The organism is Phytomonospora sp. NPDC050363 (assembly GCF_040655735.1).
GTDB lineage: Bacteria > Actinomycetota > Actinomycetes > Mycobacteriales > Micromonosporaceae > Phytomonospora.
Genome location: NZ_JBFAKK010000006.1, coordinates 169819 through 226941 on the forward strand (window position 1 = coordinate 169819; position 57123 = coordinate 226941).

At 70.5% G+C, this 57123-nt stretch carries 50 protein-coding genes, 1 tRNA gene and 1 pseudogene (2 of these 52 cut by a window edge); 22 read left to right on the forward strand and 30 right to left on the reverse strand.

The window, feature by feature from the left end:
• Positions 1 to 694, forward strand: partial view of an alpha/beta hydrolase gene (locus AB0I28_RS18105; protein ID WP_357494572.1) — the 3' portion only. Its footprint begins 155 nt before the window's first position; the window shows 694 of its 849 coding nt (coding positions 156-849); the start codon falls outside the window, past its left edge; the stop codon is at positions 692 to 694.
• On the opposite strand, the gene bioB is transcribed toward AB0I28_RS18105, so the two are convergent.
• On the reverse strand, positions 695 to 1771 hold the full coding sequence (bioB, locus tag AB0I28_RS18110) for a biotin synthase BioB (protein ID WP_357494574.1): 1077 nt from the start codon (positions 1769 to 1771) through the stop codon (positions 695 to 697).
• 118 nt (positions 1772 to 1889) lie between these two features.
• Here bioB and AB0I28_RS18115 point away from each other — a divergent pair, with 118 nt between their 5' ends.
• Together AB0I28_RS18115 and AB0I28_RS18120 are read left to right on the forward strand one after the other, a co-directional pair.
• Positions 1890 to 2966 (forward strand): dipeptide epimerase, encoded by a 1077-nt coding sequence (locus tag AB0I28_RS18115; RefSeq protein WP_357494576.1) that lies wholly within the window; start codon positions 1890 to 1892, stop codon positions 2964 to 2966.
• Between the two features lie 117 nt (positions 2967 to 3083).
• On the forward strand, positions 3084 to 4064 hold the full coding sequence (locus tag AB0I28_RS18120; RefSeq protein ID WP_357494578.1) for an NlpC/P60 family protein: 981 nt from the start codon (positions 3084 to 3086) through the stop codon (positions 4062 to 4064).
• A 2243-nt stretch (positions 4065 to 6307) separates the two neighbouring features.
• Here AB0I28_RS18120 and AB0I28_RS18125 read toward each other — a convergent pair.
• Positions 6308 to 7261, reverse strand: a pseudogene (locus tag AB0I28_RS18125) (TerC family protein); the annotation flags it as partial.
• A gap of 278 nt (positions 7262 to 7539) precedes the next feature.
• Here AB0I28_RS18125 and AB0I28_RS18130 point away from each other — a divergent pair.
• Positions 7540 to 7827 (forward strand): antibiotic biosynthesis monooxygenase, encoded by a 288-nt coding sequence (locus AB0I28_RS18130; RefSeq protein ID WP_357494580.1) that lies wholly within the window; start codon positions 7540 to 7542, stop codon positions 7825 to 7827.
• A gap of 39 nt (positions 7828 to 7866) precedes the next feature.
• Here AB0I28_RS18130 and AB0I28_RS18135 read toward each other — a convergent pair whose 3' ends face one another.
• A complete protein-coding gene (locus tag AB0I28_RS18135; RefSeq protein WP_357494582.1) occupies positions 7867 to 8223 on the reverse strand; it encodes an ArsR family transcriptional regulator in 357 nt (118 codons plus the stop codon).
• Between the two features lie 97 nt (positions 8224 to 8320).
• On the opposite strand from AB0I28_RS18135, the gene AB0I28_RS18140 reads away from it, so the two are divergent.
• Positions 8321 to 9568, forward strand: coding sequence for an MFS transporter (locus AB0I28_RS18140; protein WP_357494584.1), 1248 nt, complete (start codon positions 8321 to 8323; stop codon positions 9566 to 9568).
• Here AB0I28_RS18140 and uvrB read toward each other — a convergent pair.
• Entirely contained in the window at positions 9565 to 11664 is a 2100-nt protein-coding gene (gene uvrB, locus AB0I28_RS18145) for an excinuclease ABC subunit UvrB (RefSeq protein ID WP_357494586.1), read from the reverse strand. The two genes, AB0I28_RS18140 and uvrB, sit on opposite strands and share 4 nt — an antisense overlap.
• A 208-nt stretch (positions 11665 to 11872) precedes the next feature.
• On the opposite strand from uvrB, the gene AB0I28_RS18150 reads away from it, so the two are divergent.
• On the forward strand, positions 11873 to 13411 hold the full coding sequence (locus tag AB0I28_RS18150) for a hypothetical protein (protein ID WP_357494588.1): 1539 nt from the start codon (positions 11873 to 11875) through the stop codon (positions 13409 to 13411).
• A 128-nt stretch (positions 13412 to 13539) separates the two neighbouring features.
• Here AB0I28_RS18150 and coaE read toward each other — a convergent pair whose 3' ends face one another.
• From coaE to polA, 3 genes are all read right to left on the reverse strand, one after another.
• Entirely contained in the window at positions 13540 to 14739 is a 1200-nt protein-coding gene (coaE, locus tag AB0I28_RS18155; protein ID WP_357494590.1) for a dephospho-CoA kinase, read from the reverse strand.
• Between the two features lie 113 nt (positions 14740 to 14852).
• Positions 14853 to 16358 carry a 30S ribosomal protein S1 gene (gene rpsA / locus AB0I28_RS18160; protein WP_357494592.1) on the reverse strand — a complete coding sequence of 502 codons (1506 nt, stop codon included), beginning with the start codon at positions 16356 to 16358 and terminating at the stop codon, positions 14853 to 14855.
• Between the two features lie 236 nt (positions 16359 to 16594).
• Positions 16595 to 19303, reverse strand: coding sequence for a DNA polymerase I (gene polA, locus AB0I28_RS18165; RefSeq protein WP_357494594.1), 2709 nt, complete (start codon positions 19301 to 19303; stop codon positions 16595 to 16597).
• A 165-nt stretch (positions 19304 to 19468) separates the two neighbouring features.
• On the opposite strand from polA, the gene AB0I28_RS18170 reads away from it, so the two are divergent.
• Positions 19469 to 20335 carry a sulfite exporter TauE/SafE family protein gene (locus AB0I28_RS18170; protein ID WP_357494595.1) on the forward strand — a complete coding sequence of 289 codons (867 nt, stop codon included), beginning with the start codon at positions 19469 to 19471 and terminating at the stop codon, positions 20333 to 20335.
• 124 nt (positions 20336 to 20459) lie between these two features.
• Here AB0I28_RS18170 and AB0I28_RS18175 read toward each other — a convergent pair whose 3' ends face one another.
• Positions 20460 to 20930, reverse strand: coding sequence for a DNA starvation/stationary phase protection protein (locus AB0I28_RS18175; RefSeq protein ID WP_357494597.1), 471 nt, complete (start codon positions 20928 to 20930; stop codon positions 20460 to 20462).
• Between the two features lie 175 nt (positions 20931 to 21105).
• Here AB0I28_RS18175 and AB0I28_RS18180 point away from each other — a divergent pair, with 175 nt between their 5' ends.
• From AB0I28_RS18180 to AB0I28_RS18195, 4 genes are read left to right on the forward strand one after another with little or no spacing between them, the layout of a single operon-like run.
• Positions 21106 to 22017, forward strand: coding sequence for an ABC transporter ATP-binding protein (locus AB0I28_RS18180; protein WP_357494599.1), 912 nt, complete (start codon positions 21106 to 21108; stop codon positions 22015 to 22017).
• On the forward strand, positions 22014 to 22754 hold the full coding sequence (locus AB0I28_RS18185; RefSeq protein WP_357494601.1) for an ABC transporter permease: 741 nt from the start codon (positions 22014 to 22016) through the stop codon (positions 22752 to 22754). The genes AB0I28_RS18180 and AB0I28_RS18185 overlap by 4 nt, the downstream gene beginning before the upstream one ends.
• Before the next feature lie 9 nt (positions 22755 to 22763).
• A complete protein-coding gene (locus AB0I28_RS18190) occupies positions 22764 to 23894 on the forward strand; it encodes a sensor histidine kinase (RefSeq protein WP_357494603.1) in 1131 nt (376 codons plus the stop codon).
• Positions 23891 to 24496, forward strand: coding sequence for a response regulator transcription factor (locus AB0I28_RS18195; RefSeq protein ID WP_357494605.1), 606 nt, complete (start codon positions 23891 to 23893; stop codon positions 24494 to 24496). Before AB0I28_RS18190 ends, AB0I28_RS18195 begins: the two co-directional genes overlap by 4 nt.
• 67 nt (positions 24497 to 24563) lie before the next feature.
• On the opposite strand, the gene AB0I28_RS18200 is transcribed toward AB0I28_RS18195, so the two are convergent.
• Entirely contained in the window at positions 24564 to 25382 is an 819-nt protein-coding gene (locus tag AB0I28_RS18200) for a nucleotidyltransferase domain-containing protein (RefSeq protein ID WP_357494606.1), read from the reverse strand.
• Positions 25383 to 25512: 130 nt separating this feature from the next.
• On the opposite strand from AB0I28_RS18200, the gene AB0I28_RS18205 reads away from it, so the two are divergent.
• Complete coding sequence (locus AB0I28_RS18205) at positions 25513 to 26604, forward strand: acyltransferase family protein (protein ID WP_357494608.1); 1092 nt, start codon at positions 25513 to 25515, stop codon at positions 26602 to 26604.
• Here AB0I28_RS18205 and AB0I28_RS18210 read toward each other — a convergent pair whose 3' ends face one another.
• The 5 genes from AB0I28_RS18210 to AB0I28_RS18230 are packed head-to-tail and all read right to left on the reverse strand — an operon-like array spanning position 26605 to position 32095.
• Complete coding sequence (locus AB0I28_RS18210) at positions 26605 to 27567, reverse strand: glycosyltransferase family 2 protein (protein WP_357494610.1); 963 nt, start codon at positions 27565 to 27567, stop codon at positions 26605 to 26607. It abuts the gene before it with no gap.
• A complete protein-coding gene (locus AB0I28_RS18215; RefSeq protein ID WP_357494612.1) occupies positions 27564 to 28607 on the reverse strand; it encodes a hypothetical protein in 1044 nt (347 codons plus the stop codon). The genes AB0I28_RS18210 and AB0I28_RS18215 overlap by 4 nt, the downstream gene beginning before the upstream one ends.
• Positions 28604 to 29521, reverse strand: a complete 918-nt coding sequence (locus AB0I28_RS18220) for an N-acetylneuraminate synthase family protein (RefSeq protein ID WP_357494614.1) — start codon at positions 29519 to 29521, stop codon at positions 28604 to 28606. The genes AB0I28_RS18215 and AB0I28_RS18220 overlap by 4 nt, the downstream gene beginning before the upstream one ends.
• A gap of 7 nt (positions 29522 to 29528) precedes the next feature.
• Positions 29529 to 30710: an acylneuraminate cytidylyltransferase gene (locus tag AB0I28_RS18225; RefSeq protein WP_357494616.1), complete on the reverse strand. Its 1182-nt coding sequence runs from the start codon at positions 30708 to 30710 to the stop codon at positions 29529 to 29531.
• A gap of 23 nt (positions 30711 to 30733) precedes the next feature.
• Positions 30734 to 32095, reverse strand: a complete 1362-nt coding sequence (locus tag AB0I28_RS18230; RefSeq protein ID WP_357494618.1) for a DUF6716 putative glycosyltransferase — start codon at positions 32093 to 32095, stop codon at positions 30734 to 30736.
• 218 nt (positions 32096 to 32313) lie between these two features.
• On the opposite strand from AB0I28_RS18230, the gene AB0I28_RS18235 reads away from it, so the two are divergent.
• The gene (locus tag AB0I28_RS18235) at positions 32314 to 33738 is read left to right on the forward strand and encodes a polysialyltransferase family glycosyltransferase (RefSeq protein ID WP_357494620.1); all 1425 of its coding nucleotides are present in this window, start codon (positions 32314 to 32316) and stop codon (positions 33736 to 33738) included.
• Between the two features lie 167 nt (positions 33739 to 33905).
• Here the strand turns inward: AB0I28_RS18235 and AB0I28_RS18240 are convergent.
• A tRNA-Leu gene (locus AB0I28_RS18240) sits at positions 33906 to 33978 on the reverse strand.
• A 257-nt stretch (positions 33979 to 34235) separates the two neighbouring features.
• On the opposite strand from AB0I28_RS18240, the gene AB0I28_RS18245 reads away from it, so the two are divergent.
• From AB0I28_RS18245 to AB0I28_RS18270, 6 genes are all read left to right on the forward strand, one after another.
• On the forward strand, positions 34236 to 34853 hold the full coding sequence (locus tag AB0I28_RS18245; protein WP_357494622.1) for a response regulator: 618 nt from the start codon (positions 34236 to 34238) through the stop codon (positions 34851 to 34853).
• A 256-nt stretch (positions 34854 to 35109) separates the two neighbouring features.
• A complete protein-coding gene (locus AB0I28_RS18250) occupies positions 35110 to 36255 on the forward strand; it encodes a branched-chain amino acid ABC transporter substrate-binding protein (RefSeq protein WP_357494624.1) in 1146 nt (381 codons plus the stop codon).
• A gap of 85 nt (positions 36256 to 36340) precedes the next feature.
• Entirely contained in the window at positions 36341 to 37348 is a 1008-nt protein-coding gene (locus tag AB0I28_RS18255) for a branched-chain amino acid ABC transporter permease (protein WP_357494626.1), read from the forward strand.
• Complete coding sequence (locus tag AB0I28_RS18260) at positions 37345 to 38490, forward strand: branched-chain amino acid ABC transporter permease (RefSeq protein ID WP_357494628.1); 1146 nt, start codon at positions 37345 to 37347, stop codon at positions 38488 to 38490. The genes AB0I28_RS18255 and AB0I28_RS18260 overlap by 4 nt, the downstream gene beginning before the upstream one ends.
• Positions 38483 to 39304 carry an ABC transporter ATP-binding protein gene (locus tag AB0I28_RS18265; protein WP_357494630.1) on the forward strand — a complete coding sequence of 274 codons (822 nt, stop codon included), beginning with the start codon at positions 38483 to 38485 and terminating at the stop codon, positions 39302 to 39304. Before AB0I28_RS18260 ends, AB0I28_RS18265 begins: the two co-directional genes overlap by 8 nt.
• A complete protein-coding gene (locus tag AB0I28_RS18270) occupies positions 39294 to 40004 on the forward strand; it encodes an ABC transporter ATP-binding protein (RefSeq protein ID WP_357494632.1) in 711 nt (236 codons plus the stop codon). Before AB0I28_RS18265 ends, AB0I28_RS18270 begins: the two co-directional genes overlap by 11 nt.
• Before the next feature lie 50 nt (positions 40005 to 40054).
• Here AB0I28_RS18270 and AB0I28_RS18275 read toward each other — a convergent pair whose 3' ends face one another.
• From AB0I28_RS18275 to AB0I28_RS18300, 6 genes are all read right to left on the reverse strand, one after another.
• Positions 40055 to 40504 carry an Rrf2 family transcriptional regulator gene (locus AB0I28_RS18275; RefSeq protein WP_357494634.1) on the reverse strand — a complete coding sequence of 150 codons (450 nt, stop codon included), beginning with the start codon at positions 40502 to 40504 and terminating at the stop codon, positions 40055 to 40057.
• Positions 40505 to 40508: 4 nt separating this feature from the next.
• Positions 40509 to 41399 (reverse strand): acyl-CoA thioesterase II, encoded by an 891-nt coding sequence (locus AB0I28_RS18280; protein ID WP_357494636.1) that lies wholly within the window; start codon positions 41397 to 41399, stop codon positions 40509 to 40511.
• Positions 41396 to 42823, reverse strand: coding sequence for a pyruvate kinase (gene pyk / locus AB0I28_RS18285; protein ID WP_357495130.1), 1428 nt, complete (start codon positions 42821 to 42823; stop codon positions 41396 to 41398). The genes AB0I28_RS18280 and pyk overlap by 4 nt, the downstream gene beginning before the upstream one ends.
• 92 nt (positions 42824 to 42915) lie before the next feature.
• Positions 42916 to 43392: a lamin tail domain-containing protein gene (locus AB0I28_RS18290; RefSeq protein ID WP_357494638.1), complete on the reverse strand. Its 477-nt coding sequence runs from the start codon at positions 43390 to 43392 to the stop codon at positions 42916 to 42918.
• Positions 43393 to 43751: 359 nt separating this feature from the next.
• Positions 43752 to 44894 carry an acyl-CoA dehydrogenase family protein gene (locus tag AB0I28_RS18295; protein ID WP_357494640.1) on the reverse strand — a complete coding sequence of 381 codons (1143 nt, stop codon included), beginning with the start codon at positions 44892 to 44894 and terminating at the stop codon, positions 43752 to 43754.
• The gene (locus tag AB0I28_RS18300; protein ID WP_357494642.1) at positions 44891 to 46018 is read right to left on the reverse strand and encodes a Xaa-Pro peptidase family protein; all 1128 of its coding nucleotides are present in this window, start codon (positions 46016 to 46018) and stop codon (positions 44891 to 44893) included. The genes AB0I28_RS18295 and AB0I28_RS18300 overlap by 4 nt, the downstream gene beginning before the upstream one ends.
• A gap of 50 nt (positions 46019 to 46068) precedes the next feature.
• Between AB0I28_RS18300 and AB0I28_RS18305 the strand changes: the two genes are divergently transcribed.
• On the forward strand, positions 46069 to 46968 hold the full coding sequence (locus AB0I28_RS18305) for a 5'-3' exonuclease (RefSeq protein ID WP_357494644.1): 900 nt from the start codon (positions 46069 to 46071) through the stop codon (positions 46966 to 46968).
• A gap of 34 nt (positions 46969 to 47002) precedes the next feature.
• On the opposite strand, the gene AB0I28_RS18310 is transcribed toward AB0I28_RS18305, so the two are convergent.
• Positions 47003 to 49705: a DEAD/DEAH box helicase gene (locus tag AB0I28_RS18310; RefSeq protein ID WP_357494646.1), complete on the reverse strand. Its 2703-nt coding sequence runs from the start codon at positions 49703 to 49705 to the stop codon at positions 47003 to 47005.
• A 163-nt stretch (positions 49706 to 49868) separates the two neighbouring features.
• On the opposite strand from AB0I28_RS18310, the gene AB0I28_RS18315 reads away from it, so the two are divergent.
• Positions 49869 to 50585, forward strand: coding sequence for an HAD-IA family hydrolase (locus AB0I28_RS18315; RefSeq protein ID WP_357494648.1), 717 nt, complete (start codon positions 49869 to 49871; stop codon positions 50583 to 50585).
• Between the two features lie 88 nt (positions 50586 to 50673).
• Positions 50674 to 51147 carry an Hsp20/alpha crystallin family protein gene (locus tag AB0I28_RS18320; protein ID WP_357494650.1) on the forward strand — a complete coding sequence of 158 codons (474 nt, stop codon included), beginning with the start codon at positions 50674 to 50676 and terminating at the stop codon, positions 51145 to 51147.
• A 64-nt stretch (positions 51148 to 51211) separates the two neighbouring features.
• Here the strand turns inward: AB0I28_RS18320 and AB0I28_RS18325 are convergent, their stop codons facing one another.
• From AB0I28_RS18325 to AB0I28_RS18360, 8 genes are all read right to left on the reverse strand, one after another.
• Entirely contained in the window at positions 51212 to 51790 is a 579-nt protein-coding gene (locus tag AB0I28_RS18325; RefSeq protein WP_357494652.1) for a GNAT family N-acetyltransferase, read from the reverse strand.
• Between the two features lie 3 nt (positions 51791 to 51793).
• The gene (locus tag AB0I28_RS18330; protein ID WP_357494654.1) at positions 51794 to 53017 is read right to left on the reverse strand and encodes a GNAT family N-acetyltransferase; all 1224 of its coding nucleotides are present in this window, start codon (positions 53015 to 53017) and stop codon (positions 51794 to 51796) included.
• 53 nt (positions 53018 to 53070) lie between these two features.
• Positions 53071 to 53457 (reverse strand): hypothetical protein, encoded by a 387-nt coding sequence (locus AB0I28_RS18335; protein WP_357494656.1) that lies wholly within the window; start codon positions 53455 to 53457, stop codon positions 53071 to 53073.
• A gap of 73 nt (positions 53458 to 53530) precedes the next feature.
• Positions 53531 to 54496 carry a twin-arginine translocase subunit TatC gene (tatC, locus tag AB0I28_RS18340; protein WP_357494658.1) on the reverse strand — a complete coding sequence of 322 codons (966 nt, stop codon included), beginning with the start codon at positions 54494 to 54496 and terminating at the stop codon, positions 53531 to 53533.
• Between the two features lie 25 nt (positions 54497 to 54521).
• Complete coding sequence (gene tatA / locus AB0I28_RS18345) at positions 54522 to 54803, reverse strand: Sec-independent protein translocase subunit TatA (RefSeq protein WP_357494660.1); 282 nt, start codon at positions 54801 to 54803, stop codon at positions 54522 to 54524.
• 175 nt (positions 54804 to 54978) lie between these two features.
• Positions 54979 to 55203, reverse strand: coding sequence for a hypothetical protein (locus AB0I28_RS18350; RefSeq protein WP_357494661.1), 225 nt, complete (start codon positions 55201 to 55203; stop codon positions 54979 to 54981).
• Between the two features lie 10 nt (positions 55204 to 55213).
• Positions 55214 to 56176: a WYL domain-containing protein gene (locus AB0I28_RS18355; RefSeq protein ID WP_357494663.1), complete on the reverse strand. Its 963-nt coding sequence runs from the start codon at positions 56174 to 56176 to the stop codon at positions 55214 to 55216.
• Positions 56173 to 57123 carry the 3' portion of a WYL domain-containing protein gene (locus AB0I28_RS18360; RefSeq protein WP_357494665.1) on the reverse strand. Its footprint extends 45 nt past the window's final position, so the window shows 951 of its 996 coding nt (coding positions 46-996); the start codon falls outside the window, past its right edge; the stop codon is at positions 56173 to 56175. The genes AB0I28_RS18355 and AB0I28_RS18360 overlap by 4 nt, the downstream gene beginning before the upstream one ends.

Below are 57123 nucleotides of genomic sequence, written 5' to 3' on the forward strand. Positions count from 1 at the left end.
CGACAACCGGGGTACCGGCGCCTCGCAGATCCCGGCCGACCCGGCCACCTATCGCATCGACCACCTCGTCGAAGACGTCGAGGCCCTGCGCGAGCACCTCGGCTTCGAGACCATCGACCTGCTCGGCCACTCCGCCGGTGGCGGGATCGGGCAGCTCTACGCGGCGACCCACCCGAAGCGGCTGCGCAAACTGGTCCTGGCCACCCCGTCGCTGGCCGCCGGCGGGCTGCCGTCGAACCTCGACGACGCCGTGACCATCGCCGAGCGCGCCGGCGAGCCGTGGCACGCCGAGGCCGTCGCCGCCCACCAGGCGGTGCTGGCCGCCGAGACCTGGGACGAGAGCGAAAGGCACCGCTACGGCATGGCGCCCCTGCTCTACGGACGCTGGGACGCCGTCGCGCAGGCTCACGCCGCCGCCGACCCGCGCCAGCGATCGAAAGAGGGCACCTTGGGGATGTACGCCGGGCTCGAACCCGACACCGCGGCGATTCACGCGGCCTTCGCCGAGCTGGACGCGCCGGTGCTGGTGCTGGCCGGGGAGCACGACATCTGGCCGACCCGCTTCGCCGCCGCCGAGGCCGCGAAGCTGTTCAAGCACGGGGAACTGGCGATCATCCCCGGCGGCGGCCACTACCCGTGGCTCGACGACGCCGAAGCGTTCACCGGCGCCGTCGAGTCCTTCCTGGCGGCCTGACTAGGCGTTCGGCGCCAGTTCGGTTCCGGCGCCCCGGCGGCGGATGCGGATCTGCTCGCGCTGCGCGGGAAGAGTCGTCTCCTCGGCGCCCTCGACGCTGAAACCGGCGTCGGCGATCATCTTCAGGTCGTCGGCGCCGGCCTGTCCCTCACTGGTGAGGTAGTCGCCGAGGAAGATCGAGTTGACGATGTGCAGCGCCATCGGCTGGAGCGTGCGCAGGTGCAGTTCGCGACCGGCGGCCAAGCGCACTTCCCGGTCGGGGCAGGCGAAGCGGACCATCGCGAGGATCCGCAGGCACCGCTGCGGGGTCAGGCCCCAGGTCCCCTCCAGCGGCGTGCCCTCGAAGGGGATGAGGAAGTTGACCGGCACGGAGTCGCTCTCCAGCTCCCGCAGCGCCAGCGCCACGTCGACGAGGTCGGCGTCGGTCTCCCCCATCCCGGCGATCAGCCCCGAGCACGGCGAAAGCCCGGCGGTGCGGGCCTTGCCGACGGTGTCGACGCGGTCGGCGAAGTCGTGGGTCGTGCAGATCTCGCCGTACTGCCCCTCGCTGGTGTTGAGGTTGTGGTTGTAGGCGTCCACTCCGTGGTCGCGCAGCCGCTCGGCCTGGCCGTCGGAGAGGAAACCGAGGCAGGCGCACACCTCCACCTGCGGGTTCTCCTCGCGGATCGCCGCGATGGTCTTGCCCACGCGGTCGACGTCGCGGTCGGTAGGGCCGCGCCCGCTGGCGACCAGGCAGACGCGCTTGGCGCCGCCGGACACGCCCGCCGCCGCGGCCTTGGCGGCGTCCTCGGGCGAGAGCCACGTGTACTTCAGGATCTCCGTCTTCGACCCGAGCCGCTGCGAGCAGTAGCCGCAGTCCTCCGGGCACAGGCCGCTCTTGAGGTTGACCAGGTAGTTGAGCTTGACCCGGTCGCCGAAGTGTCGGCGGCGCAGCCTTGCGGCGGCGGCGACCACGTCGAGGAGATCGGAGTCGGACGTGGCGAGGACGGCGAGGAGGTCCTCCCGCGCCGGCTCGCGTCCGGACAGTCCACTGTCGACGAGCGAGTCCAGTAGGGCACGGGTGTCTGTGGCAGTCATGCGACAGATAATGCCAGCACCGTCACGCAACGCGTTTGGAGGTTCCCTCCAAAGGAATTCATGGAATGTCTTCAGGTGATCTTCCGTTTCCGGGCACCTTCGGGATATGGTCCCTGGCATGCCGATCGCCGAGATCTCCACGCGCATCGCGAGGATCCCGCTCCACACTCCATTCGTGACCGCGCTGCGCACCGCGAGCCACGTCGAGTCCGTCGTCGTGACGGTCACCGACGGCGAAGGCAACACCGGCGTCGGCGAGGCACCCCAGGTGTGGCGCGTGACCGGCGAGTCCCTGGCGGGGGCGCAGGCCTGCGTCGACGGGCCGCTGCGTGACGCGATCCTCGGCGCAGACCCCGACGACCTCAACGCCCTGCTCGACCGCGTCGAGACGGCGGTGGTCGGCAACCACGGCGCCAAGGCCGCCGTCGACGTCGCCCTCCACGACCTCGCCGCCCAGCGCCTCGGGGTCACCCTCGCCCGCTACCTCGGCGGGTCGGAGACAACGGTCGCCACCGACGTGACCCTCTCCGCGGCCGGCACCGACGCCCTCGTGGCCGCCGCGACCCAGCGGGTCACCGAGGGCTTCACGGTCCTCAAGATCAAGGTCGGCGCCGACCCGGCCGGCGACATCGCGCGCATCAAGGCCGTCCGCACGGCCGTCGGCGACGAGATCGGCCTGCGGCTGGACGCCAATCAGGGCTGGAACGCCAAGCAGGCCGTGCACATCGTCGGCCGCTTCGAGGACGCCGGGCTCGGCATCGAGTTCGTCGAGCAGCCCACGCCCGCCCACGACCTCGACGCGCTCGCCTACGTCACGGCCCGCACGCTCACGCCGATCATGGCCGACGAGTCCGTGTACGGCGTGCGCGACCTCGTCGAGGTGATCCGCCGCAGGGCCGCCGACATGGTGAACGTGAAACTCGCCAAGTGCGGCGGCATCCGCGCCGCCCGGACGCTCTTCGGGCTGGCCCGCGCCCACGACATGGGCACCATCGTCGGTTCGATGATGGAGAGCCACATCGGCGTGGCCGCGGCGGCGTCCCTCGTCGCCGCCTTCGGGACCACCGCCGTCAGCGACCTCGACGCCGCGTGGTGGCTCACCGCGCCGCCGCTGACCTACGCCGAGGGCCGTATCGTATTGCCGTCCGGAGCGGGACTCGGTGTCACCGTTGACATCGAGAGCAAGGCCGGTTAACCGTTTCGTCACGACTCGCTTTCATTCTGGCGCGGCGTGGTGCGAAACCTGATCGGGTTCCGTATCGTTCGTGCGAGCAATCCGCCGCATAGTCGGCACGAACCAAGGGGAGGGAATGTGACCGTCGAGATCGGACAGTCCGCTGTCGTCTCGGTCGCCACCGCAACGCTGTGGGCTTCACCCCAGGAGCCCGACGAGATCACCGCGCCCGCCCTGCGCGTTCCTTCCGGTGTTCGCGAGTGGGTCGCGGCCATGGGCCGTGACCTGCGCGTCAACGGCCTGGGCGACAAGACCCTCAGTCAGCTGCTGTTCAACGACGAGGTCATCGTCGACGAGATCGAGGGCGACTGGGCCAAGGTCGTCGTGCCGGGGCAGCCCGCCGCCAAGCTCGGCGAGCGCGGTTACCCGGGCTGGATCCCCCTCGCACAGCTGGCGGCCCCGCCCGAGGCCGACGGTGAGGACTACATCGTCGACGCCACGGCCACGGCGCTGCGCGACGAGCCCGACGGTGACGTGACCGTGCCGGGCATCATCCTCAGCACCCGGCTGCGCAAGGTCGGCACGCCCTACCGGGGCTGGATCCCGGTGGCCGTGCCCGGCCAGAAGGACCCCGCGTGGGTCCGCGGTCACGACCTCTCGTCGGCAGACCGCACGCAGGCCGTCGACGGGCAGGCGGTCCTGACCGTCGCCGCCCGCCTTCTGGAAGTGCCCTACGTCTGGGGTGGACTGTCGGCTTACGGTGTCGACTGCTCCGGCCTGGTGCACCTCGTGTACCGGTACCTGGGGGTGACCGTCCCGCGCGACGCCGACGACCAGTCGGACGGCTCCACGGCCGTCGACCCCGCCGACGCCGCGCCGGGAGACCTGTACTTCTTCGCCAAGGACGGGCGCAACATCCACCACGTCGGCCTCGTCGGCGTGCCCGACGACAACGGCGACCCGACCATCCTGCACGCCTCCGGCGTGTACGGGAAGGTCGTGCACGAGACCTTCACCGGCGACCGCAGGGCGACGCTCATCGGCGCCGGATCCGTGCCGCTGCCGACGGGGGTCGGCGCAGTGGGGGACGGTGCCGAGGTGGGGACGACGGCCGGTTGACGGTGACTCGCTCGGGAGTGGTTTGAGCGGGGTTTGAGCGTGGTTTGAAAGTGCTTGAGAGTGGTCCGGCGGCGGCTTGACGGTCGGCGGGTCACCTGAGAGTGGCCGGCCGGCGGAAGTCGGCGGCGTGACGTGGCCCGGCCCGGGAGGTGAATCCTGGGCCGGGCCATTTGCGCACGTTGTGGGGTGGGTTGTGGGGGTGGGTTGTGGCGCGGCAGTGCGAATCCGTCGGCGAGGAGTGTGCGGCCGACCAAGCGCCCGGGCGAGCCCGTCGGGCATCGGTGGCCGAGGCGGACGGATAACGCGGCTCGCGGGTCCGGAGGATCGGAGCGCTCCGCACGCCGAGAGTGGCGGGGCGGTGGCGGTGGGGCGGGGCGGCCGTTGCGGTGGGGCGGTGGCCTCACGCCTCACACCGAAAGCGCGCGCCGGTGTGCCGTGTGCAGGCCACCGACTGACGGGGCCAGTCGGCTACCCCGAGATAGCACCACCGGTGACGAGCCCGCACGCGGCAGAACACAGAACAGCCCATGCTCCGGCTCCGGCTCCGGCTCCGGCTCCGGCTCCGGCGGATCAGGATCTCTCAGCGCGGTCGGAGGGCGGTCTCTGCCGACTCCGGGTGACGGTAAGGGGAGCCCTTCCTTGCCTGAGGTCATGCGGCGTGTCGGCACGGACCAACGTCTTCCGGGCTGGCAGGTTGAGGGCGGGCGGCCCGGACGACACGTCCGGGCGAACTCCGGCCCTCGCGGCAACGAGAGGCAAGGACAACGGCACGCCTCATCACTGACAGCGAACGCGCGCAAGTCCGCTGGCCCCAGGCCCGGAGCCAGCGGTGGCGGGCGGGGCTGGAGGGCAAGCCATGCGCACGGGACGGGCGGTCTGGGCGGGCGGCGGCGCGGGGCGGCCCGGGCGCGGCGGGCACGCAATCCCCTCCCCCACCGCACGGGGCACTTGCGCTCGTTGTCCGCGGCACCACCACGGGACGGTTTCGCTCGCCGCCCGCGGAGCGAACCTGGCCTGTGCGCAGGTCAGCGAGCAGCGAGGTGCAGCTTCATTCCACACGGCTCGGCGGCTGCCTGACGGATCTGCCAGGCTAAATGATGTCGCGGGGCTTTCCTCCGCCTCCAACCTGGCCCAACTGTTCAGCGGCCACCATGCTGGCACCCGTGCGTGCCACAGCCCTCACAGAGGCGGCACCGCCCGGCTAGCTTGGCTGGCTTTGCCTCGGCGGCGCAACGCAGGGCAGTCGCGGCGTGCGCAAGCCCAGCAGGTCTTCCACCCGTCCCCCTCGGCGGCGCCACTGTTCAGCGCGCCCGAATGAGGGCGGGACAGGGGGCGGGGGCGGGGCCGGTCCCGACGCCCTCGGGTTCCGTGCCGTGGTCGCGCAGACCGACGGGACCGTGCGGCAGGGCCTGGCGAGCGAGTCCGGAGGTGGGGAACCTCGACGGCTCAGGCGGGAAGCGGGCCACGCAACGCGCCCACTTCTCCCCCATCGACACGCGGGGGCGGGTGTCGGTCCGTCGAGCCGGCCCTCCCAGGGACAGCCACAGCGTTGGCCGAGGCGCCAGCGGCCGGGCTGGTGTCCGGGCTTGCCCCGGCTGGCCCAGCCGGCCCGCCGCATCGGCCCCTCGGCTGCGCCGGGCGGAACCCGGTCGCGCTTGCGGCCAGGCGGGACGCGTGCCGCATTCACTCGGCCGCACTCCCCCACAGCCCCCACGGCCCGCACCGCCGCACTACCGGCCGGCCGCACTGCCCTCGACCACGAACGGCCCGGGGCCTACGCCCCGGGCCGTTCGCTTCGTCCAGCGACCTCCGTGCCGCCCCAACAGGCGATGGAGTTCGCGTCGTCTCGCCTTACCGCACGTCAGCGCGTCGGTCAGTCCCGAACGCTTCAGTCAGCGCGTCGTTCAGCGCCTCGGTCGGCGCCTCGCCTCACGCTCAGCAGCGATTCACAGTGCTCACTTCGACCTATTCGCCTCGGGAATCGCCTCGTCGTGATCGGGTCGGTTCCGCTTGGACGTCACGGTCGAGGTCTTGCCCCGGCCTTTTCCCGGGCCGTCCCCGGCGTGCTTCTCCTTCGCCGTGGCGGTGAAGCCGTCCTTGACGGTGCCGTTGCTGTTGCCCGTCGCTTTGCCGTTGTCGGCGTCGGCTTCAGCGGCCTCGACGGTGTCGGAGGAGGGGGCCGAGGTGGGGCCGGCGGGTACGGCGGGGCCACCCGCGGGGGTGGGGGTGGGCGGCATCGAGCGGGCCTTGATGAGGCTGGCCACGGTCGCGACCGCGAGGACGACGACGATGACAATCAACGACAGGTTCGTCGAGATGTCGGGCACCCAGGTGATGTGCTCGCCACCGTTGAGGAACGGCAGGTTGTTCTCGTGCAGCGCGTGGAACAGCAGCTTCACACCGATGAAGCCCAGCACCGCGGCCAGACCCAGCGACAGGTACACCAGCTTGTCCAGTAGCCCGCCGAGCAGGAAGTACAGCTGCCGCAGACCCATCAGGGCGAACACGTTGGCGGTGAACACCAGGTACGGCTCCTGCGTCAGCCCGAAGATCGCCGGGATCGAGTCGACCGCGAACATGAGGTCGGTCGTACCGATCGCGATCATCACGATCAGCATCGGGGTGACGTACTTGCGCCCGTTGATGCGGGTCGTCATGCGGGAGCCGTCGTAGTCCTTCGACACCGGCAGGGCTTTGCGCGCCCACCGGATCATCAGGTTCTCCTTGACGTCCTCGTCCTCGTCCTTGCTGCGGACGAGCTGGATCGCCGTGTAGATCAGGAACAGGCCGAACAGGTAGAAGACCCAGACGAAGCGGCTGACCATGGTCGCGCCGACGGCGATGAACGCGCCGCGCATGATGAGGGCCAGGATGATCCCGATCATCAGCACTTTCTGCTGATAGATCCTGGGCACGGCGAACCGCCCCATGATGATCACGAAGACGAACAGGTTGTCGATCGACAGGCTGTACTCGGTGACCCAACCGGACACGAACTCCGTCGCGTACCTGGCGCCCGAGGTTGCATAGATGCCGACCGCGAAGGCGCCGGCCAGGGCGACATAGAAGCCGACCCACAGGCCGGACTCACGGATCGAAGGTTCATGAGGACGTCTGCCGATGATCGCCAGATCGAAGATCAACAGCAGGGCGAGGCCACACAGAGTGGCCACCCAGACCCAGGCTGGGATGTTCACGTTAAATAGCCTTCCGGTTCAACACGAAAAGGTGTGCCCGGAAGGTCTCTCCCATCTCATCGCGACTGGCGTGTCGCGCAGGGACCGGCGATGCCGGGGGCACGCCCGTTTACCAGGGTCGAGCCACCGTGTTGACGACAGTCGCCGCGGGGGATACTCCCCTCCCGCTCGCACTATTGTGGCGTACGGCTGTGCGGATGTCAGCACCGGATGCGTCCTTGCTCATTAATTGTGAGGGGACTCGCTTCGGCCCGCAAGCCAACTGTCAAACTCCCGCCATGGTACTTGAAGTCGCGATATTCGATATCGTCCCAGGCCGCGAGGCCGCCTTCACCGACGCCTACCGGAACGTTCGACACCTCGTCGAGGCCACCGAGGGCTGCCGGTCCGTCCGCATGACGCGCGGCGTGGAGTCTCCCGCGCGCTTCGTCCTGCTCATCGAGTGGGACTCCGTCGAGGCCCACGAGGTCGGTTTCCGGGCCTCCGACCGCTTCCCGAAGTGGCGGGCGGCGATCGGCGAGTTCTTCGCCTCCCCGCCGGTCGTCGAGCACTTCTCCGACGTGTGACCGACGCGGCGGGCCGTGACGAAGGTCATGGCCCGCCGCCTACTCGGCGCGGGATCCGGCGATCAGATCCAGCAGGCCCGGGAAGCGGGCCTCCAGATCGTCGACGCGCACGTGACTGCGCCTTTCGAGCCCGTACTGGCGCTGCCTGATCACCCCCGCCTCGCGCAGCGCGCGGAAGTGGTGGGTCAGGGTCGACTTGGGACGCCCCAGGCCGAACCAGCCGCAGGTGTGGTCGAAGTCCCGCGACTCCAGCAGCAGGCGGCGCACGATGCCGAGTCTCAGCGGGTCGCCGAGCACCGCGAACACCTTCTCAAGCCGCAGATCCCCGGCCGCCGGTTCCGGCAGCGGCGCGGGAGCGTCGGCGGGCACTTCGGCGAAAGCCGTCTTCCAGGACATCGAGCCTCCTTGTACGAGTTCCATCGTACAAGGTGCTAGGTTCGACCGCGCTCGTACAAGTACGAGTCAAGTCGTACAAGCTCTTCGAGGAGTTCCGATGCGCCACCATCCCCCGCACACCGGCCGCGCGGCCCTCTGGATCGCCGCCTGGCCGATCTTGGCGGTCTTCGTGCTCTCCAACGCCGCCACGCCCCTCTACGGCCTCTGGCAGCGCGAGATCGGCTTCAGCACCGGCACCCTCACGGTGGTATTCGCCTGCTACATCGCCGGCCTGCTCGGATCGCTGCTGTTCGCCGGCGCCCTCTCCGACCGCATCGGCCGCAAGCACGTTCTGCTGCCGGCGCTGGCACTGGCCGCGTTGGCCTCCGTCCTGTTCGCCTTCGCCGACTCCGTCCCGGAACTGGCCGCCGCCCGCCTCCTCACCGGCGTCACCGTCGGCGCGACGGTCTCGGCCGGCATGGCCGCCGTCGCCGACGTGGCCGGACCGGCCCGCAAGGCCCAGGGCTCCCTGCTCGCCTCGACGGCGATGGTGCTCGGCGCGGGCCTCGGTCCCCTGCTCGCCGGCGCGGTCTCGGAGACACTGCCGGGTCCGACGAGCGCCGTGTTCGTGATCGAACTGGTCCTGCTGACCCTCGCCTTCGCCGTCGTCGCGCGCCTCCCCTTGCCCACGCGGACCTCCCCGACCGGCCCGCGCCTGCGTCTCCCCTCGGTGCCCGCCGCGTCACACGGCCGCCTCGCCGCCGGGATCGCGGTCTTCGCGCCCGGCATCACCGCCACGTCCTTCGTGCTCTCGCTGGGCCCGACACTGCTCGGCGAGCTGCTGGGCGCGACGAGCCGAACGGCCGCCGGGGCCATGGCCTTCGCCATGTTCGCCGCGGCGACCGGCGTCCAGTTCGCCGTCCGGGGCCTGTCCGTACGCCGGATCCTGATCACCGGCGCCCTCGCCACCGTCGCGTCGATGGCGGCTCTGGCCATCGCCGTCGGCACGTCCTCGGCGGCGGCCCTCGTCCTCGCCGCCCTTCTCGCCGGCGGCGGACAGGGACTCGGGCAACTCGGTGGACTGACGCTGCTGGCGACGAACGTGCCCGGCGAGCGCCTCGCCGGCGCCAACGCCGCCCTCAACGGCGGCGGCTATCTCCTCGCCGGCTCGCTTCCCGTCGCCGCCGGTTACCTCAGCGCGGCGGTGGGCCTGACGGCCGGTGCGACGGTGTTCGCCGCGGTCCTGGCCGGCTTGGCTCTCCTCGGCCTCCTCGTCATCGGCAAAGGAGCGACGGCCGGCTCCCCGCGGGGAGCCGGCCGTCCGGTCGATCGTGGGCAGCCGGAAGCCGCCGGGGTGGGCCGCTAGACGCCGGCCTCCTCCATCTGCCGCAGCTCGCGCTTGAGCTCGTGGACCTCGTCGCGGATGCGGGCGGCCAGCTCGAACTGCAGCTCGCGCGCCGCCGAGAGCATCTGCTCGTTCATGTCGGAGATCAGCGAGGCGAGTTCGGCGCGGGCCATGCCCGGCTTCGCGCCGCTGACCGAGCTGGTCTTGCGGCTGCGGGTCCCGCTCTCCGGCGACTTCCCGCGACTGCGCTGACGGCCCGAACCGCCGACCAGGGTCGAGGAGTCCTCCGCCTCGGCGTAGATGTCGGTGAGCAGGTCGTCGATCTTCTTGCGCAGCGGCTGCGGGTCGAGACCGCGCTCCTTGTTGTAGGCGACCTGCTTCTCGCGGCGCCGGTCGGTCTCCTCGATGGCGTGCTTCATCGACTTGGTGATCGTCTCGGCGTACATGATGACCTGGCCGGAGACGTTTCGCGCCGCGCGGCCGATCGTCTGGATCAGGGAGGTCTCCGAACGCAGGAAGCCCTCCTTGTCGGCGTCGAGGATCGCCACCAGCGACACCTCCGGGAGGTCGAGGCCCTCGCGGAGGAGGTTGATGCCGACCAGGACGTCGTACTCGCCGGCGCGCAGCTCGCGCAGGAGCTCGACGCGGCGCAGGGTGTCGACCTCCGAGTGGAGGTAGCGCACGCGGATGTCGTGGTCGAGGAAGTAGTCGGTGAGGTCCTCGGCCATCTTCTTGGTCAGGGTCGTCACCAGGACGCGCTCGTCGCGGTCCGTGCGGGTCCTGATCTCCTCCATCAGGTCGTCGATCTGGCCCTTCGTCGGGCGCACGACGACCTGCGGATCCACCAGCCCGGTCGGCCGGATCACCTGCTCGACGAACTCGCCGCCGGTCTGCTCCAGCTCCCAGTTGCCCGGTGTCGCCGACAGGTACACCGACTGGCCGACGCGCTCGCGGAACTCGTCGAAGCGCAGCGGCCGGTTGTCCAGCGCGCTGGGCAGCCGGAAGCCGTGCTCGACGAGGTTGCGCTTGCGGGAGGCGTCGCCCTCGTACATGCCGCCGATCTGCGGGACCGTCACGTGCGACTCGTCGATGACGGTGATGAAGTCCTCGGGGAAGTAGTCGAGCAGGCAGTGCGGCGGGGTGCCGCCCTCTCGCCCGTCGATGTGCCGGGAGTAGTTCTCGATGCCCGAGCAGGATCCGATCTGCCGCATCATCTCGATGTCGTAGGTGGTGCGCATGCGCAGCCGCTGCGCCTCCAGGAGCTTGCCCTGCCGCTCCAGTTCCGCCAGGCGCTCGGCGAGCTCGGCCTCGATGGTGCCGATGGCCTTCTCCATGCGCTCGGGGCTGGTCACGTAGTGGCTGCCGGGGAAGATCAGGACCCGGTCGGTCTCACGCACGACCTCGCCGGTGAGCGGGTGGAGGTAGTAGAGCTTGTCGACCTCGTCGCCGAACATCTCGATCCGGATCGCCAGCTCCTCGTAGGCCGGGATGATCTCGATCGTGTCGCCGCGGACCCGGAAGGTGCCGCGGGTGAAGGCGGTGTCGTTGCGGTTGTACTGCATCTCCACCAGGCGCCGCAGCAGCGTGTTGCGGTCGTGCTCCTCGCCGACGGCGATGTTCTGCGAGCCCAGCAGGTACTCCACCGGAGTGGCCAGGCCGTAGATGGCCGAGACGCTGGCCACGACGATGACGTCGCGCCTGGTCAGCAGGGAGTGGGTCGCGGAGTGGCGCAGCCGCTCGACCTCCTCGTTGAGGGAGGAGTCCTTCTCGATGAAGGTGTCGGTCTGCGGGATGTAGGCCTCGGGCTGGTAGTAGTCGTAGTAGGAGACGTAGTACTCCACCGCGTTGTTGGGCAGCAGCTCCCGGAACTCCTTGGCCAGCTGCGCCGCGAGGGTCTTGTTCGGCGCCATCACCAGCGCCGGGCGCTGGAGGCGCTCGATCAGCCACGCCGTGGTGGCGCTCTTGCCCGTACCGGTGGCACCGAGCAGCACGACGTGCTCCTCGCCGGCTTCGACGCGCTTGGCGAGATCCTCGATCGCCGCGGGCTGGTCTCCCGAGGGCGTGTAGTCGCTGACGACGGTGAACGTGCCCGACGCACGCGGAATCTCGATGGCCATGCCGACAAAACTACGCCCGAGGTACGACACTGTCCGCGGCTCCGGCACCGAGACGGTGACCGGTGGGGCGCGACATCCGGTTCGGCGGCCCGCGAAGTGCGCGAGATCACCGTGCCGGCCGTGGGGCGCCGCCGGACACCGCACCTCACCCGGATCCGTGTGCGCGCAGTCACTTTCGGCGAGCTGGGTCGTTGGGCAGTGGGTGGGGATGAAACGGCAGACAGCTAAGAAACCGGCGCCCAGGACGAAGACGAAGAAGGCGGCGTCGTCGCATCCGCTCGGCCGCAAGGTCGCGGTGTGGATCGGGGCGGGAGCCTTGGTGCTCGGCGCGTTCAGCTGGGCGGGCGTCGGGTGCCTCAACAAGGGCTCGGAGGTCTCGCGGTCGGTCACGGCCGAGGAGGCCGGGCGGCTGGCGGGCATGCGCGCGCACAACCTGGCCCTCGGCACGGTCGCGCTCCTGGCGAGGATGCCCGAGGAGCTGGGCGAGACCGAGGTGTCCGGCTGGGTGGACTGGACCCAGCCGCTGCTCTACGCGGCCATCAAACCGTCGGCCCAGCCGACCTACACGGGCCTCGTCCAGGCGGTTCCGGGCCTGGTCGCGACGCGTCCCGGCGACATGGCGGCCGACCCGGAGAAACTGCCGGCCGACAACTGGAGCGTCCGGCGCACGGCCGGCGCGGCGCCCGCGGGCGAGGACCCCGACCCGCTGGGCCGGGCCCTGGACATCGTCATGTCCGCCGTCATGGTGCTCGGCTCGAACGGTCCCGACGACGTCGGGGCCTTCCAGGAGCGCGCGGTCTGGCTCGATGAGGGCACCATCGACGGCGTCGCCGTCGACGTGTTCCGGGCACCGCTGGTCGTCGGGCAGGCCCCTGACCCGGCCGAGTCCGCCGAGGCCTCGGCCCCGCCGCCCGCAAGCACGCCGGAGGCGGTCTTCCACGTCGACCACGCCGGTCAGCTGCGGCGGGTGCAGATCAATCCCGGCGGGCACGGCCTGGCCACCGTCGACCTGCTGGTCGAGCAGCGGCCGGACCCGGAGGACGCGCGGATCCCGGCGATCGACCTGCTCGGCGGTCCGCCCGTGACTCCGCGAAAGGTGACCGACGCCGAGGCCCAGGTCCTGGCCGGTCTGCGCAACGGCAACGCCGACACGGTCTCGGCGGTGAGGCTGACCCTCCCGGTCGGCGACGGCGAGCTTCTCAACGCGACCGGCTGGGTGGACTGGCGGCAGCCGCTCGCCTACCTGACGATCGACAATCCCGGCACCGACTCCGACGGCCAGATGTTCGTCCTGCCCGGCGGCATCGCCTGGCGGGCGCTTCCGGTCGAGGGCAAGGCGAAGAAGCCCTCGATGCCGGCGGCGGCCGACGGGTGGCAGACGCAGCAGTGGGGGGCGCGCATCGACGAGGAGGGCGGTGCGAGCGATCTGGACCTGCTGATGTTCAAGCTGCTCACCCTGGCCGCGGGCGGGCCCGACGACCTGGGGTCGATCAAGGAGACCGCGAGCTGGCTGCGCGAGTCGCGGCTGGGCAAGACGCACGCGACGACCTTCGAGATCCCGATGGCCGGCGACCAGACCGCACCGTCCGGCCAGGCGCCCTACCGGTACTGGCTCGACTCCGACGAGCGCCTGCGCCGCGTCGAGATGCGCACCCAGCAGCTCGGACTCGGGCGCGCCGACCTGACGCCGGTCTCGGATGTGCCGTGGATCGCCGTTCCGCCCGGCGCGCTGGCCGGCCTGACCTGAGCAAGGTTCGCCGGAACATCGACGCGAGGTGATCGGCTCGCTCGCCTGCCGTGGGACCACGGCAGGCGAGCGGGCCGTCGACGAGCTGAAGCCGAGCGCCGCCCATGTCCGCGGCGGTCCGACCGGGCTCAGCGTGGCGCGCGGGCGGGCTCCCAGTTCGTCCGCCGCGCCCAGTCCTCCAGGCGGGGCCAGATCTCGGTGAACCACGGCTCCTTCGCCTCGGCGTACTCGGTCGCCGTGGCCCCCGTCGCCGCCAGGCCCTTCTTGATGGCCTGGTAGCCGGCGCGGGCCTCGTCGTCGGCGCGGAGCCAGTCGCGGAACATCAGCGCGTACCGCCATCCAGGGCTTCCCTCGACGCGGACGTGCACGTGGGTGATGTCGGCCGGGTCGGTGCCGCCGAAGAGCCGCTTGGCCCAGTCGACGGGGTCGGGCGCGAAGGGCTTCGGCGTGTCACCGGTGATGTGCGGCACGACCACGAACCCGGCGGCGGCCATGGCGGGCCTGAGCGCGTCGACCGCGGTGAGATCGGCGACGGCGATCTGGATGTCGATGACGTCCTTGGCGGCCAGCCCGGGCACCGAGGTCGAGCCGGTGTGCTCGACCGCCAGCGCGACGTCGCCCAGGGCGTGGCGGATCCGCCCGGCGATCCGCTCGAAGCGCGCGGGCCAGGCGGGGTCGTAGTCGCCCATCCGCAGTTCCTCCGGGCGCTGCGCCCGGACGCCTTCGCGCACGTTGCGCTCGTACGGGACGAGGCGATCGCGCCAGAGGACGTCGACCGCGGCGTGCAGCGAGTCGAGGCCGCCGGAGTTGTCGAGCACGACGTCGGCGACGCGGCGGCGGGCGGTGTCGTCGAGCTGGGCGGCGATGCGGCCGCGCGCCTCGGCCTCGGACATACCGCGTTCGGCGAGGCGTTCGATGCGGGTCTCGACCGGCGTCTCGACGACGATGACCAGGTGAAAGGTCGGGGCGAGACCGACCTCGGCGAGCAGCGGGACGTCGTTGACGACGAGCGCGTCGGCGGGTGCCGCGTCGAACAACTCGGCGGCGCGGTGCCGAACACGCGGATGGATGATCCCTTCGAGGACCCGGCGGGCGGCGTCGTCACCGAAGACGCGGCCGGCGAGGGCGGCGCGGTCGAGTTCGCCGCCCGGTGTGAGGACCTCGGCGCCGAAGGCGTCGCGGATCGCGGCCAGGCCTTCGGTGCCGGGGGCGACGACCTCGCGAGCGAGGACGTCGGAGTCGATGACGATCGCGCCGAGCGACGCCAGATGCGTCGCGACCGCGCTCTTACCGGAGCCGATACCGCCGGTCAGTCCTATTCTCAGCACTCGGCGAGACTACCCGCCGGTCGGCCCCGCGACGCGCGGGTGCACGAGCCGGCGGCATGAGAAAAGGCCCGCCCGGTCGCCCGGGCGGGCCTTTTTCTGGCTAGAGCCGTCGGCTACTTACCGCCGGCCAGCTTCTCGCGGAGAGCGGCGAGCGCCTCGTCGGTGGCGAGGGTGCCCGAGGGCTCCTCGGCCGCCGAGGGGGCCTTTCCGCCGCCGCCACCGGTCGACGCCTTCTTCGGCGCGGCGGCACCTTCGGCGCCCTCGACCGGAGCCGGGGCGTCCTTGATGACCGTCTCGGCGATCTGCTTGGCGTGGGCCTCCCAGCGGGTGCGGGCCTCGGCGTACTGCCGCTCCCACTCCTCGCGCGCGGTGTCGAAACCGTCGAGCCACTCACCGGTCTCGGAGTCGAAGCCCTCCGGGTAGATGTAGTTGCCCTGGTCGTCGTACTGCGCGGCCATGCCGTACAGGGTCGGGTCGAACTGCTCCTCGTTCTCGACGAAGGCCTCGTTGGCCTGCTTCAGCGAGAGCGAGATGCGGCGACGCTCAAGGTCGATGTCGATGACCTTGACCATGACCTCGGAGCCCACGTTCACGACCTGCTCGGGCACCTCGACGTGGCGCTCGGCGAGCTCGGAGATGTGGACCAGACCCTCGATGCCGTCCTCGACGCGGACGAAGGCACCGAACGGAACCAGCTTCGTCACGCGGCCCGGGACGATCTGACCGATCGCGTGGGTGCGGGCGAACTGGCGCCACGGGTCTTCCTGCGTGGCCTTGAGCGACAGCGACACGCGCTCGCGCTCCAGGTCGACGTCGAGAACCTCGACCTCGACCTCCTTGCCGACCTCGACGACCTCGCTGGGGTGGTCGATGTGCTTCCACGACAGCTCGGAGACGTGCACGAGGCCGTCCACTCCGCCAAGGTCGACGAAGGCGCCGAAGTTGACGATCGAGGACACGACGCCCTTGCGGACCTGGCCCTTCGCGAGCTTGTTGAGGAACTCGGTCCGGACCTCGGACTGGGTCTGCTCGAGCCACGCACGGCGGGACAGGACCACGTTGTTGCGGTTCTTGTCCAGCTCGATGATCTTGGCTTCGAGCTCGCGCCCGACGTACGGCTGGAGGTCGCGCACGCGACGCATTTCCACCAGGGAGGCAGGCAGGAAGCCACGGAGACCGATGTCGAGGATGAGGCCGCCCTTGACCACCTCGATGACGGAGCCGCGCACGACGCCGTCCTCTTCCTTGATCTTCTCGATGGTTCCCCAAGCGCGCTCGTACTGCGCGCGCTTCTTCGAGAGGATCAGCCGGCCTTCCTTGTCCTCCTTCTGGAGCACCAGGGCCTCGATGTGATCACCGACGGCGACGACCTCAGCCGGATCCACGTCGTGCTTGATCGACAACTCGCGCGAGGGGATGACACCCTCGGTCTTGTAGCCGATGTCGAGCAGGACCTCGTCCCGATCGACCTTGACGACGGTGCCTTCGACAATGTCGCCGTCGTTGAAGTACTTGATGGTCTCGTCGATCGCCGCGAGGAATTCTTCCTCGGTGGTGATGTCGTCGACCGCGCCGCTCTCAGCGGCGGTGCTCGAGGTGGCCTCGATGCTGCTCGTCATTAGGGCAGGTGCTCCGGATACTGGTGGAAAACAAGTCGTGCTCGTGCGCGAGAACCCTTCGCCGTGCGGCCGGTGCCCCCAGTCCGTCCCCTCGATGGATTTCTTCGGGGATGAAGATGTAAGGCGCTGGTGACGGCGACGCTGACCTGCTCCATGCCGAGGTAGCGGATTAGTCGACGCGTCGACCAGCCTACCGTGCTCATTACCATATGGTCCAACCGCACCCCGTCAGGCGGTCAGTGGGCCGCCGAGTCCCAGTCGGCGCCCACGCCGACCGACACGTCGAGCGGTACGGAGAGTTCGCAGGCAGCGGCCATCTCCTTGCGCACCAGGGCCTCGAGTCGATCTCGCTCGCCGGGTGCGACCTCGAGCACAAGTTCGTCGTGGACCTGGAGCAGGACCCGCGACGTGAGCCCGGCCTCGCCGATGGCGCGGTCGACGGAGAGCATGGCGATCTTCATGACGTCGGCGGCCGAGCCCTGGATGGGCGCGTTGAGCGCGGCGCGCTCGGCCATCTCGCGCAGCTGGCGGTTGTCGCTGGTCAGCTCGGGGAGGTAGCGGCGGCGCCCGAAGATCGTCTCGGTGTAGCCCTCGCGGCGGGCGATCTCGACGACCGAGCGGAGGTAGTCGCGGACCCCGCCGAAGCGCTCGAAGTACTCCTCCATGAGCCCGCGGGCCTCTTCGGCGGAGATGCCCAGCTGCTGGGACAGACCGTAGGACGACAGTCCGTAGGCCAGGCCGTAGGACATCGCCTTGATCTTGCGGCGCATCTCGGCGTCGACGTCGGCCGGGGCGACCTCGAAGACGCGCGAGGCGACGGTGGTGTGCAGGTCCTCGCCGGAGGCGAAGGCGCCGATGAGGCCCTCGTCGGCCGACAGGTGGGCCATGATCCGCATCTCGATCTGGCTGTAGTCGGCCGTCATCAGCTCCTGGTGACCGGAGCCGACGACGAAGGCGCGGCGGATGAGGCGGCCCTCGTCGGTGCGGATCGGGATGTTCTGCAGGTTCGGGTCGGTCGACGACAGGCGCCCGGTCGCTGCGACGGTCTGCTGGAAGGTCGTGTGGATGCGGCCGTCGTCGGCGACGGCCGCGAGCAGCCCGGCGACGGTGGTCTTGAGCTTGTCGACCTCGCGGTAGCGCAGGAGGTGCAGCAGGACCGGGTGCTCGGTCTTGATGTGCAGCTGACGCAGGGCCTCGGCGTCGGTGGTGTAGCCGGTCTTGGTGCGCTTGGTCTTGGGCAGGCCGAGCTTGTCGAACAAGATCGCCTGGAGCTGCTTGGGCGAGCGAAGGCTGAACTGCTCGCCGATGACCTCGATGGCGGCCTGCTCGGAGGCGCGGGCGTCGGCGGCGAAGCGGGAGTCGAGTTCGTCGAGGTAGCCGGTGTCGGCGGCGATCCCGGCCCGCTCCATCTCGGCCAGGACCTGCACGAGAGGCAGTTCGATCTCGGCGAGCAGGCGGGTGCCGTTGGTGCGCTCGAGTTCGGTGTCGAGGACGCCGGCGAGGTCGAGGACGGCGCGGGCGCGGCGGATGAGGGCCTGCTCGGCGGCGTCGGCGGGGCCTTCGTCGAGCATCGCGTCGAGGGTGGGCTGGGCGCTCTCCTCGGCGGCGGCGTCGAGTTCGCGGCGCAGGTAGCGCTGGGAGAGCTCTTCGAGGCCGTAGTTGCGGCGGTCCGGGCGGACGAGATAGGCGGCCAGCGCCGTGTCGGCGTCGAGGTTCTCGACCTTCCAGCCGCGGGCCGCGGCGGCCAGCAGGAAGGGCTTGGCGTCGTGGACGATCTTGGGCATGGCGGGGTCGGCGAGCCAGGCGGCGACGGCCTGCTCGTCGTCCGGGTCGAGGGCGGTGGGGTCCCACCAGGCGGCGGTCTCACCGGTGGCGACCGCCATGGAGGCGAGGTCCCCGGTGCCGCGGCCGAAGGTTCCGGTGACGGCGAGCGCGGCGCGCTGTCCGGCGACGGCGTGCTCGGCGAGCCAGGCGGCGACCTGTCCGGTGGACAGGACGGTGCCGGTGATCTGCTCGACGGGTTCGGCGGCGGCGCGTTCGGCCATCTCGCCGACGGCCTTGTCGGGGAGGGTCTGGGCGATGCGGTCGCCGAGGACGCGGAACTCGAGGTTGTCGAAGAGTTCGGAGACCTGGGCGCGGTCCCAGCCGTGCCATTCGAGCTCGGCCGGCGCGGCCTCGAGCTCGACGTCGGTGAGCAGGCGGTTGACCTGGGCGTTGCGCAGGACGTCGCCGAGGTGGGCGCGGAGGTTCTCGCCGGCCTTGCCCTTGATGGTGTCGACCTCGGCGACGATGCCGTCGAGGTCGCCGTAGGTGGTGATCCACTTCGCGGCGGTCTTGGGGCCGACGCCGGGCACGCCGGGGAGGTTGTCGCTCTTCTCGCCGACGAGCGCGGCGAGGTCGCGGTAGCGCACGGGGGTGACGCCGTACTTCTCCTCGACGGCGGAGGGGGTCATGCGGGCGAGGTCGGAGACGCCCTTCTTGGGATAGAGGAGCGTGACGTCCTCGGTGACGAGCTGGAGCGCGTCGCGGTCGCCGGAGCAGATGAGGGTGCGGTATCCGACCTCGGTGGCCTGCGAGGCGAGGGTGGCGATGATGTCGTCGGCCTCGAAGCCCTCCTTGCGCAGGGCGGTGATCCCCATGGCCTGGAGGACGTCGCCGATCAGCTCGACCTGGCCCTTGAAGCTGGTCGGGGTGGCCGAGCGGCCGTCCTTGTACTCGGGGTACATCGCGGTGCGGAAGGAAACGCGGGACACGTCGAAGGCGACCGCCACATGGGTGGGCTGCTCGTCGCGCAGCAGGTTGATCAGCATCGAGGTGAAGCCGTACACCGCGTTGGTGGTCTGTCCCGTGGAGGTGGCGAAGTTCTCCTCGGGCAGCGCATGGAACGCGCGGTACGCAAGGGAATGTCCGTCCAGCAGGAGCAGCCGAGGTTTCTTGTCCGTCACAGCTGAAGAGCCTAGTGGGCGGGTGTGACGGTTTCGCCGATGGCGTCGGTGTGGGCGCCGGACACCCGCGGTGACATATCCCCGACACCCCCTTCCCCTTGTACTCCCCTACCGATAGTCTGTGTTTCCTATTGGACTAGTAGGAAACCATGCCGGGGGGTCGTTGTGCCGAGCCTGATCGTGCTGGCCCTCATCGGGGTGGCCGCCCAACTCGTCGACGGCGGCCTCGGGATGGGCTACGGCGTCTTCAGCTCCACCATGCTCGTCATCGCCGGACTCAGCCCGGCGGTCGCCTCGGCCAGCGTGCACCTCGCCGAGATCGGGACGAGCCTGGCCTCGGGCGTGGCCCACTGGAGGTTCCGCAACGTCGACTGGCGCATCGCCGTGCGCATCGGCCTGCCGGGCGCCGTCGGCGCCTTCGCGGGCGCGACGCTGCTGTCGAACCTTCCCGGCGACGTGGCCAAACCGTGGATGTCGGCGATCCTGCTCATCCTCGGCGTGGCGATCCTGGTCCGTTTCGCCGGCGGGCGGCGGCGTGCGCAGACGTCGCAAGCCCCGCTGCGGACGCGGTTCCTGGCGCCCCTGGGCCTCTTCGCGGGCGCCGTGGACGCCACCGGTGGCGGCGGCTGGGGCCCCGTCGCCACTCCCGCGCTGATCGCCACCGACCGTCTCGAACCGGCCAAGGCCGTCGGCACGGTCAACACCGCCGAGTTCGCCGTCGCGGTGGCCGCGAGCCTCGGTTTCCTCCTCCACCTCGACGGGGGCGTCGACTGGAAGATCGTCGGCGCGCTCCTCGTCGGCGGCGCCGTCGCCGCTCCGGTCGCGGCCTGGCTGGTGCGCATGATGCCGGCCCACTACCTCGGTCTGGGCGTCGGCGGGCTCATCATCGCCACGAACGCCCGCACGATCCTGGTGGCGGCGGGCGCTCCCGACCTCCTGCGCTACGCCGCCTACAGCCTCATCGTCGCCGCGTGGGCGGCGGTGCTCACGTACGCCGTCCGCGCCCGGCGCCTGTCGAGAGTCACCGTCTGACGCGGCCTGAAGCCGGGCCCGGTCCGCGACGCCTGTCTCCCGCCGCGGCCCGGGCCCTAACTTCTCGCACGCACGCGAACGGCCGCCCCATCGAGGGGCGGCCGTTCGACGCGCTTCCACCGGGCTAGACCGCGACCTCGGCCTGCCACATCCAGTACTGCTTCTCCAGCAGCTGGGTGATGCCGATCAGGATGTCCTGGGTGACCGGGTCCGGGTCGGCCGTGGCGTCGATGCGCTCGCGCATGCGGCCGATCACCTTGCCGTAGGCGTCGATGAAGAACTCGATCACCTTCTTGTCGGTCAGCTGGCCCGAGTCCACCGCCAGGACCGTCGCCGACGCGATGCTCGACGCGCGCGCGTCGGGAGCGATCCCGATCGCGACGGCGCGCTCGGCGACCGTGTCGGAGGCCAGTCGCGCCGCGTCCACGATCTCGTCGAGCTGGAGATGCAGCGACCGGAAGTTGCGTCCATAGACGTTCCAGTGCGCCTGCTTGCCCACCAGCGACAGGTCGACCAGATCCACCAGGGCGCCCTGCAGCGCCTCGCCGGTGACCTTGCGAGCCTCATCGGACAACGGGGACTTGATAGTCGACATGTGTGCTCCGCCCTTCGTCTTTGATTACCCCACCCGCAACGCTAGTCACTCCCGATCTCTCGCCCGGGAGGGTTCGAGAGATCCACCACGTTGTTACCCGCCCCTGACAGATGTCATGCGCGGATCGTGACGCACGGCATCGGCGTCCAGACCGCCTCCGGCCGATCGTTGGGGCATGACCAAGACCGCACAACCCACCCCCGACGGAGCGGCCGTCCGCCTCACCGGACTGCGCAAGTCCTTCGGCGAGGTCCACGCCGTCGCGGGCGTCGACCTGCACATCGCGCCCGGCGAGGTCGTCGCCCTCCTCGGCCCCAACGGCGCCGGCAAGTCCACCACGGTCGACATGCTCCTCGGCCTGACCGCCCCCGACGGAGGGAGCGCGCAGATCTTCGGCCGAGCCCCGCGCAAGGCCATCGCCGACGGCCTCGTCGGCGCGATGCTCCAGGACGCCGCCCTCCTTGAGGACGTCACCGTCGCCGAGTCGGTCACCCTCGTCGCCGCGCTCCACCGCGACCCCATGCCCGTCGCCGACGCGCTCGCCGCCGCGGGCGTCGCCGACCTCGCCGGACGGCGCTGCGCGAAACTGTCAGGCGGCCAGAGGCAGCGCACCCGCTTCGCCATGGCACTGGTCTGCGACCCCGACCTCCTCGTCCTCGACGAGCCGACGGTCGCCATGGACGTCGAGACCCGCCGCGACTTCTGGCGGACCATGCACAAGACCGGCCGCACCGTCCTGTTCGCCACCCACTACCTCGACGAGGCCGAGCAGTTCGCCGACCGCGTCGTCCTCATGCGCGAGGGCCGCGTCATCGCCGACGGCTCCGTCGCCGACATCCGCGCGCACGTGACCGGCCGGCGCGTCACCGCCCTCGTCGACCGCCCCGACACCGCCCGGCTCGGCGCGCTCCCCGGCGTCACCGACGTCGCCGTCCGAGGCGAGCAGGTCACCCTCACCTGCGCCGACAGCGACCAGGCGCTGCGCGCCCTGCTGGCCACCGAGCCGAGCAGCCGCGACATCGAGATCACCGCCATGAGCCTCGAGGACGCCTTCCTGGCCCTCACCACCGAAGGAGCAGCCCGATGAACGCCCGCTACCTCGCGCTCGAATGCCGCCGGATCATCCGCTCGGGCCGCTTCCTCATCTTCAGCATGGTGATGCCCTCGGTGCTGTTCTTGATCCTCGTCGGCATGTACGGAGGCGACGACGCCGCCTACGACGACGGCAGCCCCGTCGCCGCGGCGATGATGGTCAGCATGGGCGCCTTCGGGGCCATGTCGGCGGCCCTGTCGACCGGTGCCCGCGTCGCCGTCGAACGCGGCGGCGGCTGGCAGCGGCAACTGCGCCTCACACCACTGAGCCCCGCCGGCTACCTCTACACCAAACTGGTCGTCGCGATGCTCGTCGCGATCCCGTCGATCGCCCTGGTCAGCGTCCTGGGCGCCACCGTCGAGGGCGTCAGCCTCTCCGCGAGCGGCTGGATCATCGCCACCGCCGGCCTGTGGCTCGGCGCCCTCCCCTTCGCCGCCCTCGGCCTCCTCATCGGCCTGAGCATCCCCGCCGACAGCCTCCCCTCGGTCATGGGCCTGTCCTCGATGCTCCTCGGACTGCTCGGCGGCATGTGGATCCCGGCGCAGATCGCCCCCGACTGGCTGTCGGCGATCATGAAGGCCACCCCCAGCTACTGGTTCACCCAGCTCGGCCAGTCCGCGCTCTACGACGACTCCCACGTCCTCACCGCGATCGCCGTCCTGGCCGCCTACACCCTCGTCGCCGGCCTCATCAGCGCGCGGCGGTTCGTCGCCGGCGCCCAGCGTGCATAGTTGTCAACCGTGAACGCCGACGAAACCGCTCCCACCCGGCCCGGAAAGGCCGGGTGGGTCCGGCGCGTACGCGGCTTCCGCGCCGCCGGAGTCGCCATCAGCGCCTTCTTCACCGTCTACCTCGTGCAACTGGCGTCCACCGCGCTGGAGGACAACCCCCACCACGCGCCCCCGTGGCTCATCATCGCCCTCTACGCGGTGTTCGCCGTCGTCTTCGTCGCGCTCCCGGCCTTCTCCCACCGCAGCTCCGGACCGGCCCGCGTCGCGGCCTTCGCCGCCCTGTTCGGCCTCGCCTCGATCCTGGTGTTCATCGGCGGCATCGGCACGATCTTCCTGTTCATCTACCCCATCAACCAGGTCGCCTTCGCCGCGCCCTTCCGCGTGGCGGCCGTCGTCGACGCCGCCGTCCTGCTCGCCCTGGGCGTAGTGACGCTCCGCCTCGAAGACCCCGACACCGCCTGGGGGCAGCTGCTCCTCTTCGGGTCCCTGGCCATCGTCACGCTCCTCATGGGCCGGCTCATCGACGCCAACCGCAAACTGCTGCGGGCGCAGGACGAGGTCGCCGAACTCGCCATGCGCGACGAACGCAACCGCATCGCCCGCGACCTCCACGACATCCTCGGGCACACCCTCACCACCATCACCGTCAAGGCCGCGCTCGCCCGCAGGCTCCTCGAGTCGTCGGCCCCCGACGGCGCCGAGCGCGCCGGGGCCGAGATCGGCGACGTCGAGCAGCTCGCCCGCCAGACCCTCGGCGAGGTCCGCGCGACCGTCTCCGGCTACCGCGAGACCAGCCTCGCCGGCGAGCTGGCGGCCGTGCGGACCGCGCTGAGCGCCGCCGACATCTCGCCCGACCTGCCCAGCGCCGTCGACGAGATCGACGAGCCGCAGCGGACGGCCTTCGCCTACGCCCTGCGCGAAGGCGTCACCAACGTCATCCGCCACTCCGGCGCCGAGCGCTGCACCGTCCGGATCTCGCCGTCCGCCCTGGAGATCCACGACAACGGCACCGGCGGCCACGCCCCGCCCGGCAACGGTCTCAGCGGCCTGCGCGAGCGCCTGTCCCCCATCGGCGCCGTGCTCTCGGCCGGTCCCGCTCCCGACGGCGGATACACCCTCACCGTGAGGATGGAGAAATGATCAGGGTCCTCATCGCCGACGACCAGGCCCTCGTGCGGGGCGCCCTGGCCGCCATGCTCGGTCTGGAAGGCGACATCGAGGTCGTGGCGCAGGCCGCCGACGGGGACGCCGCCGTCGAGGCCGTCGCGGCGCACGCGCCCGACGTCGCCCTCATCGACGTGCAGATGCCGGGCACCGACGGGCTCACCGCCGCCGCCCGCATCGGCCGCGAGCATCCCGCCTGCCGGGTCATCATCTGCACGACCTTCGGCCGTCCGGGCTACCTCGCCCGCGCGATGGCCGCCGGCGCGCACGGCTTCATCGTCAAGGACGCGCCGCCCGAGCAGCTCGCCGACGCCGTCCGGCGGGTCGCGTCGGGTCTGCGGGTGGTGGACCCGACGCTGGCCGCCGAGTCACTGTCGTACGGCTCGTCCCCGCTGACCGAGCGGGAGCGCAGCGTGCTGCGCGCCGCCGCCGAGGGCGGGACGATCCGCGACATCGCCCGCGCGCTGCACCTGAGCGAGGGGACGGTCCGCAACCACCTGTCCTCGGCGATCGGGAAGACCGGGGCGCGGACGCGGGCCGAGGCGGCGAGGATCGCCGACGACAAGGGATGGCTGTGAGCGTGCCCTAGGGCGTGTCCGGTGGATCACTGCAGGGCTGCGGCCCACAAGACCCACAAGACAAGCCCTAGCCCCGCCCGACCGCCGCCCGCACGTCGGCGACCAGCTTCCCGGCGGCGTCGACCGTCGCCGAGATCTCCGCACCGGTGGTGCCGACCTCACCGAGCAGCCGCCCGACGCGCTCCGCGAAGCCGTCGACGACGCCGAGCGCGTCGGCGGCGGCGACCATGCCCTTCTCGTTGATCAGCCAGCGGCCGGCGTGCGCGTGGACGGCGTGGCAGAGGACCCCGACGGCTCGGAACAGGCAACCGGCCGTGTAGGCGGGGTCGACGCCCTTGGCGCCGTAGCCGGCGCCCCCGGTGATGAAGTCCGCCTCCCACAGGCCGTCCAGGAGCGCCTCGCGCAGTGCCTGCGGATAGTCATCGGCGGCCTCGCGGAGCTGGGCGAGCTCACCGGAGGGGTCGGCGAGCACCTTGCAGAGGGCGGCCTCGCCGGCGTAGGTGTGGGAGTAGAACCCCAGCGGGTGTCCGGGCTGCACGGCGACCTCGTAGCGGCCTTCGCGGCAGTCGTTCCAGACGCGCTCGACGCGTTCGAGGTCGCGGTAGATCCAGTCGACGCGCCATTCCCCGACGGTCAGCCAGCCGCCGCCGTCGACCCAAGGGCCCCAGCCGCCGGGTTGGGTGACCTCGGTGGGCCGTCCGGAGACCTGCGCGGCGAGTTCGCGCAGGGCCGCGACGTCGAGGCCGTCTCGGTAGTAGAGGCCGATGTCGACGTCGGAGTCGGGGCGGTGGGTGCCGCGTGCCCGGCTGCCGCCGAGCGAGACGGCCCGCACGCCGCCGATCCCGGCGAGGCGTCCGGCGAGGGCCTTGAGGTCGGCGTCTTCCACAGTGGGCAGTGTGCCGGACCGGCCGATCTTGCACAAAGGATTTCACCTTCTCTTCAGCCGGAGTCAATACCGTTTCCGGCCGTGCCCCGGGCAAGCTGGGCTTCCCGCCCCTCGCCGCAGGACTGGACCCGTGTCTGCCGATCCCCTCGCCCCCGCCCCCGTACCTCCCGCCCCGCTCGCCGGCCCGGAGGCCGCGCCGCCCAGGCCCCCACGGGAGCACCGGCACGACATCGACCTCCTGCGCCTCATCTGCGCTGTCGGAGTGGTCATGGGGCACGTCGGCGGTGACTACCTGATGTCCGTCGACGTCGACCCCGGCAACGGGCCGGCCACGTACTGGACCGGCATGGTCTTCGACTCCTTCAGCCACTTCGCGGTCCCGATGTACTTCGCGATCGCCGGCTGGGCGGTATTGGTGGGCGCGCCGCCCAAGGACGGCAGGCGGCTCGCGCAGCGGCTGGTGCGCATCGTGATCCCGCTGTTCGTGTGGACCGCGATCTACCTCGCCTGGGGCAGGCTGAACGGCACGAACGGCGGCTCGGCCGGCGAGTTCGCCTGGCAGTCGCTGCTCGGCACGATCCGTCCTGCCTATCACCTCTGGTACCTCTACACGTACGTGCCCGTCGTTCTCTTCCTCGGCTTCGTCGTACTGCTGAAAGCGGGCAGGCGGCCCTGGGGCATCGCCCTGGCACTGCTCGGTTTCGCCGTCGCGGGCAAGCACACCGGAGACCTCGCCTGGTTCACCGGCTGGGAACTGCCCACCTTCGCCTGGGGCTTCGGCGTCTACCAGGTCGTGTACGCCGCAGCCGGCGCGATGGTGCTGGCACTGCACAACCGCAGGCTTCCGCGCTGGGTCTGGCCCCTGGTCGCCACCGCGGCCCTGGGCGGTGTGATGTGGTACCAGCACGCGGTGCACTACGTGATCCCGAACTCGAACCTGCTCACCGCCGGGCTGATGATCGGCGTGGCCCTCACCGTCAGCCGGGTGCGGGTGCCCGAGCGCGTCCGGCCGCTCCTGAGCAGTCTCGGCGCCGCGGCCCTCGGCGCGTACATGATCCACGTGCTCGTGCTGCGCTCGCTCAGCGACCTGGTGGCCCACCCGGGCCACGGCTGGCTCGCCGCGATCGGCGTGGCGGTGGCCCTGACCGTCGTGACGCTCGCGATCTCCTTCGGCGCGAGTCTGCTGTGGGGAAGGCTGAGGCTGCGCCGGCTGCTCGGGTAGTCACCCGCCGGCGCGACGGCGCAGCCTGCGCAAGACGCGGCTGCGCTCATGGTTCATGTCGAGGAGGGTCCGCTCCAGGATGTCCTGCGGCATCCGGCCCAGCGCCTCGGCGGCCATGACCTTGAGCCGGCGCCTCGCCTGGGCCTCGTAGCGCCCGGCGGTCATCACGTGGAAGGCGATCATCGCGCAGTAGGTGCGGACGGCCTTGGGAAGGAAGCGGTCGGCCTCGGCGTCGGCGGCGACCATCTCCAGGAGCGCGTCGTGCGCCGGGAGGAAGTCGAGCTGCCGGACGTCGCCGATCTGCGTCAGCGAGGTCGTCACGCCCCGGCGGTAGAAGATCCCCAGCAGTCCGGCGACCGCGAAGGACTTCGCCGTCAGGTGCAGCCGCCAGGTGAACAGCCGGTCCTCGGCCGTCCGCAGGTTCTCGTCGAAGCGCATCCGGCCGCCTTCGAACAGCTCCCGCCGGTAGATCGCCGCCCACACGAAGGGGTAGTCGACCATCGTCTCGGAGTCCGTCGGAGTGATCACGTCGCGCGGGTTCAGGACCGACCGGCGCGGAGCCCCTGGGGCGCGCACGGCCGTACGCTCGACCCCCGAGACGCGGACGTGGTCGGTCCGCACGAAGTCGCAGCCGAGCTCCTCGATCGCGCCGACCAAGTCGCCGAGATAGCCGGGCCGGTACCAGTCGTCGCCGTCGAGGAAGGTGATGAACTCGCCCGCGGCGGCGTCGATGCCGCTGTTTCGGGCCGCGGCGATCCCCTTGTTCTGGGGATGTCTGATCACCGTGGTGTCGTGGCGGTCCTTCGCCCAGGCGTCCAGGATCCGGCCCGTGCCGTCGGTCGCCTGGTCGTCGACGAGGATGAACTCCGTCGACGGCGACGCGTTGCGCGCCAGGCTCCCCAAGGTGTCCGCGGCGAACTCGCGGACGTTGTAGAACGGGACGATCACGGACAGCTTGGTCACTTGGGTTCTCCAGTGGCGGTGGTCGGCGGAACGGTCGCCAGGCCGTGCCGGGCTTTGGCGGAGCCGGTCACCTCGGCGAGGAACCGGGCGGCGTGGTCGCCGGCGGTGGCCGTGAGCCAGTCGGGGCCGATCTCGCGGATCATCACCCGCACACCGGTTCCGGCGAGGATCAGCGGCAGGGTGTGCACCATCGTCGACGGGAAGCTGATGATCGTTCGCGCGGTCGGACCGGTCCGGGCGTGCAGTTCGAGCGGGAGTTCGGGGTGGACGACCTCGACGCCGGTGGCCTCGACGAGCGCGGCCAGCTTGGCCGGACTCTCACGCCGGTGGGCGAGGTAGCGGGTCACGCCGTGCTCGGCGACGAGTCCGGCGACGCCTTCGAGGTAGGCGGCCCGCGACACCACGCCGGTCTCGACGAGCGAGGTGCCCAGGAGGTCGACGGTGTCGATGATCTCGGGTGGGCCGAAGCGTGAGACGGCCCAGCCGTAGTGGTTGACGGTGACGCGCATCCACGGCGGCGCCTGCACGTCGAGCGAGGTGTAGACCTCCAGTCCGCCGGCCTCGCCGCGCGCGGCGAGCCACCGGGTCGCGCGCTGGGCGCGACCCGGTGGCTTCAGCGTGCTGTGCCAGCGGACGAGCGGCCGCCGCCCGGCGAGCCGGGCGACGAACTCGATGGTGGCCGTGCCGTCGTCGACGACCACGACCCGCCGGGCCCGCGTCAGCGGCAGCAGCGACTGCGCGAGCTGGGAGAACGGGTCGCCGAGGACCAGCGTGGCGGCGCGACACACCCGCGCCGACAGCACCGCTCCGCAGCGCGCCAGTTCCCGCATCCCGTCCCGGGGCGAGTACAGCGACACCGTCGGGCCTTCGGCCCGCGCCAGCGCCGCCATCGCCCGCAGCTGCTCGCGCGCGGCGGCGGCGCGCGGCAGGATCACCGCGGCCGTCACCTCGCGCGGGTCGGCCGATCCGTCCGAGTGGATCCACTCCAGCAGGTTCAGGATCTGCGCCGGACTCTCCAGCAGCGCGAGCGTACGGGTCATGCCGGTTGCTGCTCCAGGTTCTCGGCGAGGCTGCCCTGGACACGGCGCAGCTTCTTCATGGCGGCCTTCTCGCCCTCGTAGACCTGCTTGACGCCGTCGCCGAGGGACGCCTCGACGGTGCGGATGTCGCGCACGAGACGCTGAAGGCCCTGCGGCTCGACCGAGGCGGCCTGGTCGGAGCCCCACATCGCGCGGTCGAGGGTGATGTGGCGTTCGACGAACACCGCGCCGAGCGCGACGGCCGCGACGGTCGTCTGGAGACCCGTCTCGTGCCCGGAGTAGCCGATCGGGACGTTGGGGTACTCGCGCTCCAGCGTGCCGAGCATCCGCAGGTTCAGCTCGTTGGTGGGTGCCGGGTAAGTGCTGGTGGTGTGGCAGAGCAGGACGCGGTCACTGCCGAGGACCTCCACGGCGTGCCGGATCTGCTGCGGTGTCGACATCCCGGTCGAGGCGATGATCGTCCGGCCGGTCTCGCGCAGGCGGCGCAGCAGCTCGTCGTCGGTGAGGCAGGCCGAGGCGACCTTGTGCGCCGGGAGGTCGTACTGCTCCAGGAAGTCGACGCTGGGAACGTCCCACGGCGAGGCGAACCAGTCGATGCCGCGCTTGCGGCAGTGCTGGTCGATCGCGTGGTAGTCGTCGGCGTCGAACTCGACCTTGTGCCGGTAGTCCAGGTAGGTCATCCGGCCCCAGGGCGTGTCCCGCTCGATGTCCCACTGGTCGCGCGGGACGCAGATCTCGGGGGTGCGCTTTTGGAACTTGACGGCGTCGCAACCCGCGGCGGCGGCGGCGTCGATGAGGGCGAACGCGTTGTGCAGGTCGCCGTTGTGGTTGATGCCGATCTCGCCGGTGACGTAAACGGGGCGGCCGGGGCCGACCTCGCGGTCACCGAGCTGACGCATGCGAACGGTGGTCATATCGCGTTCAGTTCCCTTCCAATGTCGAACCGAGCAGCCACGCCGCGATCTCTCGGATCGCGCCGTGCCCACCGCGCGTGCCGGTCACGGCACGCGCGGCCGCCCGCACGACCTCATGGGCGTCGGCGACCGCGACGGGCCACCCGACCAGGTCGAAGCAGGGCAGGTCGTTGACGTCGTTGCCGACGTAGAGCACCCGTTCGGGCGCGATCGCCTGTTCCTCGCACCAGCGTTTGAGCGCGATGTCCTTGCGGTCGATGCCGTGCAGGACGGGAACTTTGAGCTTGCGGGCCCGGGCGGCGACGACCGGGTTGGTCTCGGTGGACAAGATCAGCACGGGCAGCCCCGCCCGGCGCATCGCGGCGACCGCGAGGCCGTCGCCACGGTGGACGGCGACGATCTCGCGGCCGTCGGCGTCGATGAGGACCCGGTCGTCGGTCTGGGTGCCGTCGAAGTCGAGGACGACGGCGTCCACGTCGGCCCGCGAGGGGGTCCGGCCGCGTTCGAGGAGCGGCGCGAGCGCGCGGGCGCGCAGCAGGTCGGAGGGATCGTCGATCTCGAGCGTGCGGGCCGGATCGGTGGCGACCAGCGCGACACGGCCGAAGAACCGGTGCCCGTGCTCGCGCAGCCCCTCGGCGCGCATCGCGTAGGCCGAGCCGGTCTCCAGGAACTCCCTGGGCCGCGACTGGCGCATGGCACGGTGCGCCGCGTCGTGGTTGACGCCGTGGACGCCCTTGACGGGGCCGTCGTCGGTGTCCCCGTGGCGCCACACGAAGCCGTGGAAGGGCGCGGCGGTGAAGGCGCTGTCGGCGCCGTCATCGGCGATCGCGGCGACCACTCCGTCCACATCCGACGGCGAGAGGAACGGGCTGGTGCACTGCACCAGCACCACGATGTCGACGCCGGAAGCCCCTTCGAGGCTGTCCATCGCGTGCAGCACGGCCGCCTCGCTCGACGACAGGTCGCCCGAGATCGCCGGCGGACGCATCACCACCTCGGCACCGGCGTGCCGCGCGGCGGCGGCGATGCCGTTGTCGTCGGTGGACACCGCCACCCGCGACACCCGGCTCGCCGCGAGGCTCGCCGACACCGCACGGGCCACCAGCGGCACACCCGCCACCGGCGTCAGGTTCTTGCCCGGCACGCCCTTCGAACCGCCACGCGCGGGGATCACCACCAGAACGCTCAAAGCACCACTTTCCCTAGGAGGACTCACAACTGACCCCACCGGCGGATCACCGGCGCCAGCCGATGGGCGGCGACCCGGTAGACCGAGCGCAGCGACCGCCGCGTCAGCCGCCGCACCGCGAGGCGCCCGGCGCCCGCGGCCTCGGCCGCGACACCCGGACGGGGCGAGCCGTCGGGCTCCAGACCCTGCCGGGACAGCAGACCGCGCAGGTAGCCGCCCGCGCGGGACATCGTGTAGTACGGGCTCAGGCCCGGCAGTCCGGCGCCGTCGCGCCGCGCGATCAGCTCGGCTACGCGTTCACGGACGGGTGCGAAAGGATCCGTCCCGGCCGGCAGGACGCCGTTGCGTCGCAGCCACGCCGGATCGGCCGTCGGCGAAGCCCCGGCGTCCAGGTCGTCCCACGACGCGAGGCAGCCCGAGGACACGAAGTGGTGGTTGCCGAGCGACTCCCGGATTCCCAGGTCGGTCAGCACGACCGTCGGAATCCCCCGGTGCATCGACTCCAGCGCCGCCGTCGAGCTCACCGTCACCGACAGGTCGGTCCGGTCGAGGACCTCCCCCATGTTCCCGTAGACGAGCGAGAGGTTCGGCGGAGCGTTCTCCAGCCGGGCCAGCAAGCGCTGGTACGGGAAATCCTCCAGATGCGTCGTGTGCTCCCCCGGGCGGCTGCGCAGCTTCACCAGCACGTCGCGCTCGGGGTGCAGACGAGCGTGCCCTGCCGCGCGCTCCAAGAGGTGGAAGCGCTCGCCCCGCAGAGCCGGCGAAGAGGGCTGCGCCGCGAAGCACACCGTGTACCGGCGCTCCCCGCGCGCCACCGCGTCCGGGTCGTAGGGGTCTCCGGAGAGGAACGGCAGCCCGGTCTCCACCACCGACTCCGGCGGGACGCCGACGGCGGTGAAGACCTCGCGGAACCGCTCGGCGTCGAAGACGCTGTTGGCCAAGACGACGTCGGCCCCCGCGCGCAGAAGAAGACCGTCGGTCATCTTCTCGTAAACCACGCCGACATATCCGGTGACCACGATCGGCCGTTTCCCGCGCCCTTCCCAGGCTCTGGAAAAACCGTGCATCGCGCTCTGCGCCACCCCTCCCGGGGCGGCCAGGATCACCACGTCGGCCTCGGCTAGTCCGGGGTCGGTGAGGAAGTCGGCCAGCGGCGCCTCGGCCGTCTCGTCGGGCCGCACGCCGACCTCGCCGAGCTGGCGGGCGGTGGGCGTGGCACGGGCGTGCAGGAACCGCGCCGTGAGGTGACACCCCTGGTCGACGCGGCGCGCCAGCAGGGCGCCCCACTTCCATCGAGTGTCGGAATCGGCGAGGACATCGATCCGCAGCGGACGCGCCGCGGGGGACGATGCCTGCGATCCGGCTGTAGTCGGTCCGGTCGGCACCGAACGGACACTAGGGGCGTTCAAGGTGACTTCGCCAAAGGCAGTTCCAACGCGAGGTAAACAACTCGCGTACATAAGATCCGGCCCCGCGAAAGCGCCTTATCGCCGCTCGGAGAGGCGATAAAGCCGATGTACTCTGCACGCGACTCCCGCAGAACAGCACACCGCGGACCGACCGGCGCCGCTCCACGCGCGCGCCCGAACCCGAGGAGCCACACGTGAACCTTCCGGCCGCCGCCGCGCCGGTCCGCGGCGAGGACGACACCGTCCAGTTGTTCCTCGCGTCCACTCTGTACGGCGCGGCGACCCTGGCCGCCGCCGTCGACGCCGGCGCCTTCGGCGACGGCGCGGCACGTCGCGTACTCCTCGTCACCACGAACACGCCGACGCCGGAGACGAGCACACCACTCGACCGCGCGCCGGGCTTCGCGCCCCTCGCCGCCCGCTTCGACGAGGTCCTCGACTGGAACGCCACGATCCATCCGCAGCACCCCTCGGCCTGGGCCCCGCAACCCGACGACACCCCGATCTGGGAACGCCTCCTGCGCGACCGGTGGCGGCTCGGCGACGCACCGGTGCGCCTGGTGGTGGAGTCCATCCAGGGCAACCCCGCCCGCGCCCTCGTCGACGTCTTCGCCGACAGCACCGTCGACATCTACGCCGACGGCCTCATGAGCTACGGCCCCACCCGGGTCAAGATCCCCGGCGGCGTCGGCGGGCGCGTCGCACGGCTGCTGCACCTCGACCTCGTCCCGGGCCTGACGCCGCTGCTGCTCGCCGAGCACGGGGTCATCGCCGAACCGATCCCATCGGCGGCCTTCACGGCCGTCCTCGCCGAGATCTCGGCCGAGTCCCCCGCCGACCCGCCGGTGGGACCGGGACCCGCGTTGATCCTCGGCCAGTACCTCGCCGCGCTCGGCATCCTCACCCCCGAAGAGGAGGACCGCCTCCACCACCGGATGCTCACCGGCGTCCTGGCCGCCGGACACCGCTCGGTGATCTTCAAACCGCACCCCAGCGCGCCCGCCGGCTCGATCGAGACGCTGGCCGAGACCGCCGCCGACCACGGTGCCGAGCTCGCCGTCGTCGACACTCCCGTGCTCGCCGAGACGCTCTTCGCCAAGGCGCGGCCGTCGCTGGTGGTGGGATGCTTCTCCACGGCGCTGTTCACCGCCGCGGTGTTCCACGGTCTGCCGGTGGCCCGGGTGGGCACCGATCTGCTGCTGCAGCGGCTGACGCCCTATCAGAACAGCAACCGGATCCCGGTGACCGTGGTGGACTCGCTCCTGCCGGACCTGGAGGCATCGGGCTTCGCCGCGGGCGCGCTCGACCTGTCCCCCGCGCGGGTCGGCGAGGTCGCCGCGCTGATCACGGCGGTGGGGTACTGCATGCAGTCGCAGAACCGCCCTGACCTTCGCGAGGCGGCCGCCGCCTATCTTGCGGAGTTGCCGGGTTCGCTGATCCCGCGCTACTTCCGGCGCCGCAGGCTCACCGTTCTCGGCCTGCCGGGAGGTGTGCAGGGCCGGGCGGTGATCCCCCGCAACCGGCTCACCCGGGGCGCGATGCGCACGGCGAAGGCGTTGGTGCGCAAGGGAAAGGCGCTCAAGGGCAGCGGAGCGGAGGGCTTAGCCGATGAGCGCTGAGACCGCTTCACGGCGTACCGAACACGCGGGGGGAATACGACGGCCGGGGGCCCGCGACCGGCGCGCCCTCGGCGACGTCCGATTCGCCTCGGACCGATTCGCCGAGCGCTGGGGAGAATGGGGCACGACAATTGCGCGACCGCCCCTGTGAGATACCGCGAAAACGGTACCCTGGGTGGGATTCGAACCCACACTGTATGGATTTTGAATCCATCGCCTCTGCCATTGGGCTACCAGGGCGTATTCAATTCTTGGAAAAGTGCTGCGAAGGAGGGCGCGGCCATCATCCGGACGGCGTTCTGCGCACCCGCCGCCATCCTACAGACCCGATCACCCGCACCGCACACGTGTATCCACCTCACCAGCGCGTCCCACACCGCGAGCGGTCCGCGCCGGGGACGCGGGCCGACCGGATAGGCTACTACCTCGCGCACGTGACCGGCCCGAACGCCCACGCGCGCGCCCAGCAAAGGACACCGAGAGGGTAGGTCGCAGTCATGGCCGAAGCACCGCGCCGACGCGTACTCATCGCTGAGGATGAGGCGTTGATCCGGCTCGATCTGGCCGAGATGCTCACCGAAGAGGGCTACGACGTCGTCGCCGAGGCCGGCGACGGCGAGGCGGCCGTCAAACTCGCCGAGCAGCACCGCCCTGACCTGGTGATCTGTGATATCAAGATGCCCATCATGGACGGTCTGGCGGCGGCCGAGAAGATCGTCTCGGGACGCATCGCACCGGTGGTCATCCTGACCGCCTTCAGCCAGCGCGACCTCATCGCCCGGGCCAACAGCGCCGGCGCCATGGCCTACCTCGTCAAGCCCTTCCAGAAGAGCGACCTGGTGCCCGCCATCGAGGTCGCCATCGCGCGTTTCGCCGAGATGGTCGCCCTTGAGCGCGAGGTCGCCGACCTCTCCGAGCGCCTGGAGACCCGCAAGCTCATCGACCGCGCCAAGGGCCTGCTGATGACCCGCTACGGGATGGCCGAACCCGACGCCTTCCGATGGGTCCAGCGCACCGCCATGGATCACCGCCTCTCGATGGGCGAGGTCGCCGCGCGGATCATCGCCGAAACGACCGAGGAGAAGGAAGCGACCGGTCCGTCCGAGACGCCCTGATCCATTAACGGTTTGGACCCGATCATCGCGTCCGCGCGGTTTTACATCACGCTTAGATGACCTTGACAGACACAGAACGATAACGGTTTGCCCTCACTTAACGTGACCCCCTTCACAAGGCTCGTTCTGCGCGATAACGTCCCTCGCCAGCGGGCCGATTTTCCGGCCTCGCGCAGTCCTGAGCAAGGGTGGCTTCGGACGACTCCGGGTCACCTCGCCCTCGGGACACCCGGAATCTCCCAGGAGGGCAAGACTCGTGAGGCGAACACTCCTACGCACGCTGACCGGTGTGGCGGTCGCGGCGGCTCTGGTCGGAACGGCTGCCTGCGCGCCGAGCGACAAGTCGGGCGACAGCGGCGACGGTTCCTGCACCTACAAGATCGCCATGATGGGCCCGATCACCGGCGACAACGCGGGTCTTGGCAAGCCCATCTACCAGGCCGTGAAGCTCGCGGTGGACAAGCACAACGCGGCCAAGGCCGACAAGTGCGTCACCCTGGTCCAGTCCGACGACAAGGGTGACTCGGCCATCGCGCCCGGTCTGGCGTCCAACCTGGTCGCCGACACCAACGTCCTCGGCGTCGTCGGCCCGGCCTTCTCCGGCCCGACCTCGGCCTCCGGCGACATCTTCGAGCAGGGCAAGCTGCCGATCATCTCCGCCTCGGCCACCCGCCCGGACCTGTCGACCAAGGGCTGGACGACCTTCCACCGGACCCTCGGCAACGACGCGTCCCAGGGCCCGGCCGTCGGCAAGTTCATCAAGGAGAGCCTGAAGGCCGAGAAGGTCTACCTGATCGACGACACCACCGACTACGGCACGGGTCTGTCCGAGCAGGCCTCCGCCGCTCTCGGCGACACGGTCATCGGCCTCGAGCAGATCCAGCCGAAGCAGACCGACTTCTCCGCCGTGGTCGCCAAGGTCAAGACGGCCGCGCCCGACGTGGTCTTCTTCGCCGGTTACTACAACGAGGGCGGCCCGCTCGCCAAGCAGCTCAAGGCCGGTGGCGTCGAGGCGACCTTCGTCGGCCCCGACGGCATCAAGGACCAGGGCTTCATCACCGGTGCGGCCGAGGCCGCCGAGGGCGCCATCGTGACCTGCCCGTGCATCCCCGCCGAGAAGGCCACCGGCACTTTCGCCGCCGACTACCAGGCCGCCTTCGGTGAGGAGGCCGGCACGTACGCGGCCGAGGCCTTCGACGCCGCCAACGTGTTCCTCGACGGCATCGCCGCCGGTGTCACCGACCGCGCCAAGATGCTCGAGCACGTCAAGGCCTACGACAAGGCCGGCGTCTCCAAGCAGATCAAGTTCGACGCCCAGGGTGAGATCGACAAGTCCGTGATCGTGATCTGGACCTACGACATCAAGGACGGCAAGATCGTCGCCCGCGAGGAGATCAAGTAGTCCCGACCACAACGTGGGCACGGCGGGTGCGACCGCCGTGCCCACAATGCTCCCCACGGACGTTGGTCCACAAAGGACGTGATCTATGACCTACCTCGCCGCCCAGGCGGACAGTTTCGGCGACCTGTGGCACAACCTCGCCGATCTCACCGTCTCGGGCCTCACCCAGGGCTCGATCTACGCGCTCATCGCCCTCGGATACACCCTCGTCTACGGGGTCCTCCAGCTGATCAACTTCGCCCACTCCGAGGTCTTCCTCGTGGGCACCTTCGGCTCCATCGTCGTGTGGGGCTGGCTCGGTTACGCCTCCGGCGACGGTGGGGGCGTCCCCGGCCTCGGGATGGTGATCCTGCTGCTGGCGGTGGGCGTCATCGTCGCCGCGCTGATCTCGGGCGGGACGGCGGTGCTCATCGAGCGCGTCGCCTACCGGCCCCTGCGCAGAAAGAACGCCCCGAGGCTCATCTTCCTTATCACCGCGATCGGCGCCTCGGTGGCGATCGCGGAGTTCGTCGGGGTGCTCACCGACCGCAAGCCCGTCGGCGTGCCGGCCCTGGTGTCGCCCACGACCCAGTGGCAGATCGACCCGCGCGACATCGGCCTCGACATCCAGCCGGTCAACATCACCAACCTCCAGATCGGCATCGTGCTCAGCGCCGTGCTGATGTGGTTCGCGCTGGACAGCTTCCTCAACCGGACGAAGTTCGGTCTGGGCATCCGCTCGGTGGCCCAGAACGAGGACACCGCGGCCCTGATGGGCGTCAACAAGGACCGGGTCATCATGCTGACCTTCCTGCTCGGCGGCCTCGCCGCGGGCGTCGCGGCGGTGCTCTACAACCTCAAGATCGGCACGGTCACCTTCAACATCGGCTTCCTGCTGGGGCTCAAGGCGTTCACCGCCGCCGTCCTCGGCGGCATCGGCAACCTCCGGGGCGCGCTGCTCGGCGGGCTGCTGCTGGGGCTGGCGGAGAACTGGGGCGCGGGCTTCTTCGGCAGCGAGTGGATGAACGCCGTCGCCTTCGTCGTGCTCATCGTCATCCTCATGTTCCGTCCCACCGGCCTGCTCGGTGACTCGCTGGGGAGGGCAAGGGCATGAGCGCACCCGAGAAGGTCCGTCCGGCGACCTTCGTGTCGAAGGTCAAGGCGGCCGACGCCAAGCGCGCCGCGGCCGTCAGCGGCTTCCGCGACCGCTGGAGCGACCTGCCGAAGATCTGGCGGATCCTCGCGGCCGTCGCGGGGATCGCCCTGCTGTTCGGGCTGCCCAACATCGCCATCCCGGGCATCCCGTTCCGCACCGACGAGATCCCCAACGGGACCTCGTTCTCCTTCGTGCTGTCCAGCATCGCCATCTACGTCCTGGTGGCCATCGGCCTCAACGTCGTGGTCGGCATGGCGGGTCTGCTCGACCTGGGCTACATCGGCTTCTACGCCGTCGGCGCCTACACGGTGGCGATCTTCGGGTCGCCCAACTCCATCGTGGCCACCGAGTACCCGTGGCTGGTCTGCGTACCCATCGCCATCGCCCTGACCATGGTCTCCGGGGTCATCCTCGGCATGCCGACCCTGCGCCTGCGCGGGGACTACCTGGCGATCGTGACGCTCGGCTTCGGTGAGATCATCCGGCTGATCGCGGTGAACTCCGCGGTCACCAACGGGCAGCGCGGCATCCCGGTCATCCCGGCCCCCGACAAGGGCCTGGTCGAGGAGACGTTCTTCCCGGTCGGCGACTTCCGCTCGCACTACTGGCTCGCGCTGGTCCTGATCATCATCGTGGTCTTCGCGGTGCGCCGCCTCGAACACAGCCGGGTCGGCCGCTCGTGGCTCGCCATCCGCGAGGACGAGGACGCCGCGTCGCTCATGGGCGTGGAGGCCTTCAAGTTCAAGCTGTGGGCCTTCGCCATCGGCGCGGCCATCGGCGGCCTGTCGGGCGCGCTGTTCGCCAGCCGGACCGGCTTCATCAACTCCGACGGCTTCAACCTGCTGCTTTCGGTGATGTTCGTGGCCGCGATCGTGCTCGGCGGGCAGGGCAACATCCTCGGAGTCACCCTCGGCACCGTCCTGGTGTTCTACCTCCCCGAGCGCTTCCGCTTCCTTGAGGACAAGCGCGAGCTGGTCTTCGGCGTGGCCCTGATCGTGATCATGGTGCTGCGGCCGCAGGGCCTGTGGCCCAGCCGGCGAAGGGCGCGGGAACTCAAGGACCGCAAGCTGGAAGCGAAGGAGGCGATCGTCAGTGGCTGACACCGTCAAAGCGGCCGACGCCGAGCAGACCGGCCAGACGACCGCGCCGCTGCTGTCGATCGAGGACGTCACCCTCCGCTTCGGCGGCGTGGTCGCCCTCGACGGCGTCGACTTCGAGGTCCGGGAGGGCGAGATCCTCGCCCTGATCGGACCCAACGGCGCCGGGAAGACCACCTGCTTCAACGTGATGACCGGCCTCTACAAGCCCACCGAGGGCCGGGTGCGCTTCGCCGGCGACACCCTCACCGGGCGCAAGCCGCACCAGATCACGCGCATGGGCATCGCACGCACCTTCCAGAACATCCGCCTGTTCCCGGAGATGACCGCCGAGGAGAACATCCTCGTCGGCGCCGACGCCCACCACCGCTCCAGCGTCCTCGGCGCCCTCTTCCACCTCCCCCGGTTCCACCGGGAGGAGCGGGACGGCCGGGCGGTGGCCCGCGAGCTGCTCGAGTTCGTCGGGCTGGACGGACTCAGCGGCCAGGTCGCGCGCAACCTCTCCTACGGCGACCAGCGCCGCCTGGAGATCGCCCGCGCCCTGGCGACCCGGCCGAAGCTGCTGTGCCTCGACGAACCGGCCGCGGGGTTCAACCCGGCCGAGAAGGAGCGGCTCCAGCAGCTCATCCGCGACATCCGCGACCGCGGGCACACGGTCTTGCTCATCGAGCACGACATGCGCCTGGTCATGGGCGTCGCCGACCGGATCGTGGTCCTGGAGTTCGGTCAGAAGATCGCCGACGGCGCGCCCGCCGAGATCCGCGAGGATCCCCGGGTCATCGCCGCCTACTTGGGGGTGCCCGACGATGCTGCTTGAGATCGAGGACCTGAACGTCCACTACGGACGCATTCAGGCGCTGCACGGGATCAGCCTCACCGTCGACGAGGGCGAGATCGTGGCCCTCATCGGCGCCAACGGCGCGGGCAAGTCGACGACCATGCGGGCCATCTCGGGCCTGCGCCGGGCGTCGGCCGGCCGGATCGTGTTCGGCGGCAAGGACATCACCAAGCTGCGGGCCGACCGGCGCGTCGTCGCCGGCATCTCGCAGGCGCCCGAGGGCCGGGGCATCTTCCCCGGCATGACGGTCGGCGAGAACCTGAACATGGGCGCCTACACCCGCAACGACAAGGCCGGCATCGCCTCCGACCTGGCGCGGGTCTTCGAGCTGTTCCCGCGACTGGCCGAGCGGCGCAAGCAGCCCGGCGGGACGCTGTCGGGCGGCGAGCAGCAGATGCTGGCGATCGGCCGCGCGCTGATGTCGCGGCCGAAGCTGATGCTGCTCGACGAGCCGTCGATGGGGCTGGCGCCGAAGCTGATCGCGCAGATCTTCGAGATCATCCTGGAGATCCGCGAGCAGGGCACCACCATCCTCCTGGTGGAGCAGAACGCGCAGCAGGCGCTGTCGCGGGCAGACCGCGCCTACGTCCTGGAGACCGGCGTGATCGGACGCTCCGGAACCGGCCAGGACCTGCTGGTCGACCCGGCGGTCCGCGACGCCTACCTCGGCGTGGCCTGACCCTCGTCCCCGCTATTCGGCGCCCCGGGTGTTGTCACCCGGGGCGTCGGCTATTCCCAGGCTTTGGGGTCCTCGGTGAAGCGGCGGACCTTGTCGGGCAACTCGCCGGAGGCGACGTCGGCGACGGTCACCGATTCGAGGATGTCGCGCTCGCTGGCCCGCAGGGCGATCCACACGTCCTGGAGGGAGGCGGCCGCGCCGGGGTAGCCGAGCTGTTCGGGGCGGTGCCCGCGGACGCCCAGGAGGGGGCCGTCGATGACGCGGATGACGTCGGCGAGGCTGATCTGGGAGGCGGGCAGGGCGAGCTGGTGGCCCCCGTCGGGGCCGCGGCGGCTGGCGACCAGTCCGCCCCGGCGCAACTGGAGGAGGATGCTCTCCAGGAACTTGGCGGGGATCTCCTGGGCGGTGGCGAGGCGTTCGGCGCTGACCGGGTCGTCGCCGGACACGGCGAGCTGGACGGTGGCGCGAAGGGCGTAGTCGACGCGTGCGGACAGTCGCATGTGGTTAGGGCACCCCGGGCGGGACGGACGGCATCGCGCGCAGCAGCCCCTCCTGTACGGCACTGGCGATGTGCCGCCCGTCCGCGGCGAAGAACCGTCCCGTCGCCAAACCGCGCCCGGCCGAGGCCGAGGGGCTGACCGAGTCGTACAGGAACCAGTCGTCGGCGCGGAAGGACCGGTGGAACCACAGGGCGTGGTCGAGGCTGGTGCCGAGGTAGCCGCCCGGGCCCCAGACCTCGCCGTGGTTGTTGAGCACGGTGTCGAGCAGCGTCAGGTCACTGGCGTAGGTCAGGACGCAGACGTGGATGAGCGGATCGTCGGGGAGCTTCCCGTCGACCTTCATCCACACCCGCTGCTCGGGGTGGGCGGGCCGCGCGCCGGAGCGCGCGAACCCGGACTCCCCGATGTAGCGCACGTCGATGGGGCGCGGGGTGCGCGCCCAGATCCCGAGGCGGTCGGGAGTGTCGGCGAGACGTTTCGCCAGGGTGGGCACCTCGTCGGGCGGTGGGACCGCGGGCATCTCGTCGGCGTGCTCGAGTCCGCTCTCCCCGATGTGGAACGACGCCGACATGAAGAAGATCGTCTTGCCCTGCTGGCGGGCGACGACCCGGCGTACGGAGAAGGACCGGCCGTCGCGGATGCGCTCGACCTCGTACACGATCGGCAGCGTCGAGTCGCCGGGACGCACGAAGTAGCCGTGCAGCGAGTGGACGTGCCGGTCGGCGCTCATGGTCCGCCCGGCGGCCACGAGGGCCTGGCCGGCGACCTGGCCCCCGAAGACGCGCTGTGGCGCGACCTGGGGGCCCGCACCGCGGTAGATGTCACCGTCGATGTGTTCGAGGTCGAGGACGCGGAGGAGGTCGTCCACCGCGTCCTGTCCGACGAGGTTGCTCATTCCTTGTCCAGCGAACCGATGCGGTGGACTCGGATGGTGTTAGTCGAACCGGGGGTTCCGGGCGGGCTGCCCGCCACGATCACCACGAGGTCGCCCGGCTGGGCGCGGCCGACGCTGATCAGCGCGTGGTCGACCTGCTCGAACATCTCGTCGGTGTGGTGGACGAACGGCACCAGGAACGACTCGGTGCCCCACGACAGGGCCAGCTGGCTGCGCACCGAGGGCTCGGGCGTGAAGGCCAGCAGCGGCAGGTCGCTGTGCAGGCGCGCCAGGCGCCGCACGGTGTCACCGGTCTGCGAGAACGCGACCAGGGCCTTGGCGTCGATGGCCTCGGCGATGTTGATGGCCGCCGCGGTGATCGCGCCGCCCTGCGTGCGGGGCGCGTGGCCCAGGTGCGGGGCGTCGAAGTTGCCGGCCTCGGTCGTGGCGATGATGCGGGCCATGGTCCGCACCGTCACGATCGGGTAGCGGCCGACGCTGGTCTCACCGGAGAGCATGACCGCGTCGGCGCCGTCGAGGACGGCGTTGGCGACGTCGGAGGCCTCGGCGCGGGTCGGGCGCGAGTTCTCGATCATCGAGTCCAGCATCTGCGTGGCCACGATGACGGGCTTGGCGTTCTCGCGGCACAGCTGCACGGCGTGCTTCTGCACCAGCGGGACCTGTTCGAGCGGCAGTTCGACGCCCAGGTCGCCGCGGGCGACCATGATCCCGTCGAAGGCCATCACGATCGACTCGAGACGGGTGACCGCCTCGGGCTTCTCGATCTTGGCGAGCACCGGCAGGCGGGCGCCCAGCTCGTCCATGATCGCGTGCACCGGCTTGATGTCGTCCGGCGAGCGCACGAAGGACAGCGCCACCAGGTCGACGCCGAGCCCGAGGGCGAACCTCAGGTCGTCGGTGTCCTTCTCCGACAGCGCGGGAACGCTGATCGCCACGTTCGGCAGCGAGAGTCCCTTGTTGTTGGAGACCTGGCCGCCTTCGACCACCAGGCAGCGGATGTCGTCGGTGTCGACGTCGAGGACCTCAAGGGCCAGCTTGCCGTCGTCGACGAGGAGCCGGTCGCCGGCGTGTACCTCGGCGGGGAGTTTCTTGTACGTGACCGAGACGCGTTCGGCGGTGCCGGGTACGTCCTGGCTGGTGATGGTCACGTGGTCGCCCGTGCTCCATTGAACGGGGCCGTCGGTGAAGGTGCCGAGCCTGATCTTGGGGCCCTGCAGGTCTGCCACGATGCCGATGGGCCGCCCCGTCGCTGCGGCGGCCTCCCGCACGAGCTGGTAGACCTGCTCGTGGTCGGCATGCTTGCCATGGGAGAAGTTGAGTCGGGCGATGTCCATCCCGGCTTCGACGAGGCCCCGGATCCGGTCGGGAGTTGCGGTGGCGGGGCCGATGGTGCATACGATCTTCGCGCGACGTGTCACGGGGATCAGGGTAGTCGGGTGGGCCTGCCGGTATGTGTCGGGGCGGAAAGGCGCCTCCCCCGTCGCAGCGGGGTCGGCGCCTCTCCGGTTCCGGCGGGTCAGCGGCTGTGGCAGCCGACGCCGGGAGGATTGTCGGAGGTCGGGTAGGAGCAGGTGTCCCTGTTCCCGCCGGTGGGCTTGACGAGGTAGGCGGTGTCGCTGGTGTTGTTCCAGACGTACCAGGTCTTGCCCCAGTACAGGTGGGCGGCGGAGTTCGTCCCCTTGCCGGTGTGCAGCGCGACGGACTTCCCGGCGCCCAGCTTGAAGGTGGGGAACGTGAAGGTGTGCCCCGCCTTGTCCTTGATCTTGTACCCGGTGAGGGTGATCGCGCCCGTCGTGTTGTTGTGGAGCCTGATCCACTCGTCGTTGAGGGACGTGTTGGAGCCGGAGTCCCTGCCCGCCGAGTCGTAGTTGATGTAACCGATGTGCAGGGTCTTCGGGTCGGTGGCGGCGTGGGCGGCGCTCGCCAGGGCGAACTGGCCGATCAGCATCGCGGCGAGGGCCGCTGCGGCGACCGTGAGACGGCGCGTGTTCATGGATGCTCCTTGTGGACCTGGGCAATGGACTGCCCCCCTGTGGTGGTGCTGGGCGTCGGGGCGCTGTCGGCGCTTCCGGGAGCTGGGGGCCAGAGCCGGAACAGTACGTGTCCATCCGGTTACGGGAGCTCGTCGTAAGCGGCGGTGAATGCTCGGCCGATCGGTCCGTTGTACCGATCTTGACCTGCGACTTTGTCGTGCACAGTGCGCCGCTAGCGGGCGGCGGTGGCTTCGGCGTCACCCGGGCGGGCGATGGCGTAGCCGGGTGTTCCCGGCACAGTGGGGCACACCGGGCAGGCGGACATGACCGTGATGCCGACGCACAAGAATGTGCGTCGGCATCACGGTGGAGTACTCGGTTATTTGCCCATGGTGCGGGCGATGACCATGCGCTGGATCTGGTTGGTGCCCTCGACGATCTGGAGGACCTTCGCCTCGCGCATGTAGCGCTCGACGGGATGGTCGCGGACGTATCCGTAACCGCCGAGGACCTGTACGGCGTCGGTGGTGACCTTCATGGCCATGTCGGTGGCGAACAGCTTCGCCTGGGCCGCGGTCGTGCTGTAGGGCCGTCCGGCGTCCTTGAGGCGCGCGGCCTCCAGCGTGAGCGCGCGCGCCGCGGCGATCTGCGTCGCCATGTCGGCGAGCATGAAGCCCACGCCCTGGAAGTCGATGATCCGCGTGCCGAACTGCTCGCGTTCCTTGGCGTAGTTCGTCGCGTAGTCGCACGCGGCCTGCGCCAGGCCCACCGCGCAGGCGGCGATGCCGAGACGGCCGGAGTCGAGGGCCGACATCGCGATGCGGAAACCGGCGCCTTCCTCCCCCACGAGGCGCTCGGCGGGCACGCGGGCGTCGTCGAAGGCGATCTGGGCCGTCGGGGAGGCGTTGAGGCCCATTTTGCGTTCGGGGCGGGCGGCCTCGATGCCGGGCGTGGAGGCGTCGGCGAACAGGCAGGACACGCCCGCCGCGCCGGGACCGCCCGTGCGGCAGAAGACCTGGTAGAAGTCGGCGACCCCGGCGTGGGTGATCCACGCCTTGGTCCCGTTGACGACGTAGTCGTCGCCGTCGCGGACCGCGCGGGTGGTCAGCGCGGCGGCGTCGGACCCGCCGGCGGGCTCGCTGAGGCAGTAGCCGCCGAGCAGTTCCCCGCCGAGCAGGGCGGGAAGGTGCTCCGCGCGCTGCTCGGGCGAGCCGAAGGTCGCCAGGGGGTAACAGGCCAGCGTGTGCACGCTGACCGCCTCGGCGACGGTCAGCCAGCGCTGGGCGAGCACCTCGAGGACCTGCAGGTACACCTCATATGGCTGCCCGCCGCCGCCGTCGGCCTCGTCGTAGGGCAGGCCGAGCAGACCCGCGCGGCCCAGCACGCGGATCGTCTCGCGCGGGAAGGCCCCGCGCTCTTCGTGGTCGTCGGCGAGGGGCGCCAGTTCGCGGTCTGCGATGTCGGCGGCCAGCTCCAGGATCGCGGCCGCCTCTTCGGAGGGGAGCAGACGGTTGGGTTTCACAGGATGGTCACCTCGGTGGGGAGTGTGTCCAGCCGCGTCACCCCGGTCTCGGTGCACACGACGATGTCCTCGATGCGCGCGCCGTGCCGGCCGGGGATGTACACGCCCGGTTCGATGGAGAAGGCCATTCCGGGCGCGAGCACGGTGTCATCCCCATCGACGATGTAGGGCGCCTCGTGCCCGTCGAGTCCGATGCCGTGCCCGGTGCGGTGGGTGAAGAACTCGCCGTACCCGGCGTCGGTGAGCACCGCGCGGGTCGCGGCGTCGACGGAGGAGGCGGTGACGCCGGGACGCACGGCGTCGACGCCGGCCTGGTGGGCGGCGCGAAGGGCCCCGTAGTAGTCGTTGAAGTCCGCGGGCGTCTGACCGACGCAGTAGGTGCGGGTGCAGTCGGAGCCGTAGCCGGTGTCGACGACGCCTCCGATGTCGACGACGACGGGCTGCCCGCTCTCGATCACTGCGTCGGAGACGCCGTGGTGAGGGCTGGCGCCGTTGGGACCGGCGGCCACGATGGCGAAGGAGACGGCCGTGTGGCCCTCCTCGACGATGGCGGCCTTGATGTCGGCGGCGACCTCGCGCTCGGTGCGGCCGGGGCGCAGCCACTCCCCCATGCGTGTGTGGACGCGGTCGATGGCCTCGGCCGCCCGGGTCAGCTCGGCGACCTCCGCGGCGGACTTGACCATCCGCAGCGGCGACAGGACCGTCGCCGCCATGGCCAGGCTCGCCGAGGGCACCGCGGCCTCGATCCCGTGCCAGTGCGAGGCCCACATGCGCTCGGCGGCGCCGATGACACGGCGGCCGGAGCCGACGTGCTCGTCGAGGAAGGACGCGAGCAGCGCGTAGGGGTTGACGCCGTCGCCGAAGTCGACGATGCCGACCCCTGTCCCCGGCAGCGGCGAGGAGGCCGCCAGCGGCCGTTCCAGGCGCGGCACGATGAGCGTCGCGGGCCCTTCGGCGGGCACGACCAGCGCCGTCAGCCGCTCCGACGCGTGCGCGTCGTAGCCGGTGAGGTAGCGCAGTTCGGCACCTGGGGTGATGACGAGGGCGTCGATCCCCGCGGCGGCCGTCGAGGCCCGCACGGCGGCGATGCGTTCGGAGGTGTACAGCGTCGTTGCGGCATCCACGCTGGGGAGCTTAACGGTAGTTCAGGTGGCCTGTCTGGCAGGCTGGCACCATGTTGATGATTGTGGACGCTCCCGGACTGTGGTTCCGGTCCTTCTACGGCGTGCCCTCCTCGGTCCGCGCCCCCGACGGCACGCCCGTCAACGCCGTTCGCGGCTTCATCGACGGACTCGCCACGCTCATCCGGGCCCGCCGCCCGAGCGAGCTGGTGTGCGCCGAGGACCTCGACTGGCGCCCCCAGTGGCGCGTCGACCTGCTCCCCACCTACAAGACCCACCGCGTCGCAACCGACGGCGAGGAAGAGGCCCCCGACGAGCTCGGGCCCCAGGTCGACGTCATCCGCGAGGTGCTCACCGCCTACGGCATCCCGATGATCGGCTCGGCCGGCTACGAGGCCGACGACGTGCTGTGCACGCTCGCCGCCCGCGCCAAAGGGCCCGTCGACGTCGTCACCGGCGACCGGGACCTCTTCCAGCTCGTCGACGACGAAGCCCAGGTCAAGGTCGTCTACCTGGGACGCGGCATCTCCAAGGCCGAGGCCTTCGACGCCGCGGCGGTCAAGGAACGCTTCGGCGTCGACCCCTCACGCTACGTCGACTACGCCGTCCTGCGCGGCGATCCCTCCGACGGACTGCCCGGCGTCAAAGGCATCGGCGAGAAGACCGCCGCCCGGCTCATCAACCTCTACGCCGACTGGAACTCCCTCGTACAGTCCTCACCCTTTGCGCACACCGCGCGCATCCGCACCGCGCTCGCCGAGGCCGCCGACTACCTCAAAGCCGCGCCGACAGTCGTGCGGACCGTCGCCGACGTACCGCTCCCGGAGGTCGACGGGACCCTCCCCGACGCGCCCGCCGACCCCCAGGCCCTCGACGCGCTCTCGGAGCGCTGGGGACTCGCCTCGCCGCTGACCCGCCTGGCCGGGGCGATCGCCGAGACGAAGGCCGTCTGACACCGAGGCCGCGGCCCGAGCGCGGGCCGCGGCATCACACGTAGGCGACGACCCCGCGACGCAACGACGAGGCGGCGTCCTTGGCGACCTCGTGCAGGCGGTGCTTGGGCCCCACGGCACCGGCGATCTGGCCGAGCAGGTCGACGGTCTGGCGGGTCCAGCGCACGAAGTCGCCGGCCGGCATCTCCGCGTCAGGACCGGCCGCGGACGCCAAGACCTTCGCCAGCGGCTCACCCCGCGCCCAGCGGTACATCGGCCACACGAAACCCAGATCAGGTTCACGGGTGGTGTCGAGACGCTTGGCCCGCTCCTCGGTGACCACGCCCTCCCAGATCCCCAGCGTCGCGGTGACCGCCTGCGTGACCGGCCCGTGCGGCAAAGCCGCCGGGAGGTCACCGTCACGGCGCGACTCGTAGAGCACCGTGCTGACCACCGCCGCCAGCTCCGAAGCCCCCAACTCGTCCCAGATCCCGGCGCGAAGGCACTCGGCGACCAGCAGATCCGTCTCCGTCCACAACCGCGACAACGTCCGTCCATGCGGCGTGACCTGACCGTCGGCCAGATAGCCGCGCGAGATGAGCACGTCGCACACCGCGTCGAAGACACGGGTGAGCGAACCGCTGCGCTGATCCACCTTGCGGCGCAGATGCGCGTTGTCGTCGAGCAGCCGCTGCCGGCGCCTCGCCCACCCGGCGTGCTCGGTGCGGTCAGGGCACGCGTGGCACGGATGCGTGCGCAGCCGCTCCCGCAGCACCGTCAGCTCACGATCCTCGCCCTCCGGCAGCCGCCGCCGCGAGCGCCGCGGCCCGTCGGCGGTGACCCCGGTGTTGCGGACACTGGCGGCCATGTCGCGCCGCGCCGCGGGAATCTTGTGGTTGAAGTGCCGGGGGACCTTGATGTGCGCCAGCGCGTCGACCGGCTCGGCGAACACGCTCTCCCCGATCCGCCCCGCCCACCGATTCTCGGTCAGCACCATCAGACGCTGCTCACCCCCGCGCGAAATGCCCGGGTCGAGGACCACGGCCAGCCCCGCGCGCTTCCCACCCGGAATGTGGATGACATCGCCGACCTTCAGATGCGCCAGCGAGGAGGCCACCGCGTCACGGCGGGCCGCCTTCCCCGACCGCGCCAGCGACTTCTCCTTACCGGTGATGTCGAGCATCAACCGGTAGTACTCGTCGAAGTCCCCGAGATGGCACTTGATGTCACGATCATGCGTGGCCGCGGCCAGCTCGGCGGTGCGCACCTGCTCGGCGAGACCCACGACGGCCCGGTCGGTCTGGAACTGCGCGAAACTCGACGACAACAGATCCCGCGCCCGCTCGGCGCCCAGCGAGGCCACCAGGTTGACCGCCATGTTGTACGACGGACGGAAACTCGAACGCAACGGGAAGGTCCGCGTCGAGGCGAGACCCGCCACGTGCCGCGGATCCAGCTCCGGCGACCACGCCACCACCGCGTGGCCCTCGATGTCGATGCCGCGACGGCCCGCCCGGCCCGTCAGCTGCGTGTACTCCCCCGGCGTGATGTCGACGTGCGCGTCACCGTTGAACTTCACCAGGCGCTCCAGCACCACACACCGCGCGGGCATGTTGATGCCCAGCGCCAGTGTCTCGGTGGCGAACACCGCCTTGACCAGACCCGCCGAGAACAACTCCTCGACGACCTCCTTGAACACCGGCAGCAGACCCGCGTGATGCGCCGCCAGCCCGCGCCTGAGCGCGTCGAACCAGTCCCAGTACCCCAGCGCGTGCAGATCGTCGGCGGCGATGCCGCTGGTCCGCTCCTCCACGATCCGGGTTATCTCGGCGCGCTCCACCGCGTTCGTCAGGTGCAGGCCCGCCCGCATGCACTGCTGCACCGCCGCGTCGCAGCCCGCCCGGCTGAAAATGAACACGATCGCCGGCAGCAGACCCTCGTCGTCGAGACGCGCGATCACGTCCGGACGGTTCACCGGCCTGCCACGCCTCGGACGGCCCCGATGGTCGAAACCCAGACGCCGCTGCTGCTCACGCGTATAACGCAGCAACTGCGGATTCACCTCACGATGCTCGGCGGCGTCGGCGTCGCCGAACAGGTCGAACATCCGCCGCCCCACCAGCATGTGCTGCCACAACGGAACCGGACGATGCTCCGAGACGATCACCTCGGTACGCCCCCGCACGCTCACCAGCCAGTCGGCGAACTCCTCGGCGTTCGACACCGTCGCCGACAGCGAGATCAACGTGACCGACGCCGGAAGGTGAATGATCACCTCTTCCCACACGGCACCACGGAAGCGGTCAGCGAGGTAGTGCACCTCGTCCATGACCACATAACCCAGACCGTCCAAGGTCGCCGAACTCGCATAGAGCATGTTGCGCAGGACCTCGGTGGTCATGACCAGGACCGGCGCGTCACCGTTGATCACGGTGTCACCGGTCAGCAGACCCACCTCGTCGGGACCGTAGATCCGCACCAGATCGGCGTACTTCTGGTTCGACAGCGCCTTGATCGGCGTGGTGTAGAAGCACTTGCGGTCCGTGGCCCGCGCCATGTGGACGGCGAACTCGCCGACGACGGTCTTGCCCGCCCCGGTCGGCGCGCACACGAGGACGCCCGACCCGCCCTCAAGGGCCTCGCAAGCGCGCACCTGGAAGTCGTCGAGCCCGAATTCGAGCGAGGCCGTGAACTCGGCGAGCGCGGGGTACGTCGCCCGCCTGCGGGCCGCGGAATACCGCTCGGCGGGACTACTCATGTTCCAACCCTAACGGTCGGGTGCGTCAAGTCCTAAGACCGCGCCGCAGGCGAAAGCGGTAAATGGATCATGCCTGACCGTTCAGCCTAGATCCCCGCTGTCCGAACCCCGCCGCCGACACCAGCCACATCCCTGTCCAAGGCCTCTCGATAGGGTCGGGTGCGTGGCCGGAAACACACCGAAAGCCGTACTGCTGGACTTCCACGGCACCATCGCCCAGATCGAGCCGGCGCCCGTCGCCGTCGCCCGCGCGGCGGCGGCATGCGAGGTCGAACTCGATCCCATCCGGATCACCGCCATCGCCGACGCCCTCAACCTCGCCGGCTGGCCGAGCGGCCCGGGGCCCTTGCGCGTGCGGCCGCGTCTGGCGGCGGCGTGGGCGAACCGGGACCTGACGGAGGCAGACCACGAGGAAGCCTTCACAGGGCTCGCCGCGCAGGTCTGGGAGGACAATCCCCGTCTCGGCTTCGAAGGGCTGGCAGAGGCCCTTTACGCCCGTCTGGTGTCCCCGGAGGGGTGGCTCAACTACGCCGACACGCTGGGGATGCTCACGACCCTGCGGGAGCGCGGCATCCCGACGGCGGTGGTCAGCAACATCGGTTTCGACCTGCGGCCCGTCGCCAAGCACCTGGGACTCGACGAGCTGGTCGACGTGTGGCTGCTGTCCTACGAACTGGGCGTGTGCAAACCGGATCCGGCGATCTTCCAGCGCGCGTGCATGCTGCTGGACGTCGAGTGCGAGGACGCGCTGATGGTGGGCGACACGCTCGCCGACGCGGCGGCGGTGAACGCCGGATGCCGCACCCTGCTGCTGCCCGTCACCCCCGCCGGAACGGTCCACGGACTCGACGCGGTGATCCGGCTCACCGAACGGAATTAAGGCACCCACCTGCGACGTCTCTACTCACGTTGGCACTCGACCCATGGGAGTGCTAATCGACGAACGTGAGAAACGAGGAGGCACCACGATGGTGTTGCGTTACTGGGAACCGACCGCCCGCCTCGACCGCGCCGACACCGAGTTCGACCGGATCGTGACCCGGTTCTTCGGCACGGCCCCCCGCGCCGCCGACGGGATCGCACCCGCCGCCGACGTGATCGCCGACGGAAACGACGTCGTCATCAGTGTCGAGCTTCCGGGGCTCTCCCCGGCCGACATCGACATCGAGGTCGCGCCGCGCCGTCTGACGATCTCCGGTGAGCGCAACGCCACCGAGGTCGCCGAGGGTCAGCGCGTCCTGGCCCGCGGCCGTCGCCACGGCCGCTTCCGCACCGACTTCCGGCTGCCCGCCGGTGTCGCCGCGGACAACGTCAAGGCCAACTACGAGCACGGCGTCCTGACCGTCCGGGTCCACGAGGTCACCAAGCCCGCCCCGGAGCCGGTGAAGATCGCCGTCGAAGGCGGCGAGTCCGCCTCGGTGAAGGCCGTCGACGCGGAGTAGATCGAACAGCACGCGATGAGCGGTGGGCGGCGGATTCCTCCGCCGCCCACAAGCGTGTTCCCGGTCAGGCGCGGTGCTTCTCGCGCCACTCGTCCTCCAGCATCGCGTAGACCAGCTCAGTGGTCCACGGGTCCTCGCGATGCTTGGAGTACCAGAGGATCTCGTTGCGCACGAAGGTCGCCTCGCGGCGCATGCCGATTCGCTCCATCAGGCGCCACGAGGCCGTGTTGTCCTCGTCGCAGCGGGCGTAGATCCGGTGCAGATCGTAGATCTCGAAACCGATCCGCAGCATTTCGCGGGCGGCCTCGGTGGCGTAGCCCTTGCCCGCGAACTCCGGGTTCATGATGTAGCCGGTCTCGGCGTGACGGAAGTCGGGATCGAAGCCGAACAGGCACACGTCGCCGATGACCCGTCCGCTCTCGCGCTCGACGACGGCGAGCTTGAGTCCCTTGCCGGTGTGGAAGTCGACGATGGTGGCGTCCTCCGCCAGCTTCTCGGCGACCTGCTCACGGCTCTGGACGTCCCACAGCAGGTAGGAGACGACGTCGGGGCGGGAGCGGTAGGCGTGCACGTCGTCGAGGTCGCCGGGGCCGAGCGGCCGCAGGTCGAGCCGCTCGGTGCGCAGCGGAAAGGTGAGCCGCATGGGTCAGAAGACCTCGATTCCGGTGGGGGCGACCGGCCACGAGAAGGCCGTCGTGGCGGCGTCGACGGCGCCGCTCAGGTGCTCGGTGACCTGGCCGAGGCTCGCGTAGAGGCGCAGCGGGCGGCCCCCGAGATAGATCCCGCCGAGCACGTCGACTCCCATGGCGAGCGCGGCGGGCCGGTCGGTTCGCTCGCAGGTGGCCTCGCCGTCACGGACCACGAGGCGCCAGCGGCCGCGGTTGGCCTCGACGATGGGGTCGGTGACGTCCAGGACCACGTCGAGGTCGCGCATGTAGGCGCGGGCGGTGAGCGCGGCGGGGAGGTCGACGAGGCGGATCCACAGCGCGTCGGTGAAGCGCGGCTGAAGGTGGCGCGGTTCGCCGACGAGGTGGCGGAGGCGCTCGTCGAAGGCCGCGCCGCGCCGCCAGGTGAAGGTGGCGGCGAAGTCGAGGCCGGACAGGAAGTGCCACAGGGCCAGGTACACGTCGGTGTCGGCGGCGATGAACTCCTCGACGATCAGGTTGTAGGCCGGGCCGGCCTCGCCCCACTTCATCTCCGAACGCCACAGGACATAGCCGTCGACGGCGCCTTCGGTGTTCTCGTGCACGAGGACGCGGCGGGCGCCGGCGCCGTGGCGCTGGCTCTGCGGGTCCTGGAGGCGCTTGTCCCACCAGCCGTTGGGGCGGGTGGACAGGCCCGGGCGTTGCCCGACGGCTTCGGCGTACACCTCGGGGAGGTTTTCGCGCGCCTGCTCGGGAGTGATCTCGCGGATGCGGCCGGAGACGGTGGACTGCGGGACGCCGGCGAGGCGGAGGTCGCCGCTGTAGCTGACGGCGTCGGCGGCGTCGCGGTAGCCGTAGCGGCGGTAGAGGGCGCTCTGGGAGGCCCAGAGCGCCGCGACGGGCTCGGGCGCCTCGGTGAGCTGCCGGCGCATCATGGCCGACAGGACGCCGCGGCGGCGGTCGGTGGGGCGCACCGACACGCCGCTGACGTGGGCCGCGGGGATGACCGCGCCGGGCACCGAGAGGTCGCGGGTGAAGATCGCCGAGGTGCCGATGAGGCGGTCGCCGTCCTCGGCCAGGAGCCAGCGTCCGGGCTCGTAGACGGGACGGATCCCGTCGGCGAACTCCGGCGTGTTGTCCATCAGGAAGCCCGAGGTGAAGGTCTCGGTGATCGCTTCGAGGTCGTCGTCTGCCGCTGGCCGGAGGGTGAACGGATGGTCGGTCATGCCCGTTTGTCTACCTCACGGGCATGACGGGCGTCGAGCCGTTTGCGATCTTGTCACTGAGGGTGCTGGCCGTGTTGCTGTTGTCCCGGCCACTGCTGCGGTGAGGAGGTCTGGCCACCGTACGTGGTGCCCTGCGCGGGCGCCTGGTACTGCTGCTGGACCGGCTGGTAGGCCTGCTGGGCGGGGGGCTGGTAGGCGTTCTGCGGTGGCTGCGGAGCCGGCGGGGCCGGTTGCGACAGCCGGGGCGGGATGGGCTTGTCGGCGCGGTCGGGAAGGGCGGGCCACAGCGCCGGTGAGAGGCCCACGGCGGTGATGGCGGCGATGACTCCGAGAATTGACCAATGCTCGCCGAGCGTGTCGCGGGCGAAGAAGAGACCGATCCCGCCCAGGGTGAGCAAGGCCCGCAGGATCCGGTTGATGACATGTAAGGGTCGCGGCATGCGGGCACCGTAGCAGCGCGAAGCGCCCGGCGGAAGAGTCCGCCGGGCGCTTCGGAGAGCGGTTTTCGTACTTCTAGGTGACGTCGTCGTCGTAGCGTCGCGCCGGTGGTGCGGCGGGACTGACGGGCGTCGGGTCGTCGACCGTGGCGACCTTGTCGTCGCCGTCGACGGCCACCTCGTCGATCTCGGAGGCCTCGTCGTCGTCCACGTCGCCCCAGGCGGCGGCCTGTCGCTTGGCCTTGCGCTTGTCGTGCAGGAACGCGAAGCCGACGGCGGCGAAGTACATGCCGACCATGGGGATGGCCAGTGCCGTCATCCCGAAGGGGTCCGGGGTGGGGGTGACCACGGCGCAGAACACGAACACCAGGACGGTCGCGATGCGCCACCAGCCGAGGAGCCGCTTGGCGCTGGCGATGCCGACGAGGTTGAGGGCCACGATCAGCAGGGGGAACTCGAAGCCGGCGCCGAACAACAGCATCACGTTGGTGACGAAGTCGTAGAACCCGTTGATGTCGGGTGTCAGGTCGTACTGGTTGCTCAGACCGAGGAAGAACTCGAGGCTCTTGGCGATGACCAGGTATCCGAGGCCGGCGCCGAGGATGAACAGCGGACCGGCCACCGCGGCGAAGCGGTAGGTGTACTTCCGCTCGTGGCGGTGCAGACCCGGGGCCACGAACGCCCAGAGCTGGTAGAGCCAGACCGGCGCCGAGAGGATGAACCCCACGAGCAGCCCGACCCGCAGGTTGAGCATGAACACGTCCAACGGCGAGACGACGTTGAACCTGCACTTGAAGTTGGTGACGTCCTGACCGGCTTCGATCATGCCGTCCCGGATGTAGTCACAGTAGGGGTCGGTGATGAAGTTCAAGATCGGCTGCGCGAAGGCGACGCCGATGATGAGACCTAGGACGAGTCCGAGGCTGGCCTTGAAGAGCCTCGAACGCAGCTCCCGCAAATGGTCCATGAGTGTCATGGACCCGTCGGAGGCACGCTCGAACTGACTCTTCTTCTTCTCGCCTCGACGGATTCTCAGGGCCATGAGAGCGTTCTAAGCGTCTTGGAGGTCAGCGACCGTCCTCGTGGGTCTTGTCCCGCGAGGGCTGCGAGAGCGCTTCACCTTCGATGGTGGCCGGCTTGCGCGTGTGCTGCGCGTCGGCCTTCGAGTCCATCTCGTCGGTCTTGTCGTCTGCCTTGGCCTCGTCGCGCAGGTTCTTCGTCTCGGCCTTCAAGATCCGCAGCGAACGGCCGAGGCCGCGAGCGGCGTCGGGAAGCTTCTTAGCACCGAACAGCAAGATCAGCACCACGACAAGAACGGCGATGTGCCAGGGCTTGAGCGCGTTGAACACAGCGGCACCTCCTGATAAGGGGACGACCCCAATCCTACGGGTCCAAAATCGTCCCCGCCGGGCCGGTTCACCCGTCGGCCGGGAGCGGCACCGGCTGCCATCCTGACTGGACAAACGAAGATCGTCAAGCGGCCGAATGTCCGTTTCACGTGAAACGTTCGGCTAATGGCCTATGTCACGGCGCTTCTGAACGGATATTTTCCAGTCGTCGGCGTACCGTCTGCGCCTCGGCCGTCAGAGCCTGCAACCGGCCGCGCAGAACCTCACCCTGCTCGGCGCGCACTTTCAGCGCACCCATCTCGGCACGCAGCCGGAACAACCGCTTCACCAGCGGCAACATGAACAGCACCAGCACCACGAGCGCCGCGGCGACTCCGCCGCCAAGAATCCACCAGAACACGCAGAAGACCCTACCCGTCGCTCTCGTCGTAGGCCGCCAGCGCCGCCCGGACGTCCCCGGCGACCCGGTCGGCCAGCTCGGCCGGCGCGACCACCTGCGCGTCGGCGCCCAAGCCCAGCGCGAAGCGAGCCGCCCAGTCCAGGTTCGACGCCCGCAGCGACACCAGCCACCGCCCGTCGGACTCGGCGCGGACGTCCTCGCAGCGGTAGTACTCGGTGATCCAGCGCGAGTCGCGCCCGATCCGCACGGTGACCAGGGGCTGGTCGTCGGAAGGCTGGAACAGCCCGGCGCGCACGTCCGACGGCCGCGCCTGCGGCGGAGGCGCCGCGGCGTCCTCCAGCTCGGCGAGCGCGTCGATGCGGTCGAGCCGAAAACGCCGCATCCCCTCCGCCCGGCGGCACCACGCCTCCAGGTAGGTGAAGTCGTCGACCACGAGCAGCCGCATGGGGTCGACGACGCGCTCGCTGGAGGCGTCGCGCCCGGCGGTGTAGTAGGTGATGCGCAGCGCCCGCTGATGGCGCAGGGCGTTGCGGATCTGCGGAACCCAGCCGTCGGCGGCACGCAGGGAGACCTCGACCCGCCCGGCCGCCGCGGCGGCGTCCCCGCAGGCCGACTCCAGTTTCGCCAGGGCGCGCCGCACGGCGTCGACGTCGCGCAGACCGGGCGTCTCGGCGAGCAGACGCAGGGCCACGATCAGGGCGAGGGCCTCGTCGGAGTTCAGGCGCAGCGGGCGGTTGAGCTCCGCCCCGAACGTGATCGTCACCGTCTCCTCGTCGAGGGACATGTCGATCAGGTCGCCCGGCCCGTATCCGGGCAGGCCGCACATCCACAGCAGCGTCAAGTCGTCGCGGAGCTGGGCCTCGGTCACACCGAGCTCCCCGGCCGCCTCGGCCACCCGGATACCGGGCCTGGTCTGCAGGTACGGAACCAGGTTCAACAGCCTGGCCAGCCTGCTCGGTGCCGACATGGTCATCGCGCCACCGCCGGAACGGACTCGGCCATCTCGGTGAGCAGGGCGACGATCTCCTTGCGGACCTCCGGCGGGTCCTCGACCACCACGTCGGGTCCGTACCGCAGCAGTCTGGTCGCCAGCGCCCGCGCGTCGGTATAGGGAACCACGATGCGGTCGACGGCCCCGGCTCGCGGGAGGATCTGCACCGCGCGGCGGCGAATGCCCGCGGCGCGGCCCGGACTCACCCGCAGGGTGGCACGCCGCGAGGTGACCGCGCGGCCCTGCGGCGACGCGGCGACATGGGCGATCAGGTCGCAGTCGGCCGGAATCTCGTAGGCACCGGCAGGACCGGTCGCCTCGACGGCACCGACGATCCGCGACAGCCGAAAGCAGCGTTCCGCCGCCCGGTCGACATCGCGGCCCACGACATACCAGCGCCCGCGCCAGCACACCACGCCCCACGGCTCCAACCGCCGGGTCGCGGCGACATCGGCACTCGGCGCCCGATACCCGAACTCGACCGTCCGGCGCACGTTCACCGCGGCCAGCATCGGCGCCAGCGCGTCGTCCACCGTGCTCACCGGCGCGATGTCGTCATACGGAACACTCGACAAGTCGACCTCCGCACCACCGGCCCGCAGTTTCGCCAGCGCCGAGGTCGCCGTCGACGCCAACCCGGCGTGAAGCCACAACCTCGCGGCGACCCCCAAAGCAGCCGCCTCATCTCCCGCGAAGGACAACTCCGGCAGCTCATAGTCACGCCGGGCGATGCGATAGCCGGACTCGGTGTCGAAGACACTCGTCGTCCCGGTCTCCACCGGGATCCCCAGATCACGCAGCTCCGCCTTGTCACGCTCGAACTTCCGCTGAAAAGCCTCATGCGCCCGCGAATCCCGCGAATCGTGCTCATAACCGGGCACGGTACGGGCGATCTCCGCCGCGGTCAGAAACCGCCGCGTCGACAGCAG

Excerpts from the sequence above, each read along its gene's own strand:
- bioB (WP_357494574.1), bottom strand. The coding sequence starts at position 1,771 with ATGACTGCCACAGACACCCGTGCCCTACTGGACTCGCTCGTCGACAGT.
- AB0I28_RS18115 (WP_357494576.1), top strand. The coding sequence starts at position 1,890 with ATGCCGATCGCCGAGATCTCCACGCGCATCGCGAGGATCCCGCTCCAC.
- AB0I28_RS18130 (WP_357494580.1), top strand. The coding sequence starts at position 7,540 with ATGGTACTTGAAGTCGCGATATTCGATATCGTCCCAGGCCGCGAGGCC.
- AB0I28_RS18135 (WP_357494582.1), bottom strand. The coding sequence starts at position 8,223 with ATGTCCTGGAAGACGGCTTTCGCCGAAGTGCCCGCCGACGCTCCCGCG.
- AB0I28_RS18140 (WP_357494584.1), top strand. The coding sequence starts at position 8,321 with ATGCGCCACCATCCCCCGCACACCGGCCGCGCGGCCCTCTGGATCGCC.
- uvrB (WP_357494586.1), bottom strand. The coding sequence starts at position 11,664 with ATGGCCATCGAGATTCCGCGTGCGTCGGGCACGTTCACCGTCGTCAGC.
- AB0I28_RS18150 (WP_357494588.1), top strand. The coding sequence starts at position 11,873 with ATGAAACGGCAGACAGCTAAGAAACCGGCGCCCAGGACGAAGACGAAG.
- rpsA (WP_357494592.1), bottom strand. The coding sequence starts at position 16,358 with ATGACGAGCAGCATCGAGGCCACCTCGAGCACCGCCGCTGAGAGCGGC.
- AB0I28_RS18175 (WP_357494597.1), bottom strand. The coding sequence starts at position 20,930 with ATGTCGACTATCAAGTCCCCGTTGTCCGATGAGGCTCGCAAGGTCACC.
- AB0I28_RS18180 (WP_357494599.1), top strand. The coding sequence starts at position 21,106 with ATGACCAAGACCGCACAACCCACCCCCGACGGAGCGGCCGTCCGCCTC.
- AB0I28_RS18185 (WP_357494601.1), top strand. The coding sequence starts at position 22,014 with ATGAACGCCCGCTACCTCGCGCTCGAATGCCGCCGGATCATCCGCTCG.
- AB0I28_RS18195 (WP_357494605.1), top strand. The coding sequence starts at position 23,891 with ATGATCAGGGTCCTCATCGCCGACGACCAGGCCCTCGTGCGGGGCGCC.
- AB0I28_RS18215 (WP_357494612.1), bottom strand. The coding sequence starts at position 28,607 with ATGACCCGTACGCTCGCGCTGCTGGAGAGTCCGGCGCAGATCCTGAAC.
- AB0I28_RS18220 (WP_357494614.1), bottom strand. The coding sequence starts at position 29,521 with ATGACCACCGTTCGCATGCGTCAGCTCGGTGACCGCGAGGTCGGCCCC.
- AB0I28_RS18245 (WP_357494622.1), top strand. The coding sequence starts at position 34,236 with ATGGCCGAAGCACCGCGCCGACGCGTACTCATCGCTGAGGATGAGGCG.
- AB0I28_RS18255 (WP_357494626.1), top strand. The coding sequence starts at position 36,341 with ATGACCTACCTCGCCGCCCAGGCGGACAGTTTCGGCGACCTGTGGCAC.
- AB0I28_RS18260 (WP_357494628.1), top strand. The coding sequence starts at position 37,345 with ATGAGCGCACCCGAGAAGGTCCGTCCGGCGACCTTCGTGTCGAAGGTC.
- AB0I28_RS18270 (WP_357494632.1), top strand. The coding sequence starts at position 39,294 with ATGCTGCTTGAGATCGAGGACCTGAACGTCCACTACGGACGCATTCAG.
- AB0I28_RS18275 (WP_357494634.1), bottom strand. The coding sequence starts at position 40,504 with ATGCGACTGTCCGCACGCGTCGACTACGCCCTTCGCGCCACCGTCCAG.
- AB0I28_RS18280 (WP_357494636.1), bottom strand. The coding sequence starts at position 41,399 with ATGAGCAACCTCGTCGGACAGGACGCGGTGGACGACCTCCTCCGCGTC.
- AB0I28_RS18290 (WP_357494638.1), bottom strand. The coding sequence starts at position 43,392 with ATGAACACGCGCCGTCTCACGGTCGCCGCAGCGGCCCTCGCCGCGATG.
- AB0I28_RS18305 (WP_357494644.1), top strand. The coding sequence starts at position 46,069 with ATGTTGATGATTGTGGACGCTCCCGGACTGTGGTTCCGGTCCTTCTAC.
- AB0I28_RS18310 (WP_357494646.1), bottom strand. The coding sequence starts at position 49,705 with ATGAGTAGTCCCGCCGAGCGGTATTCCGCGGCCCGCAGGCGGGCGACG.
- AB0I28_RS18320 (WP_357494650.1), top strand. The coding sequence starts at position 50,674 with ATGGTGTTGCGTTACTGGGAACCGACCGCCCGCCTCGACCGCGCCGAC.
- AB0I28_RS18325 (WP_357494652.1), bottom strand. The coding sequence starts at position 51,790 with ATGCGGCTCACCTTTCCGCTGCGCACCGAGCGGCTCGACCTGCGGCCG.
- AB0I28_RS18330 (WP_357494654.1), bottom strand. The coding sequence starts at position 53,017 with ATGACCGACCATCCGTTCACCCTCCGGCCAGCGGCAGACGACGACCTC.
- AB0I28_RS18335 (WP_357494656.1), bottom strand. The coding sequence starts at position 53,457 with ATGCCGCGACCCTTACATGTCATCAACCGGATCCTGCGGGCCTTGCTC.
- tatC (WP_357494658.1), bottom strand. The coding sequence starts at position 54,496 with ATGGCCCTGAGAATCCGTCGAGGCGAGAAGAAGAAGAGTCAGTTCGAG.
- AB0I28_RS18355 (WP_357494663.1), bottom strand. The coding sequence starts at position 56,176 with ATGACCATGTCGGCACCGAGCAGGCTGGCCAGGCTGTTGAACCTGGTT.